We start from the raw sequence: 57,457 nt of genomic DNA on the forward strand, positions 1-57,457 counted from the left end.
TCGGCTTTCATATCAACTGCCAGGTCAAAGCCAGCAATTGTACTCTCAGGTGCATAACCGGCTGCACCGCGGTGCGCTACATTGTCCACTTGCTTCCGTTCGCCTTTTGTTGGTTCTTCTGCAAATACCTGACTGATCGGGCTGATTAACAAGGACAAGGCAACCCCTGTACCTATCAATAATTTTCTGCTCATATCTCCATCTCCAATCTAAAATATGTATTCACCTATATTCTAGAAAAGGGATGTTAAATTACCGTGCGAAATATGTAGAGCTTACTAAAGATTGTGTTAACAAATTTGAACCTTTTTTCTTACGATTATTTACAAAGTCATCCATGCAAGATGAGGTTAGGTCATCATGTTATACATTTATTTTCATTAAAAATACTAATCATTTAATCCCTTTCCATCGAGTATATTCTGCTTATACTTTTCAATCCTTGATTCACGGGTTTTGGATTGTTTCGCTTTAGAAAAATAAAGGATGTATGCTCTTTGCCGTCCAGGCGTCAATGCCTCAAAAGCAGCTTTCAATTCAGGGATTTCATCGAATGTAGTCTGGAGTTCTTCAGGGATCGAGTATTCTTCCGTCTTTTTTAGATTCACTTCCAAACCGGCTTTTTCCACTTCAATGGCTTCATGGATATAGTCTTTCAAGATGCTCTCCATTTCGATTATCTCCTGTAAATTGGTGAACCGAATCTGGCGCGCCGCCTGTACATTCTCAGTTTGCTGGATTAGAATCCCATGGGGATCCTTCAACAAGGCCCCTTTGTGAAACAGAAGAGCACAATAATCTTTAAATCCATGAATCAATACAACATTTTTATTTTCAAATGTGTAGCAAGGATGCATCCACTTAACTTCTTCAGTCAACTCCTCACAGTCAAGAATTGTATTTCTTAATTGCTCAAATTCTTCCTTCCACTTCTTGGCTTTTTTCATAAATCCATCAACCTTACGATTCTTCCTGCTTCCTGTCATAAAGGAACACCCCTTTTCAACTTTACCGTTCTTTCGGACACTTCCCGCTGTATTTTTGATGGTTGATGTATATTTTACCACGTTCAGATTATGTAACCCGCATCTTTAGAATATGTAGATTCAATTATTTTTTTAATCCCTTTAATCAACATTCCAATCGGTGAACGAAAGGGGGGAATACGCAAAAAAACTGGAGGCCAACGGCATGACCACCAGTAATCCCTTCCTTTTGCTACCAGACATTCACCCTTTGAAATAAAGTAATAAAATGAGGAAGATGATCAGTGCTATCAAGAAAAGAGGGCCAACCCCCATGCTGTAAACGATGTAAATTTTGGCGTGGAGGATGATCCGGATAACATGAATGAAAAGTAAGAAAAAGAGCAAAAAAATAGCTGCATTCACATTTGTCTTCCGATTCATAGAATCAGCCCCTATCTAGAGCTTTGATAATAAATCAATTTGAAATTGAACTTGTACCATAAGTCTTTTTATATAGGTATTTCACATCAGCTCTTTATATACGTGAAATCATCCTTCTCATATTTTGATTCCAAACACCTTCCGCATCCTGCCTATCGTCACCATCATAAAAAAAGCGCCTGCCGAATCAACACGGCAGACGCTCTATTATTCTTCTAGTTTTGAATGTATCGATTGAAAACCTCACCAAAATCTTTTCTCGTATTCGCATTATAATGATCGTTCAACCATTCAAATGCAAAGCCCGTCGTTTGCTTGAATTCATTTGAAATATCATTATCATGGAAGCGGTTATTTGCGATGAGATCCCTGGCCATTGATAAACTTTTTTCTGCTGAATCGATTTTCCGCTTACCTTCCTGCTGAATGTGGGAGATGGCAAGAAGTGACTTGTAAAGGTCGGCGATTGCCTCTCCTTCTTTTTTATCGATATCCACGGAGAAGGCTTGATTGCCCATAGTAAATTTAATTTCAAGATCCAGATCGATGGTACCGGCTGTTTCGATGGACACGTTGCCGATCGGGTTCTGATAGTACTCATAACGGTAAAGATTACGTTTGCTGCTCGAGGCTTTCTCACCATCTAAATGAATGAGCGCACGATTGGTGAAGCAGTATTCGTCTGTTTTGGACTTGATCAGGAAGTGGATTTTCTCCCCATCTTCATTTAATACGTAATCATCTGACTGTGTTTTATCAAAGTCTTCTCTTTTGATGATTTTTCCGATATCACTGATACCCAATGCATCACTTGCGAATTTCTTTAGCATGATTGATTACCTCTTTTCTTTTTTTAGTGATTTGGTGTTTTAAGCAATCCGCTACAAAATTAAGCGTACGTTTATACCGCCTTTAATACCGCTGTTGATTTCCGTGCAAGACTTCGCTTTCCGCGGGTGACCCGTGAGCCTCCTCGTCGCTGCGCTCCTGCGGGGTCTCACGTTGGTCACTTCTCCCGCAGGAGTCTTCGTCTTGCACTCCAATCAACAGCTGGAACGAATTAAAATCCAGTTGCTTTTAACCAAACTTTTGTTTAAAACAAATAAACTTACACTACTATGCTATCAATAAAAGGGGGAAAATGTAAGTATTTTGATAGGACACAACATCATCATATATATGGTGAAATACATCATTTATTACTACTCTTTCTAAGTAATGAAAAAGAGCCCAAGGCAGCAGGGCCTCAGGCTCTTTCAACAATGGAATCAATAAATCAAATACTCTTCACGAACTTCTTTAAACTCGTCTAATTCAGTTTCCCACTGTTCTACCATTTCCTCGACGCTTCTTCCTTCTTCAATGCCTTCGCGCACCCATCCGTTTCCAATGAGGTTGTCGAAGAATGAGATGCCTGCGCTGTTTTCTGCGCGGAATTGGAAGTCTTCAGGATACATGTCATGGATGGCTTTCACAATATGCAATCCGGTTTCGACAGGTTTGAATGCTTTTCTGTCGGTGACATGGATTTGGATACCGTGTGACAGTTTGCCTGCGTGCTTGGAAGATGCCGGTGTGAAGGACGCCGCTCTGAACGTAACGCCTTTCAGTCCCAGATCATTCAGTGCTGCTGAAAGGTCTGCTGCATTGATGAATGGTGCACCGATCAGCTCGAATGGCTTCGTTGTTCCGCGGCCTTCGGATACGTTCGTCCCTTCAATCAACGCCGCACCAGGGTAAACCAATGCCGTTTCAAGTGTAGGCATGTTAGGTGAAGGCATGACGAACTCCAGTGGTGTTTCGTCATAGTACATACTTCGCTTCCATCCTTCCATTTCCACAACGGTCAGGTCTGCACCAATTTCAAATTCTGTGTTGAATAGTTTGGCCAGCTCCCCTACTGTCATACCGTGGCGAAGCGGGATGCTGTATTTACCTACGAATGAAGAGTACTCCATATCCAGTACTGGTCCTTCAACTTCTTTACCGCTCAATGGGTTTGGACGGTCAAGTACGATGATCGGGATATCATTTTCCTTTGCTGCTTCCATTGCATAAGCCATTGTGTAGATATATGTGTAGAAGCGGGTTCCTACATCCTGAATATCGAATAGCAGCACTTCAACATTTTCAAGCATTTCAGGTGTCGGCTTTTTCGTCGCTCCATATAAGCTGTATACCGGAAGACCCGTTCTTTCATCGATATAGAATTCAACATATTCACCAGCCTGCGCATCTCCGCGAACACCGTGCTCCGGTCCGTATAGCGCAGTCAATTCAACGTCAGGATCATTGTGCAATGTGTCAACGATACTGTTCAGCCCTTGATCCACTCCGGTTGGATTCGTGATCAAGCCTACTTTTTTGCCTTCGATGAGGTGCTTTTCTTCTTCCAGGAGCTGCTCTACACCAAGTGAGAATTCTTTGTGCTTATCTTTCCACTTACCATGCCCTTTTCCATCGTTGTCATGGGCAGAACCTGCTGACATCGTCGACAGGACCAGAACCAGTGTGAGTAATGTGATCATCCACTTTTTCAAGGTCTTCCCCTCCTGTTTTTATAAAATTAATACGTCAAGCCATGACCGAACTCGTACAGGGTGCCTTCATCCAGTCCAGGAATGGATACCGGAAGCTTTCCGCCAGGGTTATTCTCTCCAAAGATGGCCGCGGCTGTCGCTTTGAAGCTTGCTGTACGGAAACCGTATTGGGCAAGGTACGCGTCCACATCAGCGTTATAAGCCATGATGTCATATGGGTTTCGGATGCCGACTGCAATCACCGGTGCGTCTGTTTCTTCACCCAATGCTTTCACCAGCTGCATTTGAGCACTGTCTGGAGATCTTCCCGAAACATTATAAGTGTACGTCCCGACGATGACGGCTGACGCATCTCTAATTTCCGCTTTCTGTTCTTCGGTTAATTGGTAATTCGATGGAGCTTGTATGACTGTCGTGTTTGCATGCTGCTCTGTCACTGCATTTCCAAGGTCCTCAATGAAAGACCTGCCGACCACGACTATTTTTTCATCTTCAGACGGGGCCATTGGAAGTGCCTGCTCGTTTTTCACAAGTGTAATCGAGCGTTCAGCTGCTTCTTTTTCCACTTGTTTATGTTCTTGGGATCCAACGACTTCACTTGCCTGTGCAATTTTCTCTTCCAATGGCAGAGGGGTTTCTTCTTTGATGACACCACGTTTGATTTTCAGTGAAAGGATTCTTTCAACGGATGCTTCAATTCGATCGATTGTCAGTTCCCCGCTGTCGACTGCATCTAGTAATCCTTGTCTTACTTCACTTAGTCCAACCGGCATAAGAACGATATCTGTTCCTGCTTTCACCGCACGAACAGCCGCGTCCACTGCACCGAAATGATCTGCGATTGCTTTCATGTTCATCGCATCGGTCGTGATGACACCTTCATATCCCATTTCTTCACGCATCAGTTCTGTCAGTACTTTATGAGAAAGAGTGGCTGGCACAGCAATTTCTTCCCCTGTTTTTTTGGAGATGGCTTTGGAATCGTCAATCTTAGGGAACGTGACGTGTGCCGTCATGATAGCGTCGATTCCTGCATCCATGGCCTGTTGGAACGGATAAAGTTCCACTTCCATCAAGCGCTCTTTATCATGCGGCACTTCAGGAAGCCCTAAGTGAGAGTCCACTGCCGTATCACCGTGACCAGGGAAATGCTTGGCTGTAGCTGCTACACCGGTTGATTGAAGTCCTTCCGTATAAGCCACTCCCATTTCAGCTACCAACTTCGGGTCTTCCCCGAATGAACGGACGCCGATTACCGGGTTGTCAGGATTATTGTTAACATCCATCACCGGTGCAAAGTTGACGTTGATTCCAAGTGAATGCAGCTCTTCACCGATTGCTTTTCCAACGTTATGAGCAATTTCAGGTGATCTTGTGGCACCTAATGCCATGTTACCCGGGAAGTCGGTGCCAGATTGAAGACGTGTGACAATTCCGCCTTCCTGGTCGATCGTCATCAGTAATCCGTATTTTTCTGCAGCCTCTTGATAATCGGCAACCAATTTTGTCGTTTGTTCTGTAGTGACCACATTTTCGCGGAATAAAATAACCCCGCCAAGATGATAGTCCTTCACCAGCTGTTCGATTTCAGGAAGCATTTCGGTTACGTTTTCTCCGTCCCAGTTTCTGAAGTCAGGCATCAGCATTTGACCGATTTTTTCTTCGATTGTCATGTTGGCAATCGCTTCATCTACAAGGTTGTAACGCTTACCTTCTTCTTTCACGACCATGATCTTTGATGCCGGCTTTCCTTTAGTCCCTTTTTCAGGAGCTGATTTCACATGAACGGCAATGCGATCTGTGATTTCCCCATTCGTCAATGTAATAAAGGATTTTCCGTTCTTGCCTGTTAACGTAACATTTCCGTTATCATCCACTACCGCTACATTCTTGTTGGATGAACTCCAGTCCAGGCCATCCGATGCAAATGTAAAATGTCCGTCCTCATAAACATTCAGGGCCTTCAAACCGATTTCCTCGCCGGTATTCGACACATCCACTTGCGGAGCATTTTGATAGATGATGAGATCTTTCAAGGAGCTCTCTGCTTTCGCATGATTCATCGGCATTCCAGAGATGATCATGGCAAGCACGAGAACCGTTAAAGAAAATACCTTATACGAATGTTTCATCTTTTCTCCTCCTTTTTATCTTTTAATAACTCCGTTTCTCCCAGCCTGTAAAGACGGGGTGAAGCTGTTCACCATTTAAGAGGTTCAGTTCGATATCTTTCACATACCAGCCTCGGGAATTAGCGTACGAATCTGTTTCGTAGGTGAAACGAATGAATTTAGTGCCAGCAGGTATCAGGACTTCTTCTTCAGACCAGTCTTCACTGTTTCCTGTAAAAGCAGTTCCCGCTGCCGTCCATGTTTCTCCATCTGTTGATGTTTCTACATGACCGAAGTCGGAATTATTCTCTATTCGATACCAGGTGTCAAAAGATAAAGAAGCACCCTCTTCAATATTCACTTCTGTTGTCAAACTGCGGTTTAATTGATCACCATATCCGGAAAACCAAGCTTCCTCTTTTTTAGGCATTTCTACCGGGATCGAATCTGCAACCAAACGCGCAAATGGTCTCCTCGCCGTATTGGTCGATACCGTGCTCCGTGATGGATGAACACGGTTTGTCAGAAGGATGGCAATCGTGTCATTATCCTGATTCACGACGATTGATGTCCCGGTATAACCTGTATGACCAAGAGAGTTCTCATCTGATAACCCATCCATGAACCACCCCTGATTCAGCTCCCAGCCAAGTCCATGGTCATCACCTGGAAATTCGGGGATTTGATTTTCAGAAAGCAGTTTGATCGTTTCAGGTTTCAAGATCTGCTTATTTCCATAGCGTCCCTCTTTTACAAACATGTGAGCGAATTTCGCCAGATCTTCTGCAGTGGAGAAAACACCTGCATGCCCTGCAACACCGTCCAGTGACCATGCATTTTCATCATGCACTTCCCCCCATACGAGCCCTCTTCCAATCGCGGGCTGATATTCTGTGGCTGCGATTCTTTCTTTAAGTGAAGCGGGAGGGTTATACATCGTATCTTTCATACCGATCGGCTCCGTGATGTTCTCTTTCACAAATTCATCGAGACGCTGCCCGGATAATCGTTCAATGATGGCACCTAATGTAATCATGTTTAAATCACTGTATGTATAGGCGGTGCCTGGTTCGTTCGCAAGAGGATGATTGAAGACAATCTGCATCCTGTCCTCTCTATCATTCCCTTGTCTGTACAGTGGAATCCATGCAGTGAATCCAGAGGTATGGGTCATCAGCTGCCTGATCGTCACGTCTTCTTTCCCATTCGCAGCAAACTCAGGAATATAGTCTGCAACAGGGTCATCCAGTCCGAATGCTCCCTCCTCGTAAAGGATCATCGCGGCTGTCGTCGTGAAGATTTTACTAATGGATGCGAGGTCGAAAATCGTATCCTTCTCCATCGCGATCGGAGAGTCTGCTTCTGTGAAGTCACCATCCGTATAGCGGTAAGCATCCCCATAAGCCTCATGCTTCACGACATGCCCGCTTCTCGCAACAAGTGCTACGGCGCCCGGCATGACACCTTCAGCAATCTTCTCTTCCAACAAAGGGTCGATCCCATCCAAAGTCGATTGCATCATACCTGCTCCCCGAGCCGAACCGGGATGGAGGACAGGCGATGATGGTGCCGGATTCCCCCATGTGAATGCAGGATGTGCGCGAACGTTTTCCGCTTCCGTTACTGCCCTGTCATTATCCCCACCTTGAGCAAACACTGCGGGACTAAATAACGAGGTACACATCAAAGCGGTTAAAGCCATTGAAACTGATTTCTTTTTCATCCATCTTTCCCTCCTTCTGGTCATAAATGTAAGGGTTTCCAAATTGATCTACTATTCTAGTTTATGGAATTAAAAGTATAGATGTCTATACCACTTAAGTCCTGTTAATACGCAGAATGTCGGAATAAGGTATGACATATGAACTGTTTTGAATATTTTGATTATTTATGTTAAAAAATCAGGCATATTTGCGCATGGGTGTAGGTTCTCCAACCGGAGTTACCATATAATGGTTTTTGATAATATAATTGTTTTTTTGATAATAAAATGTATGTTTTTGATAAAATATCTGGATTTTTGATAATATGATGCCGGTTTTTGATAATATATCCGGCGTTTTGTCACCAAAACTCCCTAACTCACTGATATAGACGGACAGCAGCCGCTTTTTCCGTTCATTTCTATTAAAATCTTTAAAACCCATTCATTTTTGAACAAGAACCAATAACTTTTATATAATCGTCATAAGAATTCAATCAAGAATGAGAGGTGGCCAACATTAAAAAAACAATCATCGTCCTGATCAGGCAGGATCTCCGTCTGCATGACCATCCCGCTCTTTATCATGCTTCTAAAGAGGGGAAGGTGCTTCCGCTTTATATTCATGATGAGAGCCTGTCAGAATCAGGGGCAGCGAAGAAATGGTGGCTGCATCGGAACCTGACGCATTTTCAGGAATCGCTCGAAGCAATCGGTGGCTGCCTGCTGTTTGATAGCGGAGAGCTGAAAGATGTGCTTCCGAAGTGGATTGAAAAGACAGGAGCGAGTGCCGTCTTCTGGAATCGGGTGTACGAACCCGGAACGTTTGAAAGAGACAGGAAGCTTGCCGACGATTTGTCTTCAGAAGGGATAGACGTTAAGACGTTTGAAGGGACTCTGCTCCTTCCACCCTGGAAGATTACAAAGAGTGATGGTTCTCCTTATAAAGTGTACACGTCTTACTATAAGTCGCTTAGAAAAGAAGAGATCTCGAAGCCTGTTCCGAAGGTGAATTCATTAAGTGCCCCTGACATTGATGAAAAGGGACTCTTGCTGAAGGATTTACATCTGCTCCCGGAAATCACCTGGTATAAGACCATGGAAAACATCTGGGAACCAGGCGAGGAAGCAGCGATTAAACGATTGAAGCGGTTCAGCAAAGAAGTCCAAAAGTATGATGAAGGAAGAGATTATCCCGCAGCAGGCATCCATTCCACACTCTCCCCTTACTTAGCAATCGGAGCTATTTCAGTTAGAAGTGTGTTTCATCATTTCACTGAACAGATTGAGAAGCAAACTGAGCCGTTCATCAAACAGCTGATATGGAGGGACTTCTCTTATTCCGTGCTCCTGCACTTCCCGCAGTCACCACAAGAACCGCTTCATGAGAAATTCAAAGCATTCGAGTGGGAGGACAATGATTCTCACTGGCAAAGCTGGATCAAAGGAAAAACCGGTTACCCGATTGTTGACGCCGGCATGAGGGAATTATGGGCGACCGGATTCATGCACAATCGCGTCCGAATGATCACCGCCTCGTTCTTAACCAAGCACCTGTTGATCCCGTGGCAAAAAGGAGCAGCATGGTTCCTTGATACGTTAATCGATGCCGATATCGCCAACAACTCGATGGGCTGGCAGTGGGTTGCAGGTAGCGGCTTTGATTCTTCCCCCTACTTCCGAATCTTCAACCCTACCCTGCAGAGCGGGAAGTTTGATGAAGACGGGCATTATATACGGATGTGGGTGCCTGAACTGAAAAACATGCCTGATAAATACATCCACTCGCCTTCGACTGCCCCCGAACATGTATTGGAAGAAGCGGGAGTGAAGCTGGGGAAGGATTATCCTTATCTGATCGTCGATCATAAAGCTGCCAGGAAGAGGGCGCTTGACCGGTTCGAGGAAATAAAATAAAAAAGGAGTACCGCTCCATGATAGAGCGGTACCCTTTTTATACCTTTTCTTTTCCTCTGAGAAGAACATTATTGAATAAGAGTCCCGTACCTACTGTCATGATCATCAAAATGAAGACGCTGGCAATGGGAGCAAGACCCCTGCTTTCTTCAAAACCGTCCTATATCCCCGAATAAATCCCTGCCATAATGGCCGTTAAAATGATGCTGTTTGTACGCATGTAGAACTTCTCCTTATTTTTTCTCTTTTGCGATTATAATAAAGCCACAACAAATGCTAAAACCCAGCTTCCCCCAAGGAATATCAGGCTTGAGATAAAATACAGACTCACTTCAGGTGTACCCGACGCTTCATATTGATATTTATACGCGTTGTTTGTCACAAACTTAGCGAATGTGCTGTCCATATTCCTATGGGCTTTATTCGTGATATTCGTGATCCACCCAAGCCCAAAAAAACACAGGCTCGTTATAAAAAAGGTATCAATCATTTTCATCCCGCTAAGGACACTCATGAGGAATGAGCCGCCAGCCATGATGAACAACAGAATCATGATGATCGTTAGTTTCAAATATTTAGGGTTTACCTGTTTCTCAAGTGTCTTACCTACAAAGTCAATCATGAAAGCGAAGGGAGTTAAAATAATCAACAGACAAATCGAAAAAAGCAAATACATGTAAAAGTTCACCGACCGATCCCCTCTCCAAAAGTAAGATGGCTTCAATCAATTATACTCCATCTAATTGGAAAAAGTCTCCATAAATATCCCTACCCTGCGTTCTTTTCCACAAATTTCAAAACTTTTCCCCAACGTCCTTCGTCAAATTGGTAGAATGGATAGGACGAAAGCAGGTGATTTTTTGAAAAAAAATCAAAACGGCCCCTTTCCTGACTCATCAAGGGACCTCATTCTTGAAAAAGCAATGAGTGAGTATGGCAACGATATTTATTACATAGTGTATTCGTACGTTAAGGATCACAGTCTCGCTGAAGACCTGACGCAGGAAGTGTTTGTGAAGGTCTATAAGAAAATGGATACCTTTCGCGAGGAATCATCTTTAAAGACATGGATTGTCCGGATGGCAATCAACCACTGCAAGGATTATTTAAGGCGGTGGGATACGAGGATGATTTCTTTCACGAATACCATCAATGATATGGTGAAGGGAAAATTCGGCACACCAGAGCAAAGTCTCATTCAAGAAGAAACCAGCAGTGAACTCATACAGAATTTATTGTCTCTGCCAGTGAAATATAGGGAAATCATCTTTTTATTTTATTTCGAAGAAATGAAACTGGCCGAGATTGCAGAGTGTATGGATTTAAACATCAACACAGTCAAGACACGTTTAGCAAAAGGAAGAAAATTGTTGGGTGCCGCCTACCAAAACAGCGAGGTGTATAACAATGGATGAATTGCGTCGTTTACGTGGACTGATGAAGGAAGAAACGTTTAAAGGTCACGGGTTTACTGAAAAAATGAGAAGGAATATTTTAAATGAGATACATTCCGGAAGAAGCAAATCTTCCTTTGAGAGGAAACCTGTACTTGCACCAGTGATGTCAGCCATCTTTATGCTTGCCTGCCTTACCCTGTTTGTTTATTTCGGCGGGACCCAGCTTGGATTACTCCAAGACGGGAAGAATGAAAGTCAAGGTGACTTCCATCAACTGGACCTGCAAGTTGATGAAGATGACACCAAATGGAGTGAAAAGATTAAATTGCCGACCTTAGTTCCTTTTGAAGTAGTGGATAGTACCTATAAACATACTCCTCAAGATGAATTTGATATCTTTTCTGTCAAACTGACCGGACCTGAGAAGCAAAGATTGACGATCACTCTGGATATCGGAATTGAATCAGGTACCCCAGCCATGTACGAACCGGTGAAAATCGGTGATGTTACCGGCAGCTACCGAGAAAATCGGGAATGGGGAACGAATAATCTTACCTGGTATAAGGATGGTATCTTTTACTCCATAGGCTATAACCCGCGCTCTTCTAATGTCACTCTAGGAAAAGCAGATATGGTCAGGATTGCGGAGTCCTTCCAGGACTGAACTTAAAAAATGATTATGTCGCAGGACATAATCATTTTTTTTTGGATGATGAAGCTTTTTTATATACCTGGAAAATGGACGGAAATCAACAACCTCTTGAATACGGACTTCAATAAGTCCCATATGTTGTCTTAACATAGGTGTTGTTTTTATCATAATAAACTTTTTTCCAATATTGCTCACTCGTATCAGAGTAGATGTATATAACATAGGATGTTGTTCTGTTTAGCCCCTCATACTCCCATGATAAACTTCCGTATCCTCCTGGAGGCCCCTCGATGCTTCTGTTATAATCCCCCGCAGCCGATACTGGAGTTCCCATGACTGTCAGTGCAGAAAAGAACAGTCCAAACACAAGTAATGCTTTCATTCCCTTTCCCCATGCGTGCCTCAACCTGCCATCCCCCTGCCATTCCATTTTTTACAAATTACAATACTACCTTAGCATAATTCCATTTATTGTATTTTTCAATAGAATAGTAGTAAAAAAGTATGAAAAAAACTTCATTTTATGGGGAGGTATGTTCATTTTCATTGCTATATTATTCTATCTTCCATCTCCAGTCATGTTTTAAGCCCTCATTTCTTCATTCTCAACGTATAATTGGACAACGAAGACTTGCCCTATTACTTCCCTTTTCGAATCAAGCCTGGTTTCAAATGAGGTCTTTATGATCCTCCCTTCAATAAAACATGACTTTTCCTGTTCATCCCTAAATGTCAACAGCGTCCCTGACTCTTTCATTTTCAGCAATGGCGTAATATCTTCGAACTCCTGCTCGTGAAAAATCTCGGATTGTCCCTCAACACAAAAGTGAACGTTCATCACACAACTCTCCTTGTCTTCAAGTTTAAACGTTTACGCATGTAGTACCCGCCTCATGGGAAGCCAAAACATGGGTCGATGAAGATTTGGATATATGAGCGGGAATGTACAATAAAAAAGTCTGGCAAAAAGAGAAATTTCACTTTCCACTTTTCGAAATTTTCCTTATTTTCTAATACACTCGTGATATACTCTTCTTAAAGGATGGCTGTCTTCTAAAGATTGTTGCTTTTCGTACATAGTCTAGTAGTCCACATGCAGCTTGTGGACGTGCTCTATTCGAACTCAAGCTTTAACAAGAGACGGGCTTACCATCGAACGTACCCAAGTTCCGGTCTTTTCTTGGGTGCAAAGCAACAAAGCATGCGAAAAGAGCCTAAAGGAGAGATGAAGATGACAACGACAACTTATCCCATCTTTGAAACGGAGCGCCTGATTTTAAGGCAGATCACGAATGAAGACGTCAATTTTTTATTTGAGCATTATACTTCCAGGGAAGTCCTGCAATATTTCGGCATGAGTCCCATCTCTTCTAAAGAAGTGGCCGAGAAAATGGTGGAGAACTATGAGAAACAGTTAGAAGTAGGGGGACCGATGCGGTGGGCGATCGTAGATAAAAACACCGATCAGATGATGGGAACATGCGGATTCCATGGGATTGCCAAATCCTATAAACGCTGCGAAATCGGTTATGACCTTCACCCCGATTTCTGGGGGAACGGAATTATGGGGGAAGCATTAAAACCGCTTATCACGTATCTTTTTATCGAAAGAGAAATGAACCGCATCGGAGCGGTCATCGTCCCCAATAACCAGGCTTCATCCAGAGTCGTGGAAAAACTTGGTTTCAGGCGCGAGGGACTGCTGCGTGAATATATTCTTCAGGAAGACATCATGTATGATGCATATATGTATAGCTTGATAAAGAAAGAATGGCTGGATTAGTTATGAGATCACGCTGTTTGGGCAATAATGGTCAGTGCAGAATACAATTGCGCAAGCACCTGGTCATGCCCGGCACACATACGGCGAGCTTGCACGAAAGGCGTACTTCGCCTTTTAGGTAAGCTCGCCTTTTCAATTCGGGGAAGGATGCGTGCGCTGGAAGATCTGAAGGAGGCTGATTGAATGGTTCAGCAGCTGTTTCATCAATTCCTGCGCTGGCCTTTATTATTGCGGATATTCCTGATAGCCATAAGTCTGATGACGCTATTCGGCATACTCATACACTTTATCGAACCTGATACGTTTCCTTCCTATTTTGATGGAATCTGGTGGGCCATCATTACGATGTCGACAGTAGGTTATGGAGATTTTGTACCAGCCTCCAACGAGGGACGTGTTTTCGGCATTCTCCTTATCTTGGTAGGGGCGGGATTCTTGTCTACATACTTCATTACGTTAGCAACCAATACAGTGATGTCTCAAAATGCCTATATAGAGGGTAAAGCGGAGTTCAAAGGCAAAGGACACGTGGTCATCATTGGCTGGAATGAACGTGCCAGGGAAATTATCGGTCAACTGAATTCGCTTCATTTCCGCGGACAGATCATTCTGATTGACGAAACGCTTGAAAAGAATCCATACCGGAATCACCATATTCATTTTATCAAGGGGACTCCGTTCAAGGATAAAGTTCTGAAAAAAGCAAGTATGGAGGAAGCCTCGATCGCCATCATCACAGCGGATCAGAACCTTAATGAAATAGAGGCCGATATGCATACGGTCCTGACACTTCTTGCGGTTAAAGGGAATCATCAAGAAGTATATACCGTAGTGGAAATACTGCAAAAAGATCAGGTCGTAAATGCTGAGCGTGCGGGAGCGGATGAAGTAATCCAGACCAATTTGCAAACAAGTTATGTCATGATGAACAGCATCATTTCACAGGGCATGTCAAAAACCATCCTGAAGCTTCTGAATCACCTGAAAGGAAATCATCTGCAACTGGTACCGATTACAGAGGACTGCGTGAATGAAACCTTTCAAAGTTTAAGTCAAAGACTTCTGCAGCGAAATATCATCCTGCTTGGAATTAAAAAGCGCGATGAAACATCAGTGAATCCCCCTTTGACGACAATAGTGGAAGCTTCTGATGAATTGCTTGTCATTACTAACGAAACAACCTTACAATAAAAGATGAAGCTGACTCCTCTAAAAAATGGGGGTCAGCTTCTTTTCATTAGATTGCTATGCTTGAAACCTTAATTCATCATGATGACATCTTCAAGCTCTTTTACCAGCTCCTTGCCGATGTCCACATATTTGTCTGGAATACTCGCGTCAGGATCCTCCGGTTCGGAAAATTGATTGACTGTCCCGGAGAAGTCACCGGCAGAGGCAAAGTCATCAAGACCTCTTTGATACTTATGCCCAAGCAGGAACGGCTTCCCGAATTCAACCGTCGCTCCTCTGGAATCAAGCTGACCGTCAATCGCCCTGAACGGAACACGCAGGAATTGATAGCCGACCTCGTCGTCTATTTTATAATCAAAGTATCCATGGTCGTAATCCCAATTACCGCCGATTGTATATCCGAGCGGCTTCAGCAGCTGTTCAAGCTTGTACAACTGATAATGTTTACCTTCAATAGCGGATGAAAGCTCAATCACTCACATCAATCCCCTTTCTTTAGGAGTAGTTTTTCCTAAAGAGAGGGAAAAATGTATAAGAAAAGCGGAGGCGGCTCGTTCAGACCCGACAAGCATAAGATGAATGGTCCGGGAAGGCGCTTTTTGCCTTCTTGGATCATTTAGCTTATGACCTCGAGGGGCTAGCCGCCGGAGCTGGACAAGAGAAAAGCGAAGGGGCTTTGTTCAGAGGCGGGTGGCATAAGGTGAATCGGCCACGAAGGCGTTCTTTGCCTTCTTGGTCGGTTTGACTTATGACATGTGCCTCTAAGCCCCGGAGCTGGACAATTCTCAAAAGATACTTATCCTTCTTTCTTATTGTATAAAAAGAGCGCGGAGAAAAGGTTTCTCACGCGCTCTTTATTCATTGATTTATTTTAAACGTTTTTCGAGCTCTGCTTTCTTCTCTTCGAATCCAGGTTTCCCAAGAAGGGCAAACATGTTCACTTTGTATGCCTCAACTCCAGGCTGATCAAATGGATTTACACCAAGAAGATAGCCGCTCATCGCACAAGCTTTTTCGAAGAAGTATACTAGATAGCCGAATGTGTAGGCATCCATTGCCGGGATTTCAACGATTAGATTAGGCACTCCGCCGTCTGTATGTGCAAGAAGTGTTCCTTCGAATGCTTTGTTGTTCACAAAATCAACCGTTTCACCGGCAAGATAGTTCAAGCCGTCAAGGTCACTATCCGCTTTTTCAATCTTCAACTCGTGACGAGGCTCCTGTACTTTGATGACCGTTTCAAAAAGGTCACGGCGCCCTTCCTGAACATATTGTCCAAGAGAGTGAAGATCTGTCGAGAAGTTAGCGGATGAAGGGAAGATCCCTTTTTGGTCTTTTCCTTCACTTTCGCCGAACAGCTGCTTCCACCATTCAGAGAAATATTGCAGACCTGGCTCATAATTGATCAGCATTTCAATTGTCTTGCCTTTATTGTAAAGAACATTTCGGACAGCTGCATACTGATAAGCTGCGTTCTCAGTAAGTTCAGACTTGCTGAAGTCTTCGCGTGCCTCGGCAGCACCCTTCATCATCTGTTCAATTTCAACACCGCTCACCGCGATAGGCAGAAGACCAACGGCTGTAAGAACAGAGTAACGGCCGCCGACATCATCAGGTACGACGAATGTTTCGTAACCTTCATCATTAGCAAGTGTTTTCAAGGCACCTTTCTCTTTATCAGTTGTTGCATAGATACGCTTGCGTGCTTCTTCGACACCATACTTTTCTTCCAGCATCTTACGGAAGATACGGAAAGCGATCGCCGGCTCGGTAGTCGTACCAGACTTCGAAATCACGTTGATAGAGAAGTCTTTTCCTTCGAGGAGATCCATCAAGTCTTTCATATAAGTCGAGCTGATGTTCTGACCAAGGAAAAGGACCTGTGGAGTCGTACGCTTTTCTTTCGGAAGAGCATTATAGAAGCTGTGATTCAGCATTTCAATGGCAGCACGTGCTCCAAGGTAAGATCCCCCGATTCCGATGACAAGCAGGATATCAGAATCATTTTTGATTTTTTCAGCTGATTTCTGGATGCGGGAGAATTCTTCTTTATCATAATCCACAGGAAGGTCTACCCATCCCAAGAAGTCACTGCCTGCACCTGTTTGTTCGTGTAAAGAATGATGAGCAACTTTCACTGCATCACTTAAGTATGTAAGTTCATGTTCTCCAAAAAACGATAACGCTTTTGAATAATCAAAACGAATGTGTGTCATAACCATCCTCCGATTAAATTATTTTCTTCTATCTCACTTTATCGAATGCTGAGATGATAATCAAGAATGCTCCCTTTTTGAAAGCGCAGTCATGATGAAAATTTTCTTTACTTGTTGATTTTCCCCTGTTTTTGGTGAATTAAAACGGATTTTAATCGCCGCTTTTGATTTCCGTGCAAGGCTTCGCTTTCCGCGGGTGACCCGTGAGCCTCCGGGGTCTCACATTGGCCACTTCTCCCGCAGGAGTCTTCGCCTTGCACTCCAATCAAAAGCTAGAATCAACCAATCAACAAAAAAGAGTTCGTTCCTAAATCATCCCTTATAACAATTTTTTATTCCACTTCACTTTGAATGTTTTGAATAACACAAATAAATAATTTCTTTTCACAAAAAAGAGCAGCCATAAAAGCTGCCCTTTTCCAATGAACGATTATAAAGAAGCTCTCAAAATTGAAAGAACGTCTTCTTTGTTTAATTTATTGAAGTTACCGAATTCACCGTTTGCCATTGCTTTGTCGGCCATCAGGTCCAGTTTGCTGTCATCGATGTCATAGTCGGCAAGAGTTGATGGTGCACCGATTGAGCTCCAGAATTCACGTAGCTTTGCAATTCCTTCAAGCGCCGTTTCTTCCTCTGTTTTGCCTGTTGGATCGACATCGAATACACGCTCAGCCATTTGGGCAAAACGAGCCGGGTTCACTTTCAGGTTATGTTTCATCCAGTTCGGGAAGAGGATTGCCAAGCCGCCTGCATGCGGGATATCATACACGGCTGAAACCGCATGCTCGATATTATGGCTTGCCCAGTCGCCGCGGTAGCCCATTTGAAGCATACCGTTCAACGCAATCGTTCCTGAATACAGAATCGTTTCACGAAGCTCATAATTTTCTAGATCATTGATTAGTTTTGGAGCCGTTTCAATGACGGTTCTCAACGTGCTTTCACACATACGATCTTGTAACGGAGTATTGGTTGCATCATTAAAGTACTGCTCGAATACGTGTGACATCATGTCCACCATACCGTAGACGGTGTGGTTCTTCGGCACCGTGAATGTATTCACTGGATCGAGAATCGAGAACTGAGGGAATGTAACCGGGCTGCCCCAGCCGTATTTCTCCTGTGTTTCCCAGTTCGTGATGACTGATCCAGCATTCATTTCAGAACCTGTTGCCGCAAGTGTCAGCACCGTCCCGAATGGAAGTGCTTCGTGTGGCACAGCTTTCTTCGTGACGAGATCCCATGCATCGCCATCATATTTTGCACCGGCTGCAATTGCTTTTGTACAGTCGATGACACTGCCCCCTCCGACTGCAAGAAGGAAATCGATGTCGTTTTCCTTACAGATCTTCACTCCTTCTCTGACAGACGACAGTCTTGGATTCGGATCTACACCGGATAATTCATGTACTTCTGCATCGATACTATTTAAAAGGGATACCACTTCATCATAAAGTCCGTTACGTTTAATGCTTCCTCCACCATATACGAGAAGCACTTTCTTTCCATATTGAGGTACCAATTCTTTCAGTTGTTCTACTTGTCCCTTACCGAAGATCAACTTGGTCGGGTTATAATACGTAAAAGTATTCATTAAATGTTACCTCCTTTAAATTTAGGGCTCGCCACGGGCTGCCCGTTTCAAACACCTTTCTATTATCGAATATATCTTTCCCAAAATGCAAAGAAAGTGCACACTGAAAAACATTCACACTTGGAATAAGAATAAATGGTTTGGACATCTTATAAATGAGCCATTGTTTAAGGAGGAAAATAACATGAGTGCAATTCAACGTATTGCTTTGGTTCTGACGATCATTGGTGCCATTAACTGGGGACTAATCGGATTCTTCCAATTTGACCTGGTAGCGGCCATCTTCGGTGGACAAGATGCAGCATTATCCCGCATTATTTACGGTCTAGTTGGAATCGCCGGTCTCATAAATCTTGGATTATTATTCAAACCAACAGAAGAGATCGAGAGAGAACCGCACACAGAACCGACACGCTAACCTTGAATATAAAGATGGCCCGTCCCTCTTTGCTTTAAAGCGAATGAGGCGTGGGCCTTTATTTTTTGGTTTTCATTCCGCCTCCTCAATTTCCTTTATTTGTTAATTTCAACATATATCCAAATAAATCAGCATAAAACGAAAAAAAGTCAGCATAAACCAAAGTTTTTCAACATATCCCTCGAAAAAGTCAGCATAAAGATTGTTCCTGCCACTAAAAAGGGCACAACCATCACATTACAGAAAAAAGGTGACTCACCAGCCCCAAGAGTGAGTCACCCATGCATCATTTCAGCAGTTTTTTAAGGATTTTCAATCCGAATTTGGCATTTGGATAGCGGAAACTGAAGTCAAACTTGGTGGTTTGCTTCAGAATGCTTTTATAATGAGAGAACGTTGCAAAACTCGATTCCCCATGATAGTTGCCTATTCCGCTTTCCCCCACCCCTCCGAACGGAAGATATGGAGTCGCGAGATGCATGAGCGTGTCGTTCACGCATCCCCCACCGTATGAAATCGAACTGTTTACCCTATCCGACACATTGTCATCACTTGTAAACAGGTAAAGGGCCAAAGGTTTGGGGCGATCATTGATGAATCCAATCACTTCATCCAGTGCATCATACTCCATCATAGGGAAAATCGGTCCGAAAATCTCATCCTGCATGACAGGGACTGATTCGTCCCTTGGAACCATAAGAGTCGGTTCGATCTTAAGGCTCGTATGGTCCACCCGGCCGCCTGTCAGGATCTCGCCGTCCTGCAGGTAGCCAGTCAGTCTATTGAAGTGGCGTTCATTCACTATTTTTCCGTAGGTATCATTCGTAAGCGGATTTTTTCCGTAAAAATCCCGAATGGCTTTCTGGAATTCCTTCACGAATGCTTCTTTCACTTTTTGATGAACGAAAAGATAATCAGGTGCCACACAAGTCTGACCGGCATTCGTCACTTTGCCGAACGCAATACGCTTTGCCGCCAGCGGAATATTGGCTGTTTCGTCAATGATGCACGGGCTCTTTCCGCCAAGCTCCAGCGTAACGGGAATGAGCTGTTTTGCTGCCGCTTCCATGATCACCTTCCCCACCGGCACGCTTCCCGTAAAGAAAATATAATCAAACGGCTGTTGGAGTAAAATTTGAGTCGTTTCGACACCGCCCTCAATGACCGTGATATATTCCGGGTCGAAATGTGAATGAATTAACTTTGTGAGCAGGTTAGATGTATTCGGTGTCAGTTCTGACGGCTTGATGACTACTGTATTACCCGCCGCAATCGCCCCGATGATAGGAGAAAGTGCCAGTTGAAAAGGGTAATTCCATGGCGCGATGATGAGTGCGGCCCCGAATGGTTCAGGGACTTTATACGCTTTCGACCCAACATGCGTTTTCGCTGTTTTCACCTTGACCGGCTCAGCCCATTCATCGATATGCTTCAGTGTAAATCTAATCTCTTCAAGCAGAATCCCGATTTCTGTTGCATAGGTTTCCATTTCTGATTTATTTAAATCCTGCTTTAATGCTTGCAGAATTTCTTTTTCATGACTTTTAATGGCCTCCGCCAGCTTTTCAAGTGTTCTTTTCCTCACTTCCAGCGGCTTCGAGCTGCCTGCTTTAAAAAATTGCTTTTGTTTTTCTATAGAGGTTTGTATGGATTCTCGGGATGCTTCTTTAATTGCTGCAGTCAATAAGATCCCTCCTAAAATAATTTTTCACCTTATTGTAAATATAGCATGAAATACCAGTTCAATTCTTATGTAAAGCTCTGAAAAACAAAAGAACCTGCCCCCGGTAATCCGGAGACAGGTTCTTACTATATGATGGGGTTATACCCAACCTCTGAATCTTGACGCCTCTGCCATTTTGCGTGCGCCGACCATGTATGCGGCAAGGCGCATATTGACCCGGCGATTCTGAGATGTTTCGTATACATTGTTGAAAGCATCAATGAGTTTAGCTTCAAGCTTCTCGTTTACTTCTTCTTCGGACCAGTAATACCCTTGATTGTTCTGGACCCATTCAAAATAGGATACTGTCACTCCCCCTGCACTCGCAAGTACATCGGGAACAAGCAGGATTCCTCTCTCTGAAAGAATGCGTGTAGCTTCAAGTGTAGTCGGACCATTTGCAGCTTCTACCACAATGGATGCTTTGATGTCATGAACATTCTTTTCGGTGATTTGATTTGAGATCGCTGCCGGGACAAGGATATCACAGTCAAGTTCCAGCAGTTCCTTATTCGAGATCGTATTTTCGAATAATGTCGTTACCGTTCCGAAACTGTCACGTCGATCTAAGAGATAGTCGATATCAAGGCCTGCAGGATCGTGCAGTGCACCGTGAGCATCAGAGATGGCAATCACTTTTGCACCGGCATCGTGCATGAACTTCGCAAGGAAGCTTCCGGCGTTTCCGAATCCTTGAATCACGACGCGTGCATCTTTGATATTGATACCGCGTTTCTTTGCCGCTTGCTCGATACAGATGGTCACCCCTTGAGCCGTTGCCTTTTCACGACCCTGAGAACCGCCAAGTACGATCGGTTTCCCGGTGATGAAACCAGGAGAATCATTCTCACGAAGACGGCTGTACTCATCCATCATCCAAGCCATGATCTGCGAGTTCGTATATACATCAGGTGCGGGAATATCCTTGGTAGGTCCTACAATCTGACTGATTGCGCGAACATATCCGCGGCTTAACTTTTCAAGTTCAGTGAAAGACATCGTACGCGGATCACAGATGATCCCGCCTTTTCCCCCGCCATACGGCAGGTCGACGATACCGCATTTTAAACTCATCCACATGGATAACGCTTTTACTTCTTCTTCATCCACTTCAGGGTGAAAACGAACGCCTCCCTTAGTAGGACCGACAGCATCGTTGTGCTGTGCACGGTAACCGGTAAACACTTTGATGCTGCCGTCATCCATACGCACAGGTATCCGGACGGTCAACATACGGATCGGTTCTTTCAGGAGTTCATACATTTCCTCGGAATAACCAAGTTTTGATAAAGCATCATTAATGACATGCTGTGTAGAAGTAAACAGATTAAGGTTTTCTCCCATTTTAAACATTCGCCTCTTTATTATATGATCTGAAACGTAGTTATTGTAACATATTACCTTGTACTAAACCATTGACTTTTTTAAAATAATTACTTTCTTACGTTCGCACTTTAAAGGGACACTAACTATCTATTCGAAACTGATGAAAAACGTGAAAATCCAGCTATTTCAGACTGTCACGCATATTCGTCAGTCTTATTTCGAGAGTACCTTTTTAATGCGGTCGATTGCCCAGTCAAGCTCTTCCTGAGAAATGACAAGAGGAGGTGCGAAACGGATCACTGTATCATGCGTTTCTTTACAAAGCAGCCCTTCCTCTTTCAGCTGTTCACAATATTTGCGTGCCGGCTCGTCAAGCTCTACTCCGATGAACAATCCTCTTCCACGTACTTCCTTAATCATAGGATTATCTATCTCACGAAGTTTACTCATGAAGTATTCTCCCAATTCCAATGAGCGGTCAGCAAGCTTTTCATCAAGAAGGACATCAAGGGAAGCGACTGATACCGCGCAAGCCATCGGATTCCCTCCAAAAGTTGAACCGTGGGAGCCTGGATTGAATACGCCCAGCACCTCATTGCTTGCTACCACACAAGAGATTGGGAAAACCCCGCCTCCAAGTGCTTTTCCAAGGATGTACATATCAGGATCTACATCTTCCCACTCACACGCAAACATTTTACCGGAACGGGCAAGACCCGCCTGGATTTCATCCGCGATGAACAAGACATTATTTTCTTTACATAGCTCATATGCCGCTTTAAGGAAACCTTTAGGCGGCATGACGATGCCCGCTTCACCCTGGATCGGCTCGATCAGGAAGGCAGCAGTATTCGGAGTGATAGCCTCCTTAAGGGCGTCCAGATCACCATAGGGAATCAGGTTGATGCCCGGAAGCATAGGACCGAATCCACGCTTGTATTCTTCTTCTGAAGAAAGGGAAACGGCCGTCATCGTTCTTCCGTGGAAGTTTCCGTTACATGAGATGATTTCCGCTCTGTTTTCTTCCACACCTTTCACATCATAAGCCCAGCGTCGTGCCGTTTTGATCGCTGTTTCAACCGCTTCGGCCCCTGTATTCATCGGAAGCGCCATGTCTTTTCCTGTAAGCTTGCAGATCTTCTCATACCAAGGAGCCAGCTGGTCATTGTGGAATGCACGTGAAGTCAACGTCACACGATCTGCCTGGTCTTTCAGCGCCTGGATGATTTTCGGATGACGGTGGCCCTGATTGACCGCTGAATAGGCACTCAGCATATCCATATACTTATTTCCTTCAGGATCCTTCACCCATACACCTTCTGCATCAGAGATGACGATCGGCAGCGGATGATAGTTTTTTGCACCATACTTTTCAGTTTGTTCGATAATGGAATGTGTACTCACTGACATTTTAAAGTTCCTCCTTCATGAGATTGCAGATATTTTTTCAAAAAAAGTTGCAGCTTACGAAAATCTTCTTCCACTGCAATAATTAAATGGTTATACAAAAGGATGGAGCCTCTGTCTACAAAGGCTCCTCCCGGTTGGGTATTAAAGAGTTTCTGAAGTTGTCTTTGCCTGCATGTGAAGAAGCAGGTAGTCCGGTCCCCCCGCTTTCGAGTCGGTACCTGACATGTTGAATCCGCCGAATGGCTGGTATCCAACAATCGCACCCGTACAACCTCTGTTGAAATAAAGGTTCCCCACATGGAAGTCTTCACGTGCCTGTTCGATCTTCGCACGGTTATTCGTGATGACAGCACCAGTCAAACCGTAGTCCGTGTTGTTTGCAATCTCAAGCGCGTGATCGAAATCTTTTGCTTTGGAGAATGCTACGACAGGTCCGAAGATTTCTTCCTGCATCAGACGGGCATCAGGGGCAACATCTGCAAAGATTGTCGGTTTTACGAAGAAACCTTTAGAGTTATCCCCTTCGCCGCCAATCATCAGTTTGCCTTCCTCTTTACCAATTTCAACATAGCTCATGATTTTATCGAATGACGCCTGGTCGATCACAGGACCCATGAAGTTATCCTGGTCAACTGGATCACCAACCGTTAATTCTTTCGTTAATTCAACTGCGCGCTCCAGCACTCTATCGTATACATCTTCGACGATGACTGCACGTGAGCAGGCCGAACATTTTTGACCTGAGAATCCGAATGCAGAAGCAACGATCGATTGAGCTGCAAGTTCAAGATCGCCTTCGCTGTCTACAACAATCGTATCTTTACCGCCCATTTCAGCAATCACACGTTTCAGCCATTTTTGGCCTTTGTGAACAACCGCGGCTCTTTCATAGATGCGTGTACCCACTTCGCGTGAACCTGTGAATGAAATGAAGCGTGTCTTTGGATGATCGACTAAATAGTCGCCGACTTCAGCGCCGCTTCCAGGAACATAGTTGATGACTCCTTTTGGGAGTCCAGCTTCTTCCAGTACTTCAATGAATTTCGCTGCAACAACCGCTGTTGTCGATGCCGGCTTCAGAAGGACCGTGTTACCTGAAACAATCGCCGCTACAGCAGTACCAGCCATGATCGCAAACGCAAAGTTCCAAGGAGAGATGACAACACCCACTCCAAGCGGGATATAGTTGAACTGGTTATACTCACCAGGACGGCTTTCAACGGGGAACCCATCTTTAATACGAAGCATTTGGCGCCCGTAATATTCCATGAAGTCGATTGCTTCAGCAGTATCCGCATCCGCTTCCTTCCATGGTTTACCGGCTTCCTTCGTTAATAAAGCAGAGAATTCATGCTTACGGCGACGAACGATGGCAGAAGCACGGAACAGGATATCTGCACGTGTCTCTGGCTTCACTTTACGCCAGGTCTGGAACGTATCATAGGCTACATTCATAGCTTTTTCAGCTAGATCTTGGTTTGCTTTAGAAACGCGTCCGATAAGCTCTTCTTTGTTTGACGGGTTGACAGAAACAATCTTATCGTCAGTCATTACGCGCTCACCGCCGATAATCAGCGGATAGTCTTGACCTAAGTAACTTTCAACTACTTTCAAACCTTCTTTGAATGCTTTTTGATTCTCTTTTTGTGAGAAATCTGTGAATGGTTCGTGCTTGTAAGGAATCATTTGGGCATTTCCCCCTTTAAACAACGATTTTTATTCATCCTCTGAAATGAGGCTAGTTAACAGGCATGCAAAAAAAATTTGCATTTCGAAAACCCTTACACTTATAATAATGCAAAAGATAGTTGCGTTTTTCAAGAGTTTTTTAAAAATTTTTTCATTAAGCACTTACAAGTCATTTAATTATACCAAAATAACAATTTGCACCCTTTCTAAAAACTGTTAGACTGAGGAATTGCACGTTTAAAATGAGGAGAGAGACTTCATGCAAGAATTCGAAAAACGTTTATATATGTATGAAAAAGTAGCTGAACATCTCGAATCAGGTGTCCATGTCATCGACTCAAGGGGCAAAACGATCATTTATAACCGCAAGATGCGCGATATTGAAGGTATGGATATAGAAGACGTACTGGATAAAAATCTTCTTGATGTGTTTCAATTTCACTCGGAAGAAGAAAGCACCCTTCTGCAAGTCCTGAAAACAAAAGAGCCTGCTCTCAATGTCAAACAGACCTACTTCAATATTAACGGAATTGAAATCACGACCATCAACGACACCTTTCCGATCTTTCATGACGATGTGCTGATAGGGGCAATCGAAATAGCCCGGGATGTCACGATGCTTGAGAAAATGATGCGAGACAACCTGCACAAACGGACGAACAGCCTCTATACATTCGACAGCATCGCAGGTGAAAACGTCCGTTTACAGGAAGCTGTCGAAACCGGAAAAAGAGCCACGAGAACCTCTTCCCCCGTCCTGATCTGCGGGGAGGCAGGGACGGGGAAAGAACTGTTCGCCCAAAGCATCCATAACGGCAGCTCCCGTTCAGACCGTCCGTTCGTCGCCCAGAACTGCGCTTCCTTACCCCAAGACATGCTGGAAAGCCTTCTATTCGAAGGAAATGACAGCGCAGCGGGCAAGGGTGAAACCGAGAATCGTCAAACCCTTTTCCAGCAGGCGCAGGGCGGCACATTACTGCTCGATGAAATTAACTCATTATCCCCTTCCCTTCAACAGAAACTGTTAAACATCCTGCAGGGAGGGACAGACCTTCCATATGATGTCCGTGTGATTGCAACGGTGAACGAAGACCCGATCGATGCAATCGCTGAAGGGCGGCTGTTGAAAGATTTATTTTATCGTCTGAGTGTTGTTTCCATCTTCATTCCTTCGCTTCGTGACCGGAAAGAAGACATGCAGGAGCTGATTTCATTTTTCATCAATCAGTTCAATCATCACTTCGCCATGAATATCAAGGGGCTGACTGAAGACGTCTCAACCATTTTTCTAGAATATGAATGGCCGGGTAATGTAAGGGAATTGGAGCACGTAATAGAGGGGGCATTCAATCTCGTCGGCTTTGACGAATGGATCGATTTCAATCATCTGCCGATCGGATTCAGGCAGCGTCTGCACCATGGTTCTTTCAGCCAGGAAGTTCAGGAAGAATCGGACTTCCTCTATCAGACGGGAAGCGACATCAAACCACTGGAGATGTTTGTGGAAGAAGCAGAAACATATTATATCCAAAAAGCTTTGAAGCACCATGAATACAACATCACCCAGACTGCAAAATCCCTTGGCATGAGCCGCCAGAATCTGCAGTATCGGATCAGGAAATACGGGATTGAGCGCGGGGCTGGGTATTGAGAAGTGTATGGAAAATGATTGTTGAGAAATGGCCATGCCCGGTGAGGGTGTGGCTTTTTTGTGTGAGGGGGGAAGAATGACGCTGGGGATGTAAGCGTGTGTTGTAGGGCGTGATGTAGGTACGGGACTTAGGCGAGTGACGTAGGGGCGGAAATTGGGTATGAGACGTAGGGGTGGGATGCAGGCACACGGAAAATTTTGTCGTTTTTTGAAGAATTGTCGGTAATTGAGCCATTTTTGTTGGTAAATCGGAAAAATCGTTGGTAAATACAAAATTTTGTTGGTATATCCCAAAAATCGTTGGTAAACTCAAATTTTTGTTGATATCCGATATAGATCCAAACATCGTTCACCCACCCCTCATACCATATACACCACCCCATCCTCCATATACAAACCCCAAAAAAAGTACCAGCCCCTCCCCAGCACACGCTAAGAAAAGACTGGCACTCTATGAATCTGGCTATTTCACATACTGCAAGTAAGGAGTCAAATCCACTCCCACCCCTTCTGCAATCTTCTTCCCAAGCTCCTCATCTGCCCGGTAGAAATTGCAAATTGCACGGAGAGCGATCCGTTCGCTGACAGCGCTCAACTCCTCCGTAAGATTCTTCACGAGCTGCGCCTTCACTTCCGGTGAATAGCTTCGATACACACGTCCGGCCTGACCGAAATCGTCCGTTTTCTCGATTTTTTGACGGCCGCGTTCACCCGACATCGGCTGGTTCACTTCCGTGTATCCTTCCACTTCCTTCGGTTCATGGTCATAGCTGTTTGGTTCATAGTTGATCGGGCTCGTTTGCTGTTTGAATGGCATCGCACCGTCTCTCTGGTTATTATTCACCTGTGCGAACGGACAGTTGATCGGCAGCTGCTGATAGTTCGCCCCGATGCGGTAGCGCTGCGTATCGGAATAAGAGAACAGCCTGCCCTGCAGCAGCTTATCTTCTGATGGCAGCATGCCGTTCACTAATACACCAGGGTTAAAGCCGACGGATTCCGTTTCCGCAAACACGTTCTCAGGATTTTTATTCAATATCATCGTCCCCACGAAATGAGATGGAATCTCATCTTCCGGCCAATCCTTCGTTGCATCCAGCGGATCGAAATCGAATGAATCCATATCCATCGGATCGAGAACTTGAACATATAAATCCCATTGGGGATAATCGCCGTTTTCAATCGCTTCGTATAAATCACGGCTTGCATGGTTGAAATCATTCGCCTGAATCTCTGCCGCTCTCTCAGCTGACAGGTTCACCTCACCCTGTTTTGTCTTCCATTTCAATTTGATATAAACGGTATTCCCTGCTTCGTTCACCCATTTGAAAGAGTGGACGCTCGAACCGCGCATCTGGCGGTAGTTCGCCGGAATTCCCTCATCAGTAAATAGATGCACCAGCATATTGGTCGATTCAGGTGTCAACGACATGAAATCCCAATAACGCTCCCCGTCCTGTATATTCGTACGAGGATCCGGCTTTAAGGAATGAACCATATCCGGAAACTTCATGGCATCGCGGATGAAGAATACGGGCAGGTTATTCCCGACAAAGTCCCAATTTCCTTCCTCCGTGTAAAATTTAACGGCAAAGCCACGCGGATCCCTCAACGTTTCAGGGGAATGCTGGCCATGGATGACCGTAGAGAAACGGGCAAACACCGGTGTCTCTGTCCCAGGGTTTTGGAGGAATTTTGCTTTCGTGTATTTTTTCATGCTGTTTTTTGTGATGAATACCCCATGAGCCCCTGCACCTCTTGCGTGAACGACTCTTTCAGGAACTCGCTCCCTGTCAAAATGGGCCAACTTTTCAATCAGTTGATAGTCTTCTAGTAATGATGGACCCCTGCGGCCTGCTGTCATCGAATTCTGATTATCGCCGATGGGCGCACCTTGATTTGTTGTTAATTTCTTTCTATCCATATTGAAAACTCCTTTAAATTAGAATAATTATTAAGTAAGTATATTTTCATTTTAATCAATTGAGAATGAAAGTCAATAACAAATTATAATTATTTTAAATTAATAACTATTAAAAAAGAAAAATAACCATTAAAAAAAGACAACTTAAACAAATAAGTTGTCTTTTTAACACTATTATTCTCTTTTTAAAAATAGAACTGACTTTGGAAACTAAGACTTAATCAATTCGGAATCCGTGATGAACCTCATTCCTTCAGTGGATTCCAAAGAGAAGACGCCTCCTCTTCCAGGTTTCACGTCCAATATGATCTTGAAATGCTTCCAATACTCATATTGCTGTGAATTCATATAGAAAGGACAATCGGCTGCAGTACCCACTAACACGTCGCTGTCACCTATGATCAAATCATCCTGGCTCAAACACATCGGGGAACTTCCATCACAACATCCTCCTGATTGATGAAAAAGCAGTGGTCCATGCTTGCTCTTAAGCTTTTCAATCAATTGAAGGGCCTGCTCTGTCGCCTCCAGTCTATTTTCCATTTTAGAAGAATCCTAACTTCTTAGGGCTGTAGCTTACAAGAAGGTTCTTCGTTTGCTGGTAGTGGGACAGCATCATCTTATGCGTTTCACGGCCGATACCCGACATTTTGTAGCCGCCGAATGCTGCATGCGCAGGATATGCGTGGTAGCAGTTTGTCCACACGCGGCCCGCCTGGATCTCACGCCCGAAACGGTATGCTGTGTTCATATCACGTGTCCATACACCCGCACCAAGTCCATAAAGCGTATCGTTGGCGATTTCAAGCGCTTCTTCCTTCGTTTTGAATGTTGTAACGGAAACAACTGGTCCAAAGATTTCTTCCTGGAAGATTCGCATGGAGTTGTCACCTTTAAATACAGTCGGTTTTACATAGTAACCAGATTCGTGGTCACCTTCCAATTTATTCTGCTCTCCGCCGATCAGGCACTCCGCTCCTTCTTGTTTACCGATTTCGATGTAAGAAAGAATCTTATCCAGCTGCTCTTCTGACGCCTGCGCTCCAAGCATTATGTCCGTATCCAGCGGGTTGCCCTGCTTGATTTGCTTCACGCGTTCGATCGCTCTTTCCATGAACTTGTCGTAGATGGATTCCTGGATCAGCGCTCTTGAAGGACATGTACATACTTCTCCTTGGTTAAGAGCGAACATGACGAATCCTTCTACCGCTTTATCAAGGAAATCATCATCTTCATTCATGACATCTTCAAAGAAGATATTCGGTGATTTACCGCCAAGCTCAAGTGTCACCGGAATGATATTTTGAGAAGCATATTGCATGATCAAGCGGCCTGTCGTCGTTTCACCAGTGAAGGCAACTTTACCGACACGCTTACTTTGGGCAAGTGGCTTCCCTGCTTCAACACCGAAACCTTGAACCACGTTCAATACGCCCTTTGGAAGCAGGTCTTGAATCAGTTCAACAAGAACCATGATGGAAGCCGGAGTCTGCTCAGCAGGCTTCAATACCACACAGTTACCGGCAGCAAGCGCCGGAGCGATTTTCCATACAGCCATCAGAATCGGGAAGTTCCAAGGAATGATCTGAGCTACAACCCCGATCGGCTCATGGAAATGATAAGAAACCGTGTCATTATCAATTTCTCCAAGCGTTCCTTCCTGCCCTCTGATGCAGCCTGCGAAGTAGCGGAAATGATCGATTGCCAGCGGCATATCGGCAGCAAGCGTTTCGCGTACCGGCTTACCATTATCCCACGTTTCTGCTACAGCAAGCATTTCAAGGTTTTCTTCCATGCGGTCGGCAATCTTATTTAGAATCGACGCTCTCTCGGCAACGGATGTTTTGCCCCATGCGTCCTTTGCCGCATGTGCAGCATCCAGTGCCTTTTCCACATCCGCTTCATTTGAGCGTGCGATCTTTGTAAACACTTTACCTGTTACAGGTGATACATTCTCGAAGTACTCTCCACTTGCCGGCGGAACAAATTCCCCGCCAATGAAGTTCTCATATTTGTCTTTGAATTGAACCAGTGAACCTTCTGTATTCGGATTATTAAAAAGCATTCTAGTCCCTCCCGATTGTTATGTATTCCTCTTTGTAAAAGCGCTTTCATTTTTCATTATATTCGATTTGAGTTGTACGGACAAGTATATTGTGAAAAAATTCTTTATTTTCCGGAAATATAATTCTGCATAAATAAAGCGATGAATGCTTGATTCATCGCTTTACCTTTAAAGCTTGATTTTATTGTACATCTCAGAATCAATAAGCTCCTCCTCATCGGTCATGATGTAAGGATGACTTTTTTCTAAGATGGACTGCATGTCAACAGGCATTTTATCCGCTTCATACGCACATACGAGTGTCATTTTTTGTTCATTCACAATTTTATCGGTTTCTTGTTCAAACCAATCTACGATGTGAGCAGGATCTTCCAGCCCTCCCCATTCTACGTTCGTCCAGGTTCGAAAAGGGGCATTGCCTTCAAAATAAGGTGTGTAGATGTTGATTAATTGTTCGTAAATCGCTGGAGGATGGTAGCTTCCGCTTGATAAGTAAAATTCGAAATTACTGACGGCATGGACTTGCTTGAATTGATTGTCTGTCAGCTTCTCTTTTAATCGATCGACCAGCATTTTCAGGTTTTTTTCACTTTCAATGAGGATGACTGTTTCCCCTGATTCGATCCCATCAACAAGATATGCAAGGACATTCTTCATATACATCTCTTTATTTTGGTAACAGTACAGGATGTGTGTGCATGGATTGGTTTTCACAAGACGGTTTACTTCTTCCATATTATTACACCTCCCTTTTTCCTATATAACATGTATTCGTGATAACTCTTTGATATCCTTTGTCCAAACAAAAAAAGACCACCCACTCATATTGGGGCGGTCTTTGACTCATTACTTCTTGATTAGATCTTCACGTTCAGATTGCTCGATCCACTCTTCAAGCTTGTCTTTAAGTGTGTTGAAGCCAGCTGGTGTTGTTTCTTCAGCTGCCGGCTTTACACTTCCTTGACGGCGAGGTTTTTTCGCTGCTGCAGGCTTAGCCTGAGGTGCTGGAGCTTCTTCTGTAGCTCGGATTGAAAGGCTGATTTTACCAGCTGCTTCATCAACTGATAATACTTTAACCTTCACTTCGTCGCCTACTGAAAGGTGCTCGCTGACATCTTTAACGAATCCGTGTGTGATTTCAGAGATGTGAACAAGTCCTTGTGTTTCTTCGTCTAATGCAACAAATGCTCCGTATGGCTGGATTCCTGTAACTTTACCTGTTACAACAGATCCTGTTTCGAATTTTGTAGTCATGGTAACACTCCTAGTATATATATTATTTTTCTCTTTTACACGCAATTTTAGATTATACCATAGATGATGGTTTTCGGCAAAAGGAATTGTACAGGAGCATGAATTCTTTCCTTTTTTTCATCTAAAAATACGCATCTCACTAGTTATGTTTCCCTATTTTCCTTATTATTAAAACATTATTCACTTTCTGAATAATAAACCGAAACCGCTAATTATTGCCCTCGTAAATCCTTCCCACTTCTGACGAGATGATGACCGGTGTATGCTGCACCCATCGTTCCGGCTTCACACCATTCGATTCCCTCAGTTCATTCAAAACCCCTTGCAGACTTTCAGCAGATTTATATGTGGGGTAGTTCTCTACAAGATACTCATACGCTTCCCGCACTTCCGGCTTCAATTTGCCCGTCTCTGTAAAAATCGGCTGGTTGACACCGCCGTTCACATAATATTGATAGAGGAGATCATACTCAAGCTCCACTTCATTTCTGAAACGCGAATCCTCAGGCAGTTCTTTAAGGATTTGTTCAAACAGCATGAGACGGTCACCTGCCTCTTTCCATCCCGTCGTGAATTCCCCTGCTTTCAATACAGAAGATTCGCGTGTTTTCATGTAGGACACATATACATCCGGCAGAGCATCTCCTGAAATCATGTTGACATACTCAAAGTCAATGGACGTTTCAAGAGTGTCTTCCTTTTCATTGTAAGTAAGCTTAACCGCATTGTTCGTGATACCGCCAAGCAGCATTCTGAACTCGCTGGGATAGGGCTGAGGTGAATTCAAGCTCTTCATATTGATTTTTCCGTTTTCAATATGAGGTTTCCACCAGTCTTTGTATGTCTGCAGTTTTTCTTCGTAAATCGGAAGTAATCCCGTTTGTTTTTCCAAAAAGGTTCCTGTCCAGGCTTCCGCTTCCATCAACGTGATTCCGCCTTTGAGGCTCCGGATCATCATGTCAGGGGTCCTCAATGATTCTTCGATCCACTCTTTCCCTCTCTCTGCCCATTGAAGTTTCATGTCAAGAGGATAGTCACGTTTGGGGATGGATTCAACATAAATCAAATGTCCCTGTGCATCCTTATTAAGCTGCGTTTGACTGAATGTGGACTCGTTGAACCCAAGACGCTCCATAGCCTGCGTCTTCCGGAGTTCATAGAGGGCTTTTACATCTTCCATTTCTGTCAGCAGCTCTTTACTTGTTTCACCTTGATAGTGGTGCTCAGCCGCTTGCTGGTTTTGATCCCCTCCATCACCCTGAATGTCATCGCCCATCGTCAATTGCAGTGCCAATACAGTACCGATCAGAAAGACACCGATAAAGCTTGCAACGTAAGGCCAGTGAATGACGGGGCGGGAACGCTTCTTTTTGGACCGATTTTGTTCTTCCTTAATGGCTTTAAGGATGGCATGCGAATCCGTTTGAGCAGGCATTTTTTTATACGTACGGTCTAATAATTCCATCCGCTTCTCGAACATTTTCTCATCCATTGATGGTCCCCTCCCCTTTTTCCGCTTCCTCAAGCAGTTTTTTCAACAGACTTTTCCCTCTCAGTATCCGGGTTTTAATCGTAGAAAGATTGACGGATAGTATATCTGCAATCTCCTCGTATTTTTTTTCATGAAAATAATACAGGATGATCGGTGCTCTGTACTTTTCCTCTAGTTCTTGAATGCATTCGTGAAGTACACGGTCCTCTTCTTCCCTCAGAACAGATACATGTGCGGCGGCCGTTTCATATACCGGTTCGTTCATCACTTTATGGACCCTTTTGTTATGCTGACTTTCTTTCCTTTTAAAATCCCTTGATACATTTAACGTTATCTTATATAGCCAGGTCGTGAATTTCGCATGGGTGAATCCGTCGATAAACCGGTAAACCCTTATGAAAACCTCTTGGCTGATATCAGGTATATCGTTCAAGTTATTTCCCATCTGATAAGCGAACCGTTCCACGATGGGGGAATAGTCGCTGATTAATTTACTGTAGGCGGAAAGGTCGCCCTGTTTTGCCTTTTCAATGAGCTGAAATTCGTCCAATGCTGTATACCTCTCCTTCCTTCTTGATCTTCTTATCTATGTAACGAAGGCTGATTGGTTTTTGTTTCATAAAAACAGGAATTTTTTTCTTAAAATGGATAGCCTATTATTTCATATTAACATCGGTGTGTTTCTCAGGCTCTGAAGGCAAAAAAAAATAAATCCCTCGTTTCCGGGGATTTATTTTTCAATATTGTATCTTCGCATCTCCATCATTTTCTTTCTGTGTTTTTTCAAATAAGGAGCCGCGTATAACCAAAATGCTGCAAGATGTGCGAACGCAAAGTTAAAGACGAATAGACTCCAGAATGTCACATGTCCCCAGCCGCCCATTTCCGGAACTGCTACGTAATAAATGAAGATGGCCCACAATGCTACTAGAAATGGAATATGAATCAAAGCCCATTTACGATGCTCGATCCATAAGAATAGAGGAGTAGCCGTTGCAACGAATAAATACACCATAAACATATCCATAAATGATCCCTCCTGATTTAAGCGCTTTCAATTTTGACTAATTAATGACGAATTATTGTCTAATTTGTGAACGTGTCGTTACCACTAGTATACTATACTTTGCTAACTTTTCCAGCCCGTTTTTATTTTTTCAATAAAATAGGAATTTTTTCATGATTTAAAACGTTTACATCCATACTAATGTAAAGGAAAAAATCATTCGTTTGAAAAATCTATGAATTCAATACATTTACAACCATTTTTAATATATATTGAAAATTTAAAAATCCGGTGTACACTTCCCGAAAAACATAGTAGTATGGAAAAATCGTTTTGTTTTTAAACCTTAATTAAAGCCTTTAGAGAGGAGTATTATCGTCATGGCAAAGAAACAACAATGGTCATCGAAAATAGGATTTATCCTGGCAGCAGCCGGTTCTGCCATAGGCCTCGGAGCGATTTGGAAATTCCCATATATGGCCGGGGCGAATGGCGGAGGAGTTTTCTTTCTCCTTTTTATCATCTTCACGATATTGATCGGCACTCCGATTTTGCTGGCAGAGTTTGTGATTGGAAGAAAAGCCGGCGCCGATGCCGTAACATCGTATAAAAAGCTGGCACCTGGATCAGCCTGGCATCTAATCGGTTATCTCGGTACGATTGTTTCATTTATCATCCTGTCTTTTTACAGCGTCGTTGGAGGCTGGATTCTTTCTTATCTTGCGAGAAGTTTCACAGGGGCTCTCTCAGGAAAAACCCAGGAACAATACGGGGCAATGTTTGAAGATATCATTGCAAACCCATGGGAAATCCTGATTACACAAGCCTTGTTTCTTGTACTGACTGTCATGGTCGTTCAAGGAGGGATCCAGAAAGGGATTGAACGTGCGAGCCGCTATATGATGCCGTCTTTATTTATTTTATTTCTTATCCTGGTGGCACGCTCGCTCACCCTCGAAGGCGCCATGGAAGGTGTACGCTTCCTTCTGGTCCCCGACTGGAAGTACTTGACGGGCGAAACGGCACTGCTTGCACTTGGACAAGCCTTTTTCTCATTGAGTGTCGGCCTGTCTGTCATGGTGACATATGCATCCTATCTTTCAAAGGAGGACAGCATGCCGCGGTCGGCGATTTCAGTTTCTGGTCTGAATATTTTCATCTCTCTACTAGCAGGATTGGTGATTTTCCCATCTGTCTACGCATTGGGATTCCAGCCTGATGAAGGACCTGGTATTGCCTTCGTCGTGCTTCCGGCCGTTTTTAATGAAATAGCATTCGGCGGGATTTTCCTGTCCGTATTCTTGATTCTGCTTCTCTTTGCGACGTTGACATCGGCCTTTTCAATTCTTGAAATTGGAGTAGCCGCATTAACGAAAGGGGATCAAAAAAAGAGAATGCCCTATACATGGTTGATGGGAATCATGGTACTCATCGCCGGAATTCCAAGTGCACTGTCATTTGGGGTCTTCAGCGAGTTCACACTTCTCGGCCGGAACTTCTTTGATTTTGCAGACTTTATCACAAGCAGTTTCGGACTGCCGATCGGAGCATTGTTTATCAGTATCTTTGTATCCTATCGCCTGAAAAGGGAAGAAGTATGGAATGAAATCCAACAGGGGTCGTCCACCTCCAAAGGACTGTTCACCGCCTGGATCATCCTTCTTCGCTATATCGTCCCGATAGCAATCATACTCGTATTCATTTCTAAACTGGTTCCATAAGAAGACCCGCCCTTCGACACTTTAACGTGTTGAGGGACGGGCTTTTTTTTAACATTTTGTTCACGGGTGGACAGTCTAATTATTTTCTTTTGGTGATAAAATAGAAGTAAGAAGAAGATTTGATATTTGGGAGGGGTTTTAGAATGTCACACTTTGGTGAGAATTTAAAGAGAGTCAGAGAAGATAGAAATATTTCTCAGCGCGAGTTAGCCCTGAAAGCTCGCTTAGGCGCGAGTACAATTGAGAAGTATGAAAACAATGAACAGATCCCTGATACACAAACCATATTAAAGCTGTCAACCGTTCTTGATATCCCCGCATCAGAGCTTTTGGAACGTGAAATGATCAACCATCATCCGGCAGGAATCGATTCAGAGATTGAGCAGCTCATTAAAGAAATCGGCCCAAAACGGACAAAGCTAATCCTGCGCAAAGCGAAGGAATTCTCAGAAGATGATTTCCTCCGTGTCATGCAAATGCTGTATGAAGTGAAGTACGAGAAATAAAATTTAAAAATCTATGTATAAACTCTTCAAAAGGGGAGATACTGAGACTAAGCTTTCTAAGTATTCCCCCTTTTGTTTTCATTTGTTGGACGATTATTGAATCGTCCTATTTTTTTTTGACTTAAAACAAGGCATCAAAAAACCAGGCGCCAACATGTCAACACCTGGTCCAAAATAAACCTAGCTATGGTTCTCAACAAACCTCTTCATCCGTTTCACAGCCTCCTGCAGCTGCTCCATGGAAGATGCATACGAACATCGGATATGTCCTTCCCCGCCTTTGCCGAACACATTTCCCGGAACGACTGCCACCTTCTCTTCCATCAATAGCTTCTCAGCAAATTCTTCAGAGGACAGCCCCGTCTTAGCAACAGACGGAAAGGCATAAAACGCTCCGCCCGGCAGATGGCACGTTAGCCCCATCTCATTCAAAGAATCGACAAAATAATGCCTGCGATGACGGTAGCTGCGTTTCATTTCAACTACCTCTTCCATTCCCTTATCAAGTGCTTCGACGGCAGCATATTGAGCAGGAGTCGAAGCACACATCATGGCGTACTGATGAATTTTCAACAGCGGCGCTGCAATCTCCTCAGGTGCGCATATAAAACCGAGCCTCCAGCCGGTCATCGCAAAACCTTTTGAGAACCCGTTGATCACGATCGTTCTGTCCCTCATTTCATGAAGAGATGCGATCGAAACGTGGCCGTGGTCATAGGCAAGTTCGGAATAGATTTCATCTGAAAGCACCACCAGGTCATGACGGCGGATGACTTCTGCAAGCTCCTCCAGATTTTCTTTTTCCAATACGGTCCCGGTAGGGTTATTGGGTGAACATAACAGGACAGCTTTTGTCCTGTCCGTAATCACTGCCTCAAGTTCTTCTGCAGTCAGCTTGAAACCATTCTCAGGCTTTGTTTCAACTGTTACAGGTGTTCCCCCTGCAAGCTGTACAAGAGGGACATACGACACAAAGCCCGGCTCGACAACCACCACTTCATCGCCTGGATCGATAATGGCCCGCATGCTGATATCAAGTGCCTGACTCGCACCAACCGTCACGATGATCTCGGTTTTCGGGTCATACTCCACTCCATAGCCATCCTCCATATAGCTGCTGATTTTCTCTCGCAGCTCCAAGAGGCCAGCGTTCGCCGTATAGGAGGTATAGCCCTGCTCCAATGACAGGATCGCTGCTTCCCTTACTGTCCACGATGTGATGAAGTCCGGCTCGCCGACGCCGAGAGAAATGACCCCTTCCATATTGGCTGCCAGATCAAAGAATCTTCTGATACCGGATGGCTTCAAATTTTCAACCGATTTCGCAATATAAGATGTCTTTGTCGTCATGGGGACACCACAATTCGTTTATCTTCATGAGAATCACCAAAAATGGTGCCGTCATGCTTATATTTTTTCAACTGGAAATGCGTCGTTGTAGATAGAACAGAATCAAGCGTTGAAAGTTTCTCTGACACAAACATGGCAACTTCATTCATGGACCGTCCTTCCACCGTCACCGATAAATCATACGCCCCTGACATCAGATATACGCTTTTCACTTCTTTATAGCGATAGATCCGGTGTGCAACTTCGTCAAATCCGACGCCTCTTTTCGGAGCCACTTTTACGTCGATCATGGCAGTTACGCCTTCATGCCCTTCTACCTTTGACCAGTCCACAATCGAGCTGTATCGTACAAGGATATTTTCGTTTTCAAGCTTGGTAAGAGCCTTTTCCACTTCATCTGATGACACTTGAAGCATCTTCCCTAAGCTTTCTGATGAGATTCTTGCATCCTTTTGTAAAATCCTCAGTAAATCAAGCTCCAATTCGCTAAGCTGCATAATGCTCCTCCTTCAAACCACTTAAATGGTTACATTATAGCAGAACTTGTAGAAATAGAAAAAGTCACTCTCCAATTTCTTAACCTGAAATCAAATCGTTAAAGGTGTTAAATAACAGAAAAAGGGTAAAATACGATAAACCAACATTGTGAGGAGTGACAAGTCATGCAGGGAAACGATTTTTCAAGAACGGCAAACGTAAACGGAGCAAATGTATATTATGAATACCATCAGCATCCAACAGCTTCTGAAACCTTCGTTCTTCTTCACGGTTTTCTGTCTTCAACCTTCAGTTTCAGGCGACTGACTCCTCTATTGAAAGAAAAATACAATGTCATTTCAATTGATCTGCCCCCATTCGGCAGCAGTGGTAAATCCAATCGTTTCACCTATTCCTATGACAATATGGCAAACACCGTCATATCGCTGCTTGACCACCTGAATGTGAAGAATATCCACCTGACCGGACATTCGATGGGCGGACAGATCGCATTGAATGTCATGAAAAAAGAACCTTCACTCGTTGATAAAGGGGTTCTTCTATGCAGCTCGGGTTATCTCAAAAGAATGAAATGGCCGGTTCTGATGGCCAGCCGTATCCCCTTTTTCCATCTGTATGTAAAACTGTGGCTGACACGTTCCGGTGTGCGGAAAAACCTTGAGAATGTTGTCCATAACCAGGACTTGATCGATGACGAAATGATGTTCGGCTACTTAAAGCCATTTCTTGAAGATGATATTTTCAAAGCGCTGACACGCATGATCCGAGACCGCGAAGGGGACTTATCAATGGGGGAATTGAAGAAGATCGAGACACCCTGCCTCCTTGTCTGGGGGGAACATGACCGTGTTGTCCCGCTCACGACCGGGCACAGGCTAGCTGAAGACCTTCCCCGATCAAAACTGATCGTACTAAAAGAAACCGGTCATCTTGTACCTGAAGAAAAACCTGACGAAGTACTGCATCACATCCAGCAGTTTGTGAATTCTAAAGCAGATGAGTACTCAAAACAAGAGCAGCCGCAGGTTAAAAAAGGACTTCCCAAAACGCTTCTTACTGAAACGTAAGGGGAAGTCCCTTATATCCCTCCGTAAACCCTAGCAGTTCCCACTGTTATTCATTCCCAATAATGCAAAGAATTTTTCAGGCGATTCTCCATCTTGATCCACTCTTCAAACGGACATTCATAGGTATTTGCCAGCGAATTGGTGGTGATTTTCATAATGGACGGATTCGGCCACGTCGACAATGACTGTATTCTCCCCTTCCTTTCCGACTGAAAGAGGATCCCACTCATGAAGGAACGTTCACTCAGGTTCTTCATTTCCATCAACTGTACTCTGGTTTCTGAAGATACTAAGAATGAACGATAATCAAATCATTTTCATCTTTCCGGCTTCCATACTAAGATGGAAATAGTAATAGAATCCACTAGATGTTAGATGACTAGCGGTATTGGCCGCACGAAATCTTTCAGAACTCACCATTCTTACCGTGAAAGGGGTACTGACTTTGAATGAATTCGAAAAAATAATCGACCGTAAAGGGACATCCTCTGTGAAATGGGATATGACGAAGACTGTATTCGGAAAAGATGACGTGCTGCCGATGTGGGTGGCCGATATGGACTTCCTACCTCCGTCTGAAGTAAGCGAAGCCTTAACTAATCGCTTGGATCATGGGATCTTCGGCTATACCTTCGTAGGTGACGGCCCCGCAGGAGCCATCACTGAATGGATGAAGAAAAGACATGGCTGGAATATACATAGATCCTGGCTTCAATACAGCCCGGGTGTCGTCCCTGCCATCGCGGCCATTATACAGGCACTGACAGAACCCGGTGACAAGGTTTTGGTTCAGTCACCTGTCTACACGCCCTTCTTCACGATGACAGAAGAAAATGATCGAGTGATTGAAAATGCTCCTTTAGTATACGAAAACGGAAGGTACAGCATTTCATTTGATACCTTTGAAGAATCACTGAAAAAAGGCGTGAAATTATTCCTGCTTTGCAACCCACATAATCCAAGTGGACGCGTGTGGAAACGTGAAGAACTGACCAAAATGGCAGAGCTCTGCAGAAAGTACAATGTCATCATCGTATCGGATGAAATTCACTCCGATCTCGTCTACGAACCCCATACACATACGCCGATTGCCTCAATCGATGAAAGCTTCGCGGATATGACCATCACCTGCATCGCACCAAGCAAGACCTTCAATCTTGCAGGACTGCAGGCATCAGCCATGATCACACCGAACAAGGAATTCCGCGAAAAAATAGCGGATGTCCATAAAAAGCAAGGCTTCTTCACGCTCAATACGTTCGGTATCACCGGCATGGAAGCTGCCTATCGCCATGGTGAAACGTGGCTCGGGAACATCCTGGACTATTTATCGGAAAATGTGAAGATCACGAAATCATTCCTTGAGGAGTATCTTCCGGACCTTCATCTTGTTGACCCGGAAGGAACCTATCTTCTTTGGATCGATTGCACTGAACTTGGTCTTTCTGATGAGGATCTCAAAGAACGGCTGCTTGAAAAAGGGAAGCTCGGCCTCGAACCCGGCCCAAAATACGGAGATGGCGGCGAAGGCTTCGTGAGAATGAATATCGCATGTCCGCGTGAAGTACTGATGGATGGGTTGGAGAGACTTCGTAAGGCGCTTGGATCATGATAGACAGTATGCAGCTTCAGTTCAATTAGAGCACAATGTGTACTTTATCCATCCGCATTCTTAACGTATCATTTTAGAAACAAAAGAGCCCGTTGCTCAGGATAGGTGAGCAGCGGGCTTCTCTTACTTCTTCTTCTCTTTTTCTTTGGCGATTTCACCACAGGCAATTCTCGATCCCGAATCACCTGCAGGCTGTGTCATGCCGTCATCTTTATTTTCTGTAATGATCAGGGAGGTCCCTTCTTTAGTGAATAAAGAAGTCTTCCCTTTCGTCATCGTCACAAGAGGTGCCATCAGCTTCACCTTTGCAACACCGTCATCCTCTACGATAATATTCGGCAAATCACCTGCATGGGCACCTTCCGGGTGAAGCAGACCATGTTTTTTATCATCGGGATTAAAATGGTTGCCGGCCGACACAAAGTCGGGGCGTTTACATGTCCCTTTTTCATGGAAATGAATGCCGTGTTCCCCTGAAGGCAGCCCTTCTAGATCGAGGGCCACTTCCACCCCATCCGATTTTTCCTGAAGGATCACCTTTCCCAGCGAATCGCCCGTATCATTCTTCATATCGACTTCCGTCTTCTTTGGATTTTCAATTGCGCAAGCCCCAAGCAGGATTGCCGGCAAGACTATGTAAAGTAATTTGTTGTTTTTCATCTATGATTCCTCCAAATGTACATACTCTTCCTCCATTTTTGACGAGATGAAGGGAAAGTATTCTTATGGAAGAGAAAAAACGAACTGCTTGGGGGCTGGGGTCTGCAGCGAATCCCTCATGTAAATGATTTTGACATGTTTATAGGGGGATAAATATGCTACTGTGGAATGTTCATCTCACTCTTCCAATGAATATTAGCGAAATCAGCTATTTTTAATGAGTTATCAACGTTTTTTGGGGTGTTATCTACAAATATTCGATTTTACCTACATTTTTGTGGCGTTATCTACAAATATTCGATTTTACCTACATTTTTGTCGCGTTATCTACAAAAACCAATCACTTACCGACAATTCGACAAATATTGACAACCCCAACATCACCCATACAAACACCCATCCTCCACCTCAAAACCACAAAAAAGCACGCCAGGATCATATCCCGGCGTGCATCAAAAACGGTTATTCAGTTTTGCGATTACGCTGACTTATCTCTTCCTCAATGGCTTTCGTCTTGAGTTCTTCCTTTTTGGAAACCCTCTTGATCAAACGGAATGTCAAAATCGTCAATATAAAAAAGATCGCCATCCAGATTGCGGCTGGAATGTACTCTGTCTTATCTTCCGGGAAGTATAAAAACAAATTCAATACATATGAAGAAAGCATAATTAGCTCCTTTCCTTTCAAAACAAACTCTTTTCCCATTATACCAAGATAAAAAAGGAGAAACCAATTCCCCGGAGAAATTATTTAACGATTGTATGAACAAGCTGTGAACACTATGAAGACCCGTCTCTCCAATCAATTTAAAGCGACGAGGGACGGGCGTTCGCAATCCGACAATTTCCGAGGAAATAAACAACAGGTTTCATCAAAGAGCAGCTGTTAGGATCAACCTGACTGTCCCTGCAGTCCTTCTATATGCCATGCAGCTCATTTAGCAGATAAGAAAAGAACCTTGAGAGCTCAAGGTTCTTTTTGAAATGCCATATATCAATAAGGAATCATGCAGTATATCGGGTGCCGATATACGATATACTCTCCCTTACTTCACGACTGTAATCTTTTCAATGGTGACATCTTCTTTCGGAGCATCATTCTGCCCAACTTCTACATTCGCGATTTTATCCACGACATCCATACCTTCGATTACTTGTCCGAAAACCGTGTGCTTGAAGTCAAGATGCGGAGTTCCTCCGCGTTCCATGTAGGCGTCGATGATTTCCTGCGGGAATCCGGCTTCCTTCATTTTATCTTCGAAACCAGGGTTCATTTCACTGTTCTGAACGATGAAGAACTGGCTTCCATTCGTATCAGGTCCGGCGTTTGCCATTGAAAGAGCTCCGCGGATGTTGAAAAGCTGTTTAGAGAATTCGTCCTCGAATGATTCTCCCCAGATACTTTCCCCGCCTGTTCCATTTCCATTGGGGTCTCCGCCTTGAATCATGAAATCTTTGATCACACGGTGGAATTTCAATCCGTCATAGTAGCCGTTCTCACTGTGAGTGATAAAGTTTTCAACCGTTTTTGGTGCCTGCTCAGGGAATAATTTTATCTTAATCGTCCCCTTGGAAGTTTTCATTTCCACTACCTTTTCATTTTCAGCCACTTCTGTTGTCAACTGCGGGTATGTCATGTTTTCATCTCCTCCGGATTCTGCCCCACTTGAACTCTCTTCAGTTTCAGCAGGCTTTTCTTCGTTGCTGTTATCTTTCTCTGTTTGTCCACATCCGGCAAGAATTAAACCTAATAGACACAAGGATATAAATACCAATCTCTTCATATATGTACCTCCACATGTTACTTTTATAGTAAGATTTATTAATATCACTTTGTGTTCCATTATAATAGACTTAGACACTTAAGAGGAGGGGTTTTCTTGCAAAATTTTCAAATCGGGGACAAAGTCACAGCTTTTTATAAAACGGGAAAATATATCGGAGAGGTGACAGGGGAACGACCTGGTGCTTATGTAGTAAGGATTCTAGCTGTACTCAAGCACCCCCGCCAAGGTGATTTACATAACCCTGCAGAAGTAGATGTTCCGCTATTCCATGAACGGAAGGCACTTGCTTTTCGAGAGCAGGCCAACATGCCTGAAAAGATGGTGAAGTCCTATGAAGGGGAAGTTCCCGAATACAATGAAACACTTCTGACTGCTTTCGGCGATCTGAAAAGGCAATTGGAAGCAGACGGTTCTCCGCATGCCATTAAAAGTCTGGAAGCACTCCGGGGAGTACAGCGGGAGTATGAGCTGATGTATGGACTGTCGTTTGAGGGTTGATTGAACATATCGTTCTCAGCGATTCATGCAGAACTCAAAAAAAAAAAAAACGTGCCGTTCGGGGGCATGTTTTTTTTATATAATCATGATCTTCAAGCCAGCTGATTATAGAGTTTACTCAAGTCGATCCGGTCACCGATGGTGGTCGGTTCAGCTTTGTCGAGATACTTTTTGTCTTTCTCCACGAGATTGTAAATATGCTGTGTCGTCATTGCATCATCAAGTGCTTTATGATGCTTTCCGACACCTTCCCTGCCGTATTCCTGAACGGCTTTCCATAAGCCGGTTTGATTTTGATCTCCGAAGAATCGTTTATATTCCATCGATAAATCGACAAATTGGGCTTGAAAAGGGAAGGCGATGCCGGACTGGGTACAGTTATCCCTTAATACTTTCATGTCCATGTTGCCCCATGTCACGACTTTCTCGATACCTTTCGAATTCAATTGATTGAAATAATCGATGAGGGTCTGGAAGGTGATGCCTTCGTCTACTTTATCTTGTGTGATCGATAAAAATCGTTTGCAGCGATTGGTTAGTCTGGGAAAGGCAGATGGTTTTACATAAGTTGAAAACGTATCTGTCACTTGCCCATTCTGAACCACTACCACACCAGCTTCGATTATTTCAGGGAAAAAGCCTTTGGGGACTCTATGACGTTCCGGCATTGAAAACTCAAAGTCAATGAACACAAGCTGCTTTGCTTTTACCACGTAACTCCCTCCTCAATCTTGTACAGACCCCAATTTTCATTCTAGTAGAATACTATTGTGAATACGAACGGGTTTATGCGCACTCACCGGCTTATTCGCTTTCTGGTGAGATTACATAATTCTTATTCTTATATTATATCATGTTCAACCTGAAAAATATGACTAATTCCTTTTAAACAGCCGCAAAAAAATCTCCCTCAGTGGACGCTCTTCATAATCTTTAATACAATAGATATTTAGGAAACCGAAATAAATACTGTATGAGAAGGTGTTTGTCATTTCAATAGAAAAAAGGAATCTTGTCATTATGGTCACGGCGAATTTTTTAGTGGCTGCCAGCGCCACGATGGTCCTGCCGTTCCTATCTCTTTATATAGAGACGTTCGGTGACTATAGCGCTGAATATGTGCAGCGCTGGTCCGGCTTTGTTTTCGGGATTACATTCCTGACGGCGTTTTTCATTTCTCCTTTATGGGGAAGATTTGGGGACCGTTACGGGTACAAGCCGATTCTGTTGATCACAGGATACGGGATTGCGACCTCCATTTTCTTAATGGGCTTTATGGAGTCTGTTCACGGTTTGTTTATCCTGAGGCTGCTGATGGGTGCCGTCACCGGATTCATCCCTACTTCGATGGCCCTCATCTCTTCCCAGACATCCAAAAAGGAAGCCGGAAAAATATTGGGTACCCTGCAGATGGGCACCGTGTCCGGCGGTTTGTTCGGACCTGTCATCGGCGGGATTCTTGCTGACAATGTTGGTTTTTCTTATACCTTTATTTTCACGGCGATTTCGATTGCGATTGCGGCGACAGTCGTTCTGTTCGGAATAAACGAGCAGCGTAATGATGAACAGAGGAATAAGCAAAACAAATATTCAAGCAAGCAGGTGCTTCAGCATATTTTCAGTCACAAGCTCCTTGTGACGGTTATTATTCTATCCCTGCTCATCCAGGTCGCAAATTTCAGCATTCAGCCGCTGCTGGCACTTTATGTAGATGAACTGACTTCATCCGCGAACCTTGCCTTTTTAGCCGGCCTTGCCTTTTCGGCTACAGGATTCGGGAACTTTATCGCTACCCGGCAATGGGGAAAGCTCGGCGATCAAATCGGATATGAGAAGGTCCTTTCCATCCTGTTGGTGCTTGCCTCCATCCTTATTGTGCCGCAGGCTCTTGTGACTGAGCTCTGGCAGCTTGTCCTTCTCCGCTTCTTATTCGGGATTGCCATCGGGGGGATGATTCCGTGCGTGACAGCGTACATTCGTCAGGAAGCCCCGCTCAGCATGCAGGGTGAAGTTTTGGGCTACAACCAGAGCTTTCGTTTTCTTGGAAACGTGATTGGACCGGCATTTGGAGGGACGGTCTCCGGATATATTGGAATTTCTTCCGTTTTTTATGTAACAGGTGCTTTATTCTTGGGGGCATTTGGATTATTATGGTGGAGTATAAGACATTCTGAAGTTGACGGTCACGTGAAACAAGATTACTAGAAAAGTAGAGTGGAAGTATGAGAGTGTTTGCAGGATTTCTAACAGTGATGTGCTTTATGGCATTGTTTTTCACCACACTGTTCTTCACGACAGAAGAAGTCGATAAAGTCCAGGGATTTCAGGATGAACTCGAGTCCACGGTGAATACAGACCAGTTGAACCTTAACAAGACCAGTTTACTGCTGGACAAAAACGGAGATGTATTTTCAGAGGTCAATCGTCCCTTTCGATTATATGTAGAAGATGAGAAAATCCCTCCATTCGTAAAAGATATCCTGGTCGCTTCAGAAGATCAGCATTTTTATGAGCATGTGGGGTTTGATGCCGGCGCCATATTGAGGGCGGTCGTAAAAAATTTGGTATTCACCCATATTCAGCAGGGCGGAAGCACGATCACCCAGCAGCTGGCCAGAAACTTATATTTAGGCCAGGAAAAAACGTACAACCGTAAATTGACTGAGCTCTTTTATGCACATGAGATTGAAAGCTCCCTTTCTAAAGATGAAATTCTGGAGCTTTATCTCAATGTCATTTATTTCAGCAATGGAGTGTATGGAATTGAAACGGCATCCCAATATTATTTTCAAAAAAGTGTTTCCGAACTAAACAAAGCAGAGTTGGCATTCATTGCCTCGATCCCGAATAATCCGGGCAAGTATGATCCTGTCGACCATTTCGATCAGACCAAAGTTCGTCAGGAACGCCTGCTTGATATTCTCGTAAATACTGAAAAGCTTGCAAAAGAAGAAGCGGACAAGCTGAAGAAAGTTCCGATCAAGCTGAATATCCGTAAGAAAATCGATCGCTATCCTGATTACGCCTTCTATGTGGAAGAGGAATTACGAGAGCTGATCTCATTGCATGAAGGCTATAAGGTTCAACTCGAAAACGCCTCATCACCACAGGAGAAGGAGCAGATCATCAAAAAGCTGGATGATCGGGTTGAACATGTCATTTCATCAGGCGTAAGAATCCAGACTGCCCTGGACCCGGTACTTCAGCAAAAAAGTACAGAAGCATTGAACACTGGGCTGCATGGTGAAAAACTGCAGGGAGCGTCTGTCACGATCGAAAACGAAACCAGAAGGATCGCTGCATTGACCGGCGGTAAAGATTATCAGAAATATAATTTCAACCATGCCTTCCAAGCCTACAGGCAGCCCGGCTCCTCCATTAAGCCACTGCTCGTATATGCGCCGTATCTGGACAAATTCAAGGCGTCCATTCATGAGAAAGTGAACGCCAATCGTTACTGTATCGGAGATTATTGCCCGATCAACTACGGAGACGTACAGCCGGGTACTGTCACGTTGAATCAGTCGCTCTCTCAATCGTACAATGCTCCTGCTCTCCGTTTGATGGAAAAAGTCGATGTCGAAGAAGCCTTCAACAAGCTTTCATCCTTTTCCTTCGAGCGCGTGACAGCAGAGGATCACACGTACGCTGCATCGATCGGCGGGTTCACCTACGGCTTCAGCCCGCTCGAAATGAGCGATGCCTATACATCTTTTATCGACGGCAGCTATAAAAAAAGTCATGCCATCGTGAACGTAAAGGACGGGAACGGAAAGATACTTTACGAATGGAAAGATAAGCCGAAACAGGTATGGTCGAAAGATACCACGGCAAAAATGAGGCAGATGCTTTCGAATGCAGCTGAGGGCGGTACAGGAAAAGCCGCTTACGTCTCCAAGCCGTATGTCGGGATAAAAACAGGAACCACCAACAATTATCATGATTATTGGGTGATGGGGCTGACGAATGAGTACACGACGGGTGTCTGGGTCGGCCATGATATCCCGCAGAACATGAGCAGGATTGAAAGGCTGCGGCCGAGTCACAAGATATGGAAGACAATCATGAAATAGCGCTTGGAGATTCGTCTCCGGGCGTTTTTTATTTGGTTCGATTCGCCACGCTCTTCTCTCCATAAAAAAAGAGCATAAAACAAACGTTTCATACTCCTTTACAATCCATCATCACAACTTCACCTTCGACATGATCGGCAAACTCGCCATGACACCGTTATATAATTTTAATAGTACAAAAAAGATCGTCATGAAGAGCGATGACCATGTAAACAATTGCAGGCTGATGACGCCGATGATCCCTGCTTTTGAAACAGTGACGCTGATTTTATATACAAAGTAAACAAAATACACGACCGAAGTGACGGCAAAAATGACGATTAGTCCCAGGAAGGATTTGAGGCTGACGACCGATACAAGCCCCCCGATGAAATAGATCATCGAGCCGGACCTGACCCGGTTATATAATTGACCTTCTGAATCTTTCGAGAAGAACAGCATGGAGACCCCATTTATTGTTTCAGCTATGAGCTTCAGGGCTGCAAACACCATGAAGAAGACGATCATCAGAAGAATCAATAAGACGAATTTAAGTTGTATATCTGATAAAAACTCGCGCATTCCTGGATAGACGCCAATTTTTTCAAAGAAGTCGACCAATACTTCCACCCCATAGACGGAGAAGGTCAGGCTGAACAGCAGGATGGCAAACAGCGGCAGGTAGCTCGTTAAATATGTATTCTTCAATTGATAACTCTCCTATAATGATTATTCCATACAGCACTTACATCATAATCGTTTACAGGAGTCTTGAAAAGGGTATTAATAAGAAAATCCTGGGCATTTTGTCGCGCTGTCGCCACCCAAATAGAATTGCACAAAAAAGACTGCCTCTCCCATGCGGACATGAAAAGACAGTCAGTCGAATACTTCAGGTTGTGAAGTTCTGCTTGGCACTATGCGGATGTACTCCCTCGACCTAAACGGCTGACGGATCCTCTGGTTATCCACAGGCACTTCCTCCATCTCGTCTGTGCCGCCATATTGCACAGGCTCCAAGTTAGCGGTTGCCGGATCATCTGTTTCGAAGATGCCTCGGTTAAATCGATCTTGAGATTCAATCAGCCACCCAAATCCAATAAATGTAAAAAGGATTGTTGTAAACGCCACTGTTTTCCTTTTCATTTTTCAACACCACCTTATGGATAGGATTCTCCAAAATAACCAAAACTATTCTTTAAAAGCCTACATTCTGAAGGAAATTCTTAAAAATTTTCGCGTTTATCAGCCGCGTTTCTACATATTTAATACTTTAAGTTCAATTCGAATGAGGCAGAAGCCTGAGTAATGCAAGCATTGTTTTTTTACGTTATAATGCTCTTTAGGTTAAGATTTCCGGGCATACTGGAAGAACGGTTGACGAATTTCCAGAAAGTGAAAATGCATCTACATAAGACTAAGTTGAAGAATACATGAATTTTATAAGAGGGGGGTTTTTTATGACATTGTTACATTGGGCAATTATATCGCCCTTTTTATTTGCAATCCTTATTCCATTTCTTTATAAAGCATTTCGACCGGTCCATACCGGTTGGTTCGTATTGCTGCTGCCCGTTGCTTTATTCAGCTACTTCATTCAATTCCTGCCGATAACGAGGGATGGACAGACGATAAAGGAAACAGCGGAGTGGATGCCTTCATTCGGCATCGATTTTATTGCGTACATAGATGGACTCGGTCTGCTATTCGCACTTCTCATAACCGGAATCGGTTCGCTTGTCGTCCTATATTCGATTTACTATCTCGATAAGAAAAAGGAACAACTACATAACTTCTATGTGTATTTGATGATGTTCATGGGAGCCATGCTCGGTGTGGTCCTGTCTGATAACCTGATCGTCCTTTATATGTTCTGGGAGTTTACGTCTATATCATCTTTCCTATTGATCGGTTATTGGTATCACCGTGAACGTTCGAGATACGGTGCACTGAAATCAATGCTGATCACCGTTTTCGGCGGATTGTCCATGCTGGGTGGATTCATCCTTCTATACCTTATGGGAGGAACGTTCAGTATCCGCGAGCTGATTTCTCAATCTGACCAGTTGATGACGAACGCTCTTTTCATTCCTGCAATGCTTCTCGTCCTGCTGGGAGCTTTTACAAAATCGGCTCAATTTCCATTCCATATCTGGCTGCCGGATGCAATGGAAGCACCGACACCTGTCAGTGCTTATCTGCACTCTGCAACGATGGTTAAAGCGGGGATCTATCTTGTTGCCCGCATGAGTCCGGTATTTGCCGAGACAAGCTTATGGTTATGGCTTGTCGGCGGATTCGGTATTTTCACCTTATTCTGGGGATCTTTCAATGCTGTCAGACAAACTGATTTAAAAGGGATCCTTGCTTTCTCAACTGTCAGTCAACTTGGTCTTATCATGTCGCTGCTCGGAGTGGGTGCAGCCGCCCTGCACTACACTCACCTGGACGACAATATTTATATGGTCGCAACTCTTGCTGCCGTTTTTCACTTGATCAATCACGCTACCTTCAAGGGAAGTCTTTTCATGGTTGTCGGAATCATCGACCATGAGACCGGAACCAGGGATATACGAAAACTCGGCGGGCTGATGAGCTTCATGCCGATCACTTTCACCATTGCCATCATCGGTGCATTCTCAATGGCCGGCCTTCCTCCATTCAATGGCTTCTTGAGTAAGGAGATGTTCTTTACAGGAATGGTCCGTGTGCTTGAAATGGATATTTTCAGCCTCGATACTGCAGGCATCATCTTCCCTGTCCTTGCCTGGGTGGGAAGCGTATTTACGTTCATCTACAGCATGATTCTGGTGTTCAAGACGTTCACTGGTGAACACCAGCCTGATAAATTGGAGAAGAAACCGCATGAAGCACCGTTCGGGATGCTGATTTCACCGATTATCCTGGCGTCGCTCGTGGTTGTATTCGGGTTCTTCCCTAACATCCTGTCTGAACGGATCATTGCACCTGCTGTTGCAGCTATTACACCAAGCTTAGTAAAGGAAGGGCATTTGATCGAAACTCATATAACCTTTTGGCACGGTCCAACGCCAGAACTATTCATGACACTGGGTGTCATCCTGTTTGGTATCCTGCTTTATCAATTGCTGCCAAAATGGAAGAAGATCTACTCTTGGATCCCTGAACGTTTAACGCTGAACTCCATGTATGATGGAGGATTGGTGCGCAGTGAACGCGCTGCTTTCACTTTCACCAGAGGATATATGACAGGATTCATCCGAAGCTACCTCGTCTATATATTCGCATTCTTCATCGGCATTCTCTTGTTCAGCTTATGGTTCAAAGGAGCGTTTTCCATCAACACAGATGACCTTGCTCCGATCGGGATTTATGAAGTAGCGATCGCACTCTTGCTGGTAATCAGTTCAGTGACGATTTTATTTGCGAAGTCACGACTGACGTCCATCATATCGCTGGGAGCTGTAGGCTACACAGTTTCTCTATTCTTTGTATTATTCCGTGCACCTGATCTTGCGTTGACCCAGCTTGTCATCGAGACTGTATCGGTTGCTTTATTCCTTCTTTGCTTCTACCACCTGCCGAAACTCAGCAGACACGAGGAAAGAATGAAGTTCAAACTTGAAAATGCAGTGATTTCGATTGGAGTCGGGGTCGTTGTTACACTGTTTGCGATTTCTTCATACAGCACAAAGCTGTTTGATTCGATCTCAAGTTACTATATCGAGAATGTTTACGAAGAAGCTGGCGGGAAAAACATGGTGAACGTCATCCTTGTTGACTTCCGTGGATTTGATACATTATTTGAAATCTGTGTGCTTGCGATTGCTTCGCTTGGGATTTATTCCATGATTAAATTACGTCTGACTAGGAGGAAAGAAGGATGAAAACAAAAACAAATGACATCATCTTACAAACGGTAACGAACGTTGTCGCTTTCTTGATCATCTTGTTTTCATTGAGGATCTTCTTCGTTGGTCATTACACTCCAGGCGGTGGATTCATCGGAGGCTTGATGACTTCAGGCGCAATTGTATTACTGTTACTGGCTTATGATATTAAAACGGTGGCGAACATCCTGCCGGTGGACTATAAGATCATCACAGCCATCGGCTTGCTGTTTGCTGTAGCCACATCTGCGGGTGCACTATTTTTCAATGCCCCGTTCCTGACCCATGCGTACGATTATTTCCATCTGCCTCTCTTGGGAAAAACCTCCCTGCATACGGCAGTATTGTTCGATACAGGAGTATATCTTGTAGTTATCGGTGTAACGATGACCATTATTCAAACAATAGGAGTGAGTGAATAATGGAAATACTTATGGCAATTGTTGTTGGAATACTATTTACGAGCGCTGTGTACTTGATGTTATCGAAGAGCTTGCTCCGGATCATCATCGGGACTGCCTTATTGAGTCACGGTGCTCATCTGCTCTTACTTTCAGTCAGCGGCTTGAAAGAGGGAGCTGCCCCTCTATTGGGCGAACACGCTGAATCTTATGTAGATCCATTACCGCAGGCCTTGATCTTGACAGCTATCGTCATCAGCTTCGGAGTCACAGCTTTCTTTCTTGTCCTGGCTTATCGGGCATATCAGGAGCTTGGCACGGATAATGTGGATCAGATGAGGGGAACTGAAGGCAATGATTAACTTATTGATTTTACCAATTTTAATCCCGCTGATTACAGCGGTCATCTTGATGTTTATCAGCAAATATATAAAAGTACAAAGAGGGATATCAGTCGTTTCAACATTGGCGACTGTTGCATCATCCCTTGTCCTCATTAATAAGATACACCGGGACGGTATACAGACGATTGCACTCGGAAGCTGGAAAGCTCCATTCGGGATCATCCTTGTATCCGACATGCTCTCGGCCTTATTGGTGACGACAACGAGTATCATCACGCTGGTCGTCCTCTTCTATTCTTTTAAATCGATCGGAATGGACAGAGAACGGTTCTATTATTATCCCATCGTTCAATTCCTCCTTGTCGGAGTGAACGGGGCTTTCACAACAGGCGACATCTTCAATCTATTCGTTTTCTTCGAAGTGATGCTGATGAGTTCCTATGTCCTCCTGGTTTTAGGCGGAACAAAAGGCCAGCTGCGTGAAGGGATAAAATACATTCTTGTGAATGTCATATCCTCCGCACTATTTGTCATCACGGTCGCCTATCTGTATTCTGTACTGGGGACTCTGAACATGGCAGATATTTCGAGAAAGATCTCTGTAGTGGACCAGCCGGGGATCCTTACGGCAATCGCGATCCTTTTCCTCGTAGTATTCGGATTAAAAGGTGCGTTATTTCCGCTGTATTTCTGGCTCCCGGGATCTTATTATGCCCCGCCTGCCCCGGTTCTCGCATTATTCGGGGCCCTGCTCACCAAAGTGGGGATCTATTCGATCTTAAGAACCTATACGCTGTTCTTCCACCACGATATCGGCTACACGCATCAGATTCTCGGGGTCCTTGCGATTCTTACGATTATCTTTGGATGTATCGGAGCCATCGCTTATTGGGATGTTAAGAAGATCATCATCTATAACATCATCATTGCAGTGGGTGTCATTTTATTCGGAGTATCAACGATGAATCCCGATGCCATGGAAGGATCCGTTTATTATCTCGTTCATGACATGATCATCAAAGCAGCATTATTCCTGCTTGTCGGCGTCATGATCAAAATCACAGGGACAACAGACCTGAAGAAAATGGGCGGACTCATCAAGGAGTACCCGTGGCTCGGCTGGACCTTCTTGGTAGCGGCATTCTCCCTAGCAGGAATTCCTCCGTTAAGCGGGTTCATCGGTAAATTGATGATCTTAAGAGGAAGCTTCAGTGAGGAAGCCTATCTCGGAGCGGGTGTCATCCTGGCTTCAAGTCTTCTGGTCCTTTATTCAGTGATCAAAATCTTCCTCAATGGTATTTGGGGAGCACCAAAGGAATACAACGGTGTCACCAAAGGACATGCCCGTTATTTATGGATGACATCAGCCGTACTTGTGGCATTAGCCGTTTTCTACGGTTTTGGAGCAGAAGCCCTGCGACCGTTGTTCTCGCAGGCTGCAGACGTATTAATGGACCCGAATCTCTATATAGACGCAGTGTTAAAGGAGTAATGTAGAATGGCCTTTCAAATTTTATTAAACTTTTTCTTAGCCTTTGTCTGGATGTTTCTTTCGGTGTCCTTTACTGCACAGTCATTTCTGATCGGCTTCATTTTAGGATTGCTTGTGATATTTGCATTCAGAAGATTTTTCACCTCCCGCTTCTATCTGTTAAGGGTGGGAGCCGTAGTCAGTTTATTATTCTTGTTCATTAAAGAGCTGATTCTCGCGAACATATCGGTGTTGAAAGTGGTATTGAAGCCGAAGCTCGATTTTCAACCCGGCATTTTCGCCCTCCCGACTGAATTAAAAACAGATTGGGAAATTACGTTACTGGCAAATCTCATTACCTTGACCCCAGGTACATTGGTAGTGGATGTTTCTTTCGATAATAAAGTTCTCTACATCCATGCGATTGATATCGCGGATGTCGATGAAGCCATCGATGAAATCAAGAACTCATTTGAAAAAGCCATCATGGAGGTGAGCCGCTGATGCTGCATACAATCATTCAAGTCACCCTGCTCCTCGTCTCCATTTCCATGCTTGGTCTTGTGTATCGGGTCATAAAGGGACCGACAACCCCTGACAGGGTCGTCGCGCTTGATGCAATCGGCATCAACCTGATTGCCATCGTTGCCCTTATTTCAATGGTCATTGATACGTATGCCTTCCTATCGGTGATTCTCCTTCTCGGAATCCTGGCATTCCTGGGAACAGTAGCCTTTTCAAAGTTTTTGGAGAAAGGGGAGATTATCGAACGTGAGCGTAATCATTAGTTGGATCATCGGATTTTTCTTACTGGTCGGAGGCCTTCTCAGCCTGATTGCTACATTCGGGGTGCTGAGGCTTCCGGATGTTTATACAAGGAACCACGCAGCCTCCAAAGGCGCGACGCTTGGGATCATGTCGATCCTTATTGCAACGTTCCTCTACTTCTATCAGGAACACGGCCATTTTAATTCAAACTTGATTCTGGCCATCATCTTTATCTTTGTGACCGCTCCTGTTGCAGGGCACCTCATAGCACGGGCTGCATACAATTCCGGCGTAGGACTGTGGGATAAAAGTGTAAAGGATGATTTAAAAGATAAAGAGGAATATGAGAAGCAGAATTCTTCGACTTGAGGAAGCAGGCTTTATATCCTGGAAAAAAAGATTGACCTGGCGGGTCTCCCCCGTACAGGTCAATTTTTTTTACTGATTATATAATTCTTTCTCCACACAGCCATCCTGCTTATGGATGACAAGAGTGCCCCTATGGTCATTCACATAATCCTTCGCTTTTGAAAGAAGGTCCTCTTTAGTTTCTTCCACCATGATTGCACGGCTGCTCCCCTTCTTAATCAACTGCCAGCCCTCTTCATGCGTTTTCACGTGATACTCGGTCTTATCCGAATACGTCCCTTCCTCGGACTTATGAGCCTGATCAGTAGCAATCGCAATCGCTCTTCCTTCATCGTACCCCTCATCCAGGAGGGCGTTCGCAATCTCGATTGCTTTATTCCGGACATCTTCCGGAAGATTCTTTAAAGAAGCGGGATAATCATGTTTGCTCCAAGGCATCTTGTAACCTCCTTATCTCGGTTACTTATTGATTTCCCATTGCATCAGCTTTTAAACGTGCCTTACATATGTATCAAAACTGATTCCTTAGCCATAAATCGCTGGGTAAGAAAGAAGGTCAGCGTTTTGGTACGACAGCCATCGTACAGCGTGAGACACAAATCAATTGATTCTCTTCATCGGTGATTTTGATATCCCAGACCATCGTCGTTTTTCCCTGGTGCATGACAGTGGCCGTCGCAGTAACGACTCCATCACGTTTAGCTTTGATATGATTCGCATTGATTTCAAGTCCGAAGCAGATTTCTTTATCCAGATCGATTAATTCGACTGCTCCAACACTCGCCACCGTTTCTGCAAGTGCCACCGACGCACCGCCGTGAAGGAACCCGAAAGGCTGGCGTGTTGCTTCATTGACAGGCATCGTCGCGATCACCTTTCCTTTTCCCAATTCCACAAACTCGATCCCAAGCGTACTGATTAACGTATTTTCCAATTTCATTCTGTTCACCTCATTATAGTCGTCATATAGTAGAATTTCGGTAAAAAGTGTAAAAACCCTTTTATTGTCCTTAAGAACCTCTTTTTGTTGTTTTAAAAACGATATCCCCGTTAGCACAACGGGCCGAATTTGAAAGAGCACGCCCATAATTTCCCTGAGGCTTTTGAAGTGACGGACGAAAACAACCAACTTGCAGGGCAGCAGCCTTTAAGAATAATCTCTAGATCATCTACATACATTTCGATAGAGCCCATTTGCCAGGAATAAGGAGGTATTCCATGAATCGATATCATCCATTTTACCAACCTGTCCAGAGCCCCTATCAGCCCCATCATTCCAGAAGAAATTATCCACTTTACCCTAACTTTCATTATCGCAATAACTTCCCTGCAGTTGAAACAAAAACGTTTATGGCCTCTGCCGATAAAACATTAACGTTAATGGAAAGCGCCAATCTCGTATTATCAAAAATAAAGAATGATAGTTCATTCGCCCACCAGCTCATGGATTTTGCCCAGAAGTCAAATACTCCCGAGGTCCTTAAGCTTATACGACGGACAGGGGTGAAGGTTGTCCCCGTCGTTTCATTCAATCCAGACGGAATCCATATGGTGTTCGATGAGAAGCTCGGGGAAGTGGATTGCTGCCATCTGATCGTCGTTGTGCGGTGGAGGGAGATGTAAGATTCATGCGCAGCGGGATAGAGGATTCTTTGATCAGCGGTTTTATTGGATACGTTTACGAAGTACAAAAAAAGGGAGTTCCCGGCTCATCATGCCTGGAACTCCCTTTTCATCTATGATTAATAATATGGGTAATACCCCGGATATCCATAACCATACCCGTATGGCTGATAATATGGATATGGATACGGTCTTGGATATAATAGCGCAGAACCTAAGAGTCCGCCCAACACTCCGCCGACAAATGGCCCTCCAAAAAATCCTCCACCATAGAATGGTCTCCTGCCGATTCCATAAGGTCTTGGTCTTCGATCATACACTGGATTATACATTCGCACTTCCTCCTCTTCATCAGTTTACTTGGTACAGCCATCTATTTTTATAGGCTTCAA

59 protein-coding genes (1 of these 59 running past the window's edge) are annotated in these 57,457 nt (G+C 44.1%); 23 read left to right on the forward strand and 36 right to left on the reverse strand.

Features of this window, described 5'->3' with window-relative positions; all coding sequences use genetic code 11:
* The 7 genes from ACUXV2_RS15545 to ACUXV2_RS15575 form a co-directional block, all read right to left on the reverse strand.
* A protein-coding gene (locus tag ACUXV2_RS15545) for a glycerophosphodiester phosphodiesterase (RefSeq protein WP_446244062.1) crosses the window boundary here: on the reverse strand, window positions 1-194 show its start. 643 nt of this gene lie to the left of the window's left edge; 194 of the gene's 837 nt are visible here — the first part of the coding sequence; it begins with the start codon at window positions 192-194; its stop codon lies beyond the left edge, outside the window.
* 195 nt (window positions 195-389) lie between these two features.
* A complete protein-coding gene (locus ACUXV2_RS15550) occupies window positions 390-986 on the reverse strand; it encodes a YdeI/OmpD-associated family protein (RefSeq protein WP_446244063.1) in 597 nt (198 codons plus the stop codon).
* A 243-nt stretch (window positions 987-1,229) separates the two neighbouring features.
* Complete coding sequence (locus ACUXV2_RS15555; protein ID WP_446244064.1) at window positions 1,230-1,409, reverse strand: hypothetical protein; 180 nt, start codon at window positions 1,407-1,409, stop codon at window positions 1,230-1,232.
* A gap of 215 nt (window positions 1,410-1,624) precedes the next feature.
* Entirely contained in the window at window positions 1,625-2,239 is a 615-nt protein-coding gene (locus ACUXV2_RS15560) for a PH domain-containing protein (protein WP_446244065.1), read from the reverse strand.
* A gap of 438 nt (window positions 2,240-2,677) precedes the next feature.
* Window positions 2,678-3,949 carry an exo-beta-N-acetylmuramidase NamZ family protein gene (locus ACUXV2_RS15565; protein ID WP_446244066.1) on the reverse strand — a complete coding sequence of 424 codons (1,272 nt, stop codon included), beginning with the start codon at window positions 3,947-3,949 and terminating at the stop codon, window positions 2,678-2,680.
* Window positions 3,950-3,975: 26 nt separating this feature from the next.
* Complete coding sequence (locus ACUXV2_RS15570) at window positions 3,976-6,081, reverse strand: glycoside hydrolase family 3 N-terminal domain-containing protein (RefSeq protein ID WP_446244067.1); 2,106 nt, start codon at window positions 6,079-6,081, stop codon at window positions 3,976-3,978.
* A 22-nt stretch (window positions 6,082-6,103) separates the two neighbouring features.
* A complete protein-coding gene (locus tag ACUXV2_RS15575; RefSeq protein ID WP_446244068.1) occupies window positions 6,104-7,783 on the reverse strand; it encodes a serine hydrolase in 1,680 nt (559 codons plus the stop codon).
* 489 nt (window positions 7,784-8,272) lie between these two features.
* Between ACUXV2_RS15575 and ACUXV2_RS15580 the strand changes: the two genes are divergently transcribed.
* Together ACUXV2_RS15580 and ACUXV2_RS15585 are read left to right on the forward strand one after the other, a co-directional pair.
* Window positions 8,273-9,679 (forward strand): cryptochrome/photolyase family protein, encoded by a 1,407-nt coding sequence (locus ACUXV2_RS15580; protein WP_446244069.1) that lies wholly within the window; start codon window positions 8,273-8,275, stop codon window positions 9,677-9,679.
* A gap of 17 nt (window positions 9,680-9,696) precedes the next feature.
* On the forward strand, window positions 9,697-9,855 hold the full coding sequence (locus ACUXV2_RS15585; RefSeq protein ID WP_446244070.1) for a hypothetical protein: 159 nt from the start codon (window positions 9,697-9,699) through the stop codon (window positions 9,853-9,855).
* A 77-nt stretch (window positions 9,856-9,932) separates the two neighbouring features.
* Here the strand turns inward: ACUXV2_RS15585 and ACUXV2_RS15590 are convergent, their stop codons facing one another.
* Complete coding sequence (locus tag ACUXV2_RS15590) at window positions 9,933-10,367, reverse strand: hypothetical protein (protein ID WP_446244071.1); 435 nt, start codon at window positions 10,365-10,367, stop codon at window positions 9,933-9,935.
* A gap of 172 nt (window positions 10,368-10,539) precedes the next feature.
* On the opposite strand from ACUXV2_RS15590, the gene ACUXV2_RS15595 reads away from it, so the two are divergent.
* Together ACUXV2_RS15595 and ACUXV2_RS15600 are read left to right on the forward strand one after the other, a co-directional pair.
* Window positions 10,540-11,094: a sigma-70 family RNA polymerase sigma factor gene (locus ACUXV2_RS15595; RefSeq protein WP_446244072.1), complete on the forward strand. Its 555-nt coding sequence runs from the start codon at window positions 10,540-10,542 to the stop codon at window positions 11,092-11,094.
* Window positions 11,087-11,740, forward strand: coding sequence for a hypothetical protein (locus ACUXV2_RS15600; RefSeq protein WP_446244073.1), 654 nt, complete (start codon window positions 11,087-11,089; stop codon window positions 11,738-11,740). The genes ACUXV2_RS15595 and ACUXV2_RS15600 overlap by 8 nt, the downstream gene beginning before the upstream one ends.
* A gap of 109 nt (window positions 11,741-11,849) precedes the next feature.
* Here the strand turns inward: ACUXV2_RS15600 and ACUXV2_RS15605 are convergent, their stop codons facing one another.
* The gene (locus tag ACUXV2_RS15605; RefSeq protein WP_446244074.1) at window positions 11,850-12,110 is read right to left on the reverse strand and encodes a hypothetical protein; all 261 of its coding nucleotides are present in this window, start codon (window positions 12,108-12,110) and stop codon (window positions 11,850-11,852) included.
* Window positions 12,111-12,311: 201 nt separating this feature from the next.
* Entirely contained in the window at window positions 12,312-12,566 is a 255-nt protein-coding gene (locus tag ACUXV2_RS15610) for a hypothetical protein (protein ID WP_446244075.1), read from the reverse strand.
* A gap of 393 nt (window positions 12,567-12,959) precedes the next feature.
* Here ACUXV2_RS15610 and ACUXV2_RS15615 point away from each other — a divergent pair, with 393 nt between their 5' ends.
* Window positions 12,960-13,511: a GNAT family N-acetyltransferase gene (locus ACUXV2_RS15615; protein ID WP_446244076.1), complete on the forward strand. Its 552-nt coding sequence runs from the start codon at window positions 12,960-12,962 to the stop codon at window positions 13,509-13,511.
* Window positions 13,512-13,694: 183 nt separating this feature from the next.
* The gene (locus ACUXV2_RS15620) at window positions 13,695-14,702 is read left to right on the forward strand and encodes a potassium channel family protein (protein WP_446244077.1); all 1,008 of its coding nucleotides are present in this window, start codon (window positions 13,695-13,697) and stop codon (window positions 14,700-14,702) included.
* A 68-nt stretch (window positions 14,703-14,770) separates the two neighbouring features.
* Here ACUXV2_RS15620 and ACUXV2_RS15625 read toward each other — a convergent pair whose 3' ends face one another.
* From ACUXV2_RS15625 to ACUXV2_RS15635, 3 genes are all read right to left on the reverse strand, one after another.
* A complete protein-coding gene (locus ACUXV2_RS15625) occupies window positions 14,771-15,178 on the reverse strand; it encodes a YugN-like family protein (protein WP_446244078.1) in 408 nt (135 codons plus the stop codon).
* Between the two features lie 390 nt (window positions 15,179-15,568).
* On the reverse strand, window positions 15,569-16,918 hold the full coding sequence (locus ACUXV2_RS15630; RefSeq protein ID WP_446244079.1) for a glucose-6-phosphate isomerase: 1,350 nt from the start codon (window positions 16,916-16,918) through the stop codon (window positions 15,569-15,571).
* A gap of 430 nt (window positions 16,919-17,348) precedes the next feature.
* Window positions 17,349-18,512: an iron-containing alcohol dehydrogenase gene (locus ACUXV2_RS15635; RefSeq protein ID WP_446244080.1), complete on the reverse strand. Its 1,164-nt coding sequence runs from the start codon at window positions 18,510-18,512 to the stop codon at window positions 17,349-17,351.
* A gap of 184 nt (window positions 18,513-18,696) precedes the next feature.
* On the opposite strand from ACUXV2_RS15635, the gene ACUXV2_RS15640 reads away from it, so the two are divergent.
* Window positions 18,697-18,930: a DUF378 domain-containing protein gene (locus ACUXV2_RS15640; protein WP_446244081.1), complete on the forward strand. Its 234-nt coding sequence runs from the start codon at window positions 18,697-18,699 to the stop codon at window positions 18,928-18,930.
* A gap of 286 nt (window positions 18,931-19,216) precedes the next feature.
* Here the strand turns inward: ACUXV2_RS15640 and ACUXV2_RS15645 are convergent, their stop codons facing one another.
* From ACUXV2_RS15645 to pruA, 4 genes are all read right to left on the reverse strand, one after another.
* Window positions 19,217-20,614: an aldehyde dehydrogenase gene (locus ACUXV2_RS15645; protein ID WP_446244082.1), complete on the reverse strand. Its 1,398-nt coding sequence runs from the start codon at window positions 20,612-20,614 to the stop codon at window positions 19,217-19,219.
* 138 nt (window positions 20,615-20,752) lie between these two features.
* The gene (locus tag ACUXV2_RS15650; protein ID WP_446247091.1) at window positions 20,753-21,997 is read right to left on the reverse strand and encodes a Glu/Leu/Phe/Val family dehydrogenase; all 1,245 of its coding nucleotides are present in this window, start codon (window positions 21,995-21,997) and stop codon (window positions 20,753-20,755) included.
* Window positions 21,998-22,192: 195 nt separating this feature from the next.
* Complete coding sequence (locus ACUXV2_RS15655) at window positions 22,193-23,389, reverse strand: ornithine--oxo-acid transaminase (protein WP_446244083.1); 1,197 nt, start codon at window positions 23,387-23,389, stop codon at window positions 22,193-22,195.
* Window positions 23,390-23,530: 141 nt separating this feature from the next.
* Complete coding sequence (pruA, locus tag ACUXV2_RS15660; protein ID WP_446244084.1) at window positions 23,531-25,075, reverse strand: L-glutamate gamma-semialdehyde dehydrogenase; 1,545 nt, start codon at window positions 25,073-25,075, stop codon at window positions 23,531-23,533.
* A gap of 262 nt (window positions 25,076-25,337) precedes the next feature.
* Between pruA and ACUXV2_RS15665 the strand changes: the two genes are divergently transcribed.
* The gene (locus ACUXV2_RS15665; RefSeq protein WP_446244085.1) at window positions 25,338-26,729 is read left to right on the forward strand and encodes a sigma-54 interaction domain-containing protein; all 1,392 of its coding nucleotides are present in this window, start codon (window positions 25,338-25,340) and stop codon (window positions 26,727-26,729) included.
* A gap of 463 nt (window positions 26,730-27,192) precedes the next feature.
* Here ACUXV2_RS15665 and ACUXV2_RS15670 read toward each other — a convergent pair whose 3' ends face one another.
* From ACUXV2_RS15670 to ACUXV2_RS15705, 8 genes are all read right to left on the reverse strand, one after another.
* Window positions 27,193-28,653 (reverse strand): catalase, encoded by a 1,461-nt coding sequence (locus ACUXV2_RS15670; protein WP_446244086.1) that lies wholly within the window; start codon window positions 28,651-28,653, stop codon window positions 27,193-27,195.
* Window positions 28,654-28,863: 210 nt separating this feature from the next.
* A complete protein-coding gene (locus ACUXV2_RS15675) occupies window positions 28,864-29,196 on the reverse strand; it encodes a DUF779 domain-containing protein (protein ID WP_446244087.1) in 333 nt (110 codons plus the stop codon).
* A gap of 1 nt (window position 29,197) precedes the next feature.
* Complete coding sequence (gene adh / locus ACUXV2_RS15680) at window positions 29,198-30,718, reverse strand: aldehyde dehydrogenase (RefSeq protein WP_446244088.1); 1,521 nt, start codon at window positions 30,716-30,718, stop codon at window positions 29,198-29,200.
* Window positions 30,719-30,886: 168 nt separating this feature from the next.
* Entirely contained in the window at window positions 30,887-31,453 is a 567-nt protein-coding gene (locus ACUXV2_RS15685; RefSeq protein ID WP_446244089.1) for an MEDS domain-containing protein, read from the reverse strand.
* Window positions 31,454-31,564: 111 nt separating this feature from the next.
* Window positions 31,565-31,972 (reverse strand): S1 domain-containing post-transcriptional regulator GSP13, encoded by a 408-nt coding sequence (yugI, locus tag ACUXV2_RS15690; RefSeq protein ID WP_224945389.1) that lies wholly within the window; start codon window positions 31,970-31,972, stop codon window positions 31,565-31,567.
* Window positions 31,973-32,180: 208 nt separating this feature from the next.
* Window positions 32,181-33,464, reverse strand: coding sequence for a hypothetical protein (locus ACUXV2_RS15695; RefSeq protein WP_446244090.1), 1,284 nt, complete (start codon window positions 33,462-33,464; stop codon window positions 32,181-32,183).
* On the reverse strand, window positions 33,457-34,014 hold the full coding sequence (locus tag ACUXV2_RS15700; protein WP_446244091.1) for an RNA polymerase sigma factor: 558 nt from the start codon (window positions 34,012-34,014) through the stop codon (window positions 33,457-33,459). The genes ACUXV2_RS15695 and ACUXV2_RS15700 overlap by 8 nt, the downstream gene beginning before the upstream one ends.
* Window positions 34,015-34,194: 180 nt before the next feature.
* Complete coding sequence (locus tag ACUXV2_RS15705) at window positions 34,195-34,491, reverse strand: spore morphogenesis/germination protein YwcE (protein WP_446244092.1); 297 nt, start codon at window positions 34,489-34,491, stop codon at window positions 34,195-34,197.
* A 359-nt stretch (window positions 34,492-34,850) separates the two neighbouring features.
* Between ACUXV2_RS15705 and ACUXV2_RS15710 the strand changes: the two genes are divergently transcribed.
* Both ACUXV2_RS15710 and ACUXV2_RS15715 read left to right on the forward strand, forming a co-directional pair.
* Window positions 34,851-36,191 carry a sodium-dependent transporter gene (locus ACUXV2_RS15710; RefSeq protein ID WP_446244093.1) on the forward strand — a complete coding sequence of 447 codons (1,341 nt, stop codon included), beginning with the start codon at window positions 34,851-34,853 and terminating at the stop codon, window positions 36,189-36,191.
* A gap of 143 nt (window positions 36,192-36,334) precedes the next feature.
* Window positions 36,335-36,697 (forward strand): helix-turn-helix domain-containing protein, encoded by a 363-nt coding sequence (locus ACUXV2_RS15715; RefSeq protein WP_446244094.1) that lies wholly within the window; start codon window positions 36,335-36,337, stop codon window positions 36,695-36,697.
* 180 nt (window positions 36,698-36,877) lie between these two features.
* Here ACUXV2_RS15715 and ACUXV2_RS15720 read toward each other — a convergent pair whose 3' ends face one another.
* Together ACUXV2_RS15720 and ACUXV2_RS15725 are read right to left on the reverse strand one after the other, a co-directional pair.
* Window positions 36,878-38,047, reverse strand: a complete 1,170-nt coding sequence (locus ACUXV2_RS15720) for an aminotransferase (protein ID WP_446244095.1) — start codon at window positions 38,045-38,047, stop codon at window positions 36,878-36,880.
* Window positions 38,044-38,544 (reverse strand): Lrp/AsnC family transcriptional regulator, encoded by a 501-nt coding sequence (locus ACUXV2_RS15725; protein ID WP_446244096.1) that lies wholly within the window; start codon window positions 38,542-38,544, stop codon window positions 38,044-38,046. Before ACUXV2_RS15725 ends, ACUXV2_RS15720 begins: the two co-directional genes overlap by 4 nt.
* A gap of 165 nt (window positions 38,545-38,709) precedes the next feature.
* Between ACUXV2_RS15725 and ACUXV2_RS15730 the strand changes: the two genes are divergently transcribed.
* Complete coding sequence (locus ACUXV2_RS15730; RefSeq protein ID WP_446244097.1) at window positions 38,710-39,612, forward strand: alpha/beta fold hydrolase; 903 nt, start codon at window positions 38,710-38,712, stop codon at window positions 39,610-39,612.
* A gap of 439 nt (window positions 39,613-40,051) precedes the next feature.
* Window positions 40,052-41,224, forward strand: a complete 1,173-nt coding sequence (locus ACUXV2_RS15735; protein WP_446247092.1) for a MalY/PatB family protein — start codon at window positions 40,052-40,054, stop codon at window positions 41,222-41,224.
* A 123-nt stretch (window positions 41,225-41,347) separates the two neighbouring features.
* On the opposite strand, the gene ACUXV2_RS15740 is transcribed toward ACUXV2_RS15735, so the two are convergent.
* The 3 genes from ACUXV2_RS15740 to ACUXV2_RS15750 form a co-directional block, all read right to left on the reverse strand.
* Entirely contained in the window at window positions 41,348-41,884 is a 537-nt protein-coding gene (locus ACUXV2_RS15740) for a superoxide dismutase family protein (RefSeq protein WP_446244098.1), read from the reverse strand.
* A 462-nt stretch (window positions 41,885-42,346) separates the two neighbouring features.
* On the reverse strand, window positions 42,347-42,550 hold the full coding sequence (locus ACUXV2_RS15745; protein WP_446244099.1) for a hypothetical protein: 204 nt from the start codon (window positions 42,548-42,550) through the stop codon (window positions 42,347-42,349).
* A gap of 379 nt (window positions 42,551-42,929) precedes the next feature.
* Window positions 42,930-43,667 carry a peptidylprolyl isomerase gene (locus tag ACUXV2_RS15750; protein ID WP_446244100.1) on the reverse strand — a complete coding sequence of 246 codons (738 nt, stop codon included), beginning with the start codon at window positions 43,665-43,667 and terminating at the stop codon, window positions 42,930-42,932.
* A gap of 96 nt (window positions 43,668-43,763) precedes the next feature.
* Here ACUXV2_RS15750 and ACUXV2_RS15755 point away from each other — a divergent pair, with 96 nt between their 5' ends.
* Window positions 43,764-44,168, forward strand: a complete 405-nt coding sequence (locus ACUXV2_RS15755) for a kinase-associated lipoprotein B (protein WP_446244101.1) — start codon at window positions 43,764-43,766, stop codon at window positions 44,166-44,168.
* A gap of 92 nt (window positions 44,169-44,260) precedes the next feature.
* Here ACUXV2_RS15755 and kapD read toward each other — a convergent pair whose 3' ends face one another.
* Complete coding sequence (gene kapD, locus ACUXV2_RS15760; RefSeq protein ID WP_446244102.1) at window positions 44,261-44,881, reverse strand: 3'-5' exonuclease KapD; 621 nt, start codon at window positions 44,879-44,881, stop codon at window positions 44,261-44,263.
* A gap of 277 nt (window positions 44,882-45,158) precedes the next feature.
* Between kapD and ACUXV2_RS15765 the strand changes: the two genes are divergently transcribed.
* Window positions 45,159-46,373 carry an MFS transporter gene (locus tag ACUXV2_RS15765; protein ID WP_446247093.1) on the forward strand — a complete coding sequence of 405 codons (1,215 nt, stop codon included), beginning with the start codon at window positions 45,159-45,161 and terminating at the stop codon, window positions 46,371-46,373.
* A gap of 17 nt (window positions 46,374-46,390) precedes the next feature.
* Complete coding sequence (locus ACUXV2_RS15770; protein WP_446244103.1) at window positions 46,391-48,241, forward strand: transglycosylase domain-containing protein; 1,851 nt, start codon at window positions 46,391-46,393, stop codon at window positions 48,239-48,241.
* Window positions 48,242-48,352: 111 nt separating this feature from the next.
* Here ACUXV2_RS15770 and ACUXV2_RS15775 read toward each other — a convergent pair whose 3' ends face one another.
* Together ACUXV2_RS15775 and ACUXV2_RS15780 are read right to left on the reverse strand one after the other, a co-directional pair.
* Entirely contained in the window at window positions 48,353-48,928 is a 576-nt protein-coding gene (locus ACUXV2_RS15775; RefSeq protein ID WP_446244104.1) for a DUF5366 family protein, read from the reverse strand.
* A 171-nt stretch (window positions 48,929-49,099) separates the two neighbouring features.
* Window positions 49,100-49,366: a hypothetical protein gene (locus ACUXV2_RS15780; protein WP_446244105.1), complete on the reverse strand. Its 267-nt coding sequence runs from the start codon at window positions 49,364-49,366 to the stop codon at window positions 49,100-49,102.
* Window positions 49,367-49,680: 314 nt separating this feature from the next.
* Between ACUXV2_RS15780 and ACUXV2_RS15785 the strand changes: the two genes are divergently transcribed.
* From ACUXV2_RS15785 to mnhG, 7 genes are read left to right on the forward strand one after another with little or no spacing between them, the layout of a single operon-like run.
* Complete coding sequence (locus ACUXV2_RS15785) at window positions 49,681-52,086, forward strand: Na+/H+ antiporter subunit A (RefSeq protein ID WP_446244106.1); 2,406 nt, start codon at window positions 49,681-49,683, stop codon at window positions 52,084-52,086.
* Window positions 52,083-52,511: a Na(+)/H(+) antiporter subunit B gene (locus ACUXV2_RS15790; RefSeq protein WP_446244107.1), complete on the forward strand. Its 429-nt coding sequence runs from the start codon at window positions 52,083-52,085 to the stop codon at window positions 52,509-52,511. The genes ACUXV2_RS15785 and ACUXV2_RS15790 overlap by 4 nt, the downstream gene beginning before the upstream one ends.
* Window positions 52,511-52,852 (forward strand): Na(+)/H(+) antiporter subunit C, encoded by a 342-nt coding sequence (locus tag ACUXV2_RS15795; protein WP_446244108.1) that lies wholly within the window; start codon window positions 52,511-52,513, stop codon window positions 52,850-52,852. Before ACUXV2_RS15790 ends, ACUXV2_RS15795 begins: the two co-directional genes overlap by 1 nt.
* A complete protein-coding gene (locus tag ACUXV2_RS15800; RefSeq protein WP_446244109.1) occupies window positions 52,845-54,326 on the forward strand; it encodes a Na+/H+ antiporter subunit D in 1,482 nt (493 codons plus the stop codon). Before ACUXV2_RS15795 ends, ACUXV2_RS15800 begins: the two co-directional genes overlap by 8 nt.
* Window positions 54,327-54,332: 6 nt before the next feature.
* Window positions 54,333-54,809, forward strand: coding sequence for a Na+/H+ antiporter subunit E (locus ACUXV2_RS15805; RefSeq protein WP_446244110.1), 477 nt, complete (start codon window positions 54,333-54,335; stop codon window positions 54,807-54,809).
* A complete protein-coding gene (locus ACUXV2_RS15810) occupies window positions 54,809-55,093 on the forward strand; it encodes a Na(+)/H(+) antiporter subunit F1 (RefSeq protein WP_446244111.1) in 285 nt (94 codons plus the stop codon). The genes ACUXV2_RS15805 and ACUXV2_RS15810 overlap by 1 nt, the downstream gene beginning before the upstream one ends.
* Window positions 55,077-55,442, forward strand: coding sequence for a monovalent cation/H(+) antiporter subunit G (gene mnhG, locus ACUXV2_RS15815; protein ID WP_446244112.1), 366 nt, complete (start codon window positions 55,077-55,079; stop codon window positions 55,440-55,442). Before ACUXV2_RS15810 ends, mnhG begins: the two co-directional genes overlap by 17 nt.
* A 69-nt stretch (window positions 55,443-55,511) precedes the next feature.
* On the opposite strand, the gene ACUXV2_RS15820 is transcribed toward mnhG, so the two are convergent.
* Window positions 55,512-55,880: a DUF2188 domain-containing protein gene (locus ACUXV2_RS15820; protein ID WP_446244113.1), complete on the reverse strand. Its 369-nt coding sequence runs from the start codon at window positions 55,878-55,880 to the stop codon at window positions 55,512-55,514.
* A 118-nt stretch (window positions 55,881-55,998) separates the two neighbouring features.
* Entirely contained in the window at window positions 55,999-56,382 is a 384-nt protein-coding gene (locus tag ACUXV2_RS15825) for a PaaI family thioesterase (protein ID WP_446244114.1), read from the reverse strand.
* A gap of 278 nt (window positions 56,383-56,660) precedes the next feature.
* Between ACUXV2_RS15825 and ACUXV2_RS15830 the strand changes: the two genes are divergently transcribed.
* Window positions 56,661-57,065: a hypothetical protein gene (locus ACUXV2_RS15830; protein ID WP_446244115.1), complete on the forward strand. Its 405-nt coding sequence runs from the start codon at window positions 56,661-56,663 to the stop codon at window positions 57,063-57,065.
* Window positions 57,066-57,184: 119 nt separating this feature from the next.
* On the opposite strand, the gene ACUXV2_RS15835 is transcribed toward ACUXV2_RS15830, so the two are convergent.
* Window positions 57,185-57,397, reverse strand: coding sequence for a hypothetical protein (locus ACUXV2_RS15835; protein WP_446244116.1), 213 nt, complete (start codon window positions 57,395-57,397; stop codon window positions 57,185-57,187).
* Window positions 57,398-57,457 lie beyond the last annotated feature (60 nt).

Source organism: Rossellomorea sp. NS-SX7 (genome assembly GCF_052828565.1).

What these genes read in the sequence shown, in the direction of transcription:
- ACUXV2_RS15550 (WP_446244063.1), bottom strand. Translation starts at nt 986, where the DNA reads ATGACAGGAAGCAGGAAGAATCGTAAGGTTGATGGATTTATGAAAAAA.
- ACUXV2_RS15555 (WP_446244064.1), bottom strand. Translation starts at nt 1,409, where the DNA reads ATGAATCGGAAGACAAATGTGAATGCAGCTATTTTTTTGCTCTTTTTC.
- ACUXV2_RS15560 (WP_446244065.1), bottom strand. Translation starts at nt 2,239, where the DNA reads ATGCTAAAGAAATTCGCAAGTGATGCATTGGGTATCAGTGATATCGGA.
- ACUXV2_RS15570 (WP_446244067.1), bottom strand. Translation starts at nt 6,081, where the DNA reads ATGAAACATTCGTATAAGGTATTTTCTTTAACGGTTCTCGTGCTTGCC.
- ACUXV2_RS15575 (WP_446244068.1), bottom strand. Translation starts at nt 7,783, where the DNA reads ATGAAAAAGAAATCAGTTTCAATGGCTTTAACCGCTTTGATGTGTACC.
- ACUXV2_RS15585 (WP_446244070.1), top strand. Translation starts at nt 9,697, where the DNA reads ATGATAGAGCGGTACCCTTTTTATACCTTTTCTTTTCCTCTGAGAAGA.
- ACUXV2_RS15600 (WP_446244073.1), top strand. Translation starts at nt 11,087, where the DNA reads ATGGATGAATTGCGTCGTTTACGTGGACTGATGAAGGAAGAAACGTTT.
- ACUXV2_RS15605 (WP_446244074.1), bottom strand. Translation starts at nt 12,110, where the DNA reads ATGAAAGCATTACTTGTGTTTGGACTGTTCTTTTCTGCACTGACAGTC.
- ACUXV2_RS15610 (WP_446244075.1), bottom strand. Translation starts at nt 12,566, where the DNA reads ATGAACGTTCACTTTTGTGTTGAGGGACAATCCGAGATTTTTCACGAG.
- ACUXV2_RS15615 (WP_446244076.1), top strand. Translation starts at nt 12,960, where the DNA reads ATGACAACGACAACTTATCCCATCTTTGAAACGGAGCGCCTGATTTTA.
- ACUXV2_RS15620 (WP_446244077.1), top strand. Translation starts at nt 13,695, where the DNA reads ATGGTTCAGCAGCTGTTTCATCAATTCCTGCGCTGGCCTTTATTATTG.
- ACUXV2_RS15630 (WP_446244079.1), bottom strand. Translation starts at nt 16,918, where the DNA reads ATGACACACATTCGTTTTGATTATTCAAAAGCGTTATCGTTTTTTGGA.
- ACUXV2_RS15635 (WP_446244080.1), bottom strand. Translation starts at nt 18,512, where the DNA reads ATGAATACTTTTACGTATTATAACCCGACCAAGTTGATCTTCGGTAAG.
- ACUXV2_RS15640 (WP_446244081.1), top strand. Translation starts at nt 18,697, where the DNA reads ATGAGTGCAATTCAACGTATTGCTTTGGTTCTGACGATCATTGGTGCC.
- ACUXV2_RS15650 (WP_446247091.1), bottom strand. Translation starts at nt 21,997, where the DNA reads ATGGGAGAAAACCTTAATCTGTTTACTTCTACACAGCATGTCATTAAT.
- ACUXV2_RS15655 (WP_446244083.1), bottom strand. Translation starts at nt 23,389, where the DNA reads ATGTCAGTGAGTACACATTCCATTATCGAACAAACTGAAAAGTATGGT.
- pruA (WP_446244084.1), bottom strand. Translation starts at nt 25,075, where the DNA reads ATGATTCCTTACAAGCACGAACCATTCACAGATTTCTCACAAAAAGAG.
- ACUXV2_RS15665 (WP_446244085.1), top strand. Translation starts at nt 25,338, where the DNA reads ATGCAAGAATTCGAAAAACGTTTATATATGTATGAAAAAGTAGCTGAA.
- ACUXV2_RS15670 (WP_446244086.1), bottom strand. Translation starts at nt 28,653, where the DNA reads ATGGATAGAAAGAAATTAACAACAAATCAAGGTGCGCCCATCGGCGAT.
- ACUXV2_RS15675 (WP_446244087.1), bottom strand. Translation starts at nt 29,196, where the DNA reads ATGGAAAATAGACTGGAGGCGACAGAGCAGGCCCTTCAATTGATTGAA.
- adh (WP_446244088.1), bottom strand. Translation starts at nt 30,718, where the DNA reads ATGCTTTTTAATAATCCGAATACAGAAGGTTCACTGGTTCAATTCAAA.
- ACUXV2_RS15685 (WP_446244089.1), bottom strand. Translation starts at nt 31,453, where the DNA reads ATGGAAGAAGTAAACCGTCTTGTGAAAACCAATCCATGCACACACATC.
- yugI (WP_224945389.1), bottom strand. Translation starts at nt 31,972, where the DNA reads ATGACTACAAAATTCGAAACAGGATCTGTTGTAACAGGTAAAGTTACA.
- ACUXV2_RS15695 (WP_446244090.1), bottom strand. Translation starts at nt 33,464, where the DNA reads ATGGATGAGAAAATGTTCGAGAAGCGGATGGAATTATTAGACCGTACG.
- ACUXV2_RS15705 (WP_446244092.1), bottom strand. Translation starts at nt 34,491, where the DNA reads ATGGATATGTTTATGGTGTATTTATTCGTTGCAACGGCTACTCCTCTA.
- ACUXV2_RS15710 (WP_446244093.1), top strand. Translation starts at nt 34,851, where the DNA reads ATGGCAAAGAAACAACAATGGTCATCGAAAATAGGATTTATCCTGGCA.
- ACUXV2_RS15715 (WP_446244094.1), top strand. Translation starts at nt 36,335, where the DNA reads ATGTCACACTTTGGTGAGAATTTAAAGAGAGTCAGAGAAGATAGAAAT.
- ACUXV2_RS15720 (WP_446244095.1), bottom strand. Translation starts at nt 38,047, where the DNA reads ATGACGACAAAGACATCTTATATTGCGAAATCGGTTGAAAATTTGAAG.
- ACUXV2_RS15725 (WP_446244096.1), bottom strand. Translation starts at nt 38,544, where the DNA reads ATGCAGCTTAGCGAATTGGAGCTTGATTTACTGAGGATTTTACAAAAG.
- ACUXV2_RS15730 (WP_446244097.1), top strand. Translation starts at nt 38,710, where the DNA reads ATGCAGGGAAACGATTTTTCAAGAACGGCAAACGTAAACGGAGCAAAT.
- ACUXV2_RS15740 (WP_446244098.1), bottom strand. Translation starts at nt 41,884, where the DNA reads ATGAAAAACAACAAATTACTTTACATAGTCTTGCCGGCAATCCTGCTT.
- ACUXV2_RS15745 (WP_446244099.1), bottom strand. Translation starts at nt 42,550, where the DNA reads ATGCTTTCTTCATATGTATTGAATTTGTTTTTATACTTCCCGGAAGAT.
- ACUXV2_RS15750 (WP_446244100.1), bottom strand. Translation starts at nt 43,667, where the DNA reads ATGAAGAGATTGGTATTTATATCCTTGTGTCTATTAGGTTTAATTCTT.
- ACUXV2_RS15770 (WP_446244103.1), top strand. Translation starts at nt 46,391, where the DNA reads ATGAGAGTGTTTGCAGGATTTCTAACAGTGATGTGCTTTATGGCATTG.
- ACUXV2_RS15780 (WP_446244105.1), bottom strand. Translation starts at nt 49,366, where the DNA reads ATGAAAAGGAAAACAGTGGCGTTTACAACAATCCTTTTTACATTTATT.
- ACUXV2_RS15785 (WP_446244106.1), top strand. Translation starts at nt 49,681, where the DNA reads ATGACATTGTTACATTGGGCAATTATATCGCCCTTTTTATTTGCAATC.
- ACUXV2_RS15790 (WP_446244107.1), top strand. Translation starts at nt 52,083, where the DNA reads ATGAAAACAAAAACAAATGACATCATCTTACAAACGGTAACGAACGTT.
- ACUXV2_RS15795 (WP_446244108.1), top strand. Translation starts at nt 52,511, where the DNA reads ATGGAAATACTTATGGCAATTGTTGTTGGAATACTATTTACGAGCGCT.
- ACUXV2_RS15800 (WP_446244109.1), top strand. Translation starts at nt 52,845, where the DNA reads ATGATTAACTTATTGATTTTACCAATTTTAATCCCGCTGATTACAGCG.
- ACUXV2_RS15805 (WP_446244110.1), top strand. Translation starts at nt 54,333, where the DNA reads ATGGCCTTTCAAATTTTATTAAACTTTTTCTTAGCCTTTGTCTGGATG.
- ACUXV2_RS15810 (WP_446244111.1), top strand. Translation starts at nt 54,809, where the DNA reads ATGCTGCATACAATCATTCAAGTCACCCTGCTCCTCGTCTCCATTTCC.
- ACUXV2_RS15820 (WP_446244113.1), bottom strand. Translation starts at nt 55,880, where the DNA reads ATGCCTTGGAGCAAACATGATTATCCCGCTTCTTTAAAGAATCTTCCG.
- ACUXV2_RS15825 (WP_446244114.1), bottom strand. Translation starts at nt 56,382, where the DNA reads ATGAAATTGGAAAATACGTTAATCAGTACGCTTGGGATCGAGTTTGTG.
- ACUXV2_RS15830 (WP_446244115.1), top strand. Translation starts at nt 56,661, where the DNA reads ATGAATCGATATCATCCATTTTACCAACCTGTCCAGAGCCCCTATCAG.
- ACUXV2_RS15835 (WP_446244116.1), bottom strand. Translation starts at nt 57,397, where the DNA reads ATGTATAATCCAGTGTATGATCGAAGACCAAGACCTTATGGAATCGGC.